Below are 57,671 nucleotides of genomic sequence, written 5' to 3' on the forward strand. Positions count from 1 at the left end.
CCGGACCCTGCTGCTGACCTCCGATGCCGTGCTGCTGGGCAATCGCGAGTGGGACAAGCGCAACTTCGCCCGCCCGCGCCAGTTGAGGCTGCGCAACAAACTCGATGTGTTGCGCCACCCGCGCTGGATCAAACAGACCCTATGGCCCCACGGCATGCCGAGCATGGCCAACCTCGATCGCTACCTGCCCGCCGATCAGCGCAATGCCTCGGGCGCCGCGCACTTCATTGGTGAAAAGATGGAGAAGCAGCTGAGCTGGGACTTTCTGGCCCGCCTGCGCGAACGCTGGCCCCATCGTCTGCTGCTCAAGGGAGTAATGCATCCGCAGGACGCCGAGCAGGCGGTGAAGCTTGGGCTGGACGGCATCGTCGTGACTAATCATGGCGGTCGCCAGCTAGACGGCGTACCTGCGAGCCTCGATTGCCTGCCCGCCATCGTCGAGGTGGCCAAGGGCAAGCTGAGCATTCTTCTCGACAGCGGCATTCGTCGCGGCACCGACATTCTCAAGGCCTGCGCGCTAGGTGCCGATGCGGTGCTGCTGGGCCGCGCCACACTGTATGGCGTGGCCGTCGGCGGCCAGGCTGGCGTCGGTCACGCGCTGGACCTGCTGTCCAATGAATTGCGTCTGGCCCTGACCCTGCTCGGCCAGCCGGACCTGAATCACTTGCGCGTCAGCCCCAACCCGGGCGCCGCTGCGACTTTTACCGTGAGTTGATGCCATGAGCGACCTGCAACAGACCATCACTGACCTACGCCAGGCCCTGGGCGCTGCGCAAGTGTTGACCGGCGAGGCCATCAGCCCGCGTCACTACAGCGACTGGACCCGCCACACCCCGACCTGTCCTGCCGCGTTGATCCTGCCCAGGGACACCGAGCAGGTCGCCACCGCCCTGCGCATTTGCAATGCCGCTCGACAATCGGTGGTGCCACAAGGCGGCATGACCGGGCTGGCGGGCGGCGCCGTACCGCGCTCGACCGACATCGCTTTGTCGCTGGACCGCCTGCGCGGCATCGAGGAAATCGACGTCGCGGCGGCCACTGTCACGGTCAAGGCCGGCACTACGTTGCAGCAGATTCAGCAGGCGGTGGCCGACGCCGGCTACCTGTTTCCGCTGGACCTCGGGGCCCGCGGCTCGTGCCAGATTGGCGGCAATATCGCGACCAATGCCGGCGGTAACGCGGTGATTCGCTACGGCATGACCCGCGATCTTGTGCTGGGCCTGGAGGTGGTGCTGGCCGACGGTCGCGTGTTGAACCTGATGAACAAGATGATCAAGAACAACTGCGGTTATGACCTAAAACAGTGCTTCATCGGCAGCGAAGGCACTCTTGGGGTGATTACCCGCGCGGTGCTGAAGATGACGCCGCAACCGGGCCAGACCTCCACCCTGCTCTGCGCCCTGCCCGATTACGCCAGCGCCGTCGCCCTGCTGCGCCGCCTGCAGCGCAGCGCCGGAACGCCTCAAGCCTACGAACTGATGTGGCAGGACTTCTTCCGCATGGGCGTGTCGTGGCTGGAAAATCCGGTCCCGCCGATGCCCGATCATCACCCGCTCTATGTGCTGCTGGAATCGTCGGCCACCCACGAAGTGCTCGAACAGACCCTCGAAGCCGCCGTCCAGGCCGGTGAAGTGGTCGATGCCATCCTCGCAACCTCCCAGGGCCAGGCCCGCAGCCTGTGGAAGATTCGTGAGGCCACCGGCGAATTCCCGGCGCGCCTGGCGCCGTTGAACTTCGACATCAGCCTGCCCATCGGGCAGATCGGTGACTTCGCCGAGCTGTGTCGCCTGCGCCTGGACCAACGCTGGCCGGGTAACCACAGCGTGTATTTCGGCCACATTGGCGACAGCAACCTGCATCTGACCGTGGACTGCAACAGCCTGCCGCAGCCTGCGCCTGTTTTTGAAATCGAAGAGCTGGTCTATAGCGCGGTCGGCGAACTGGGAGGCGCGGTGTCTGCCGAACATGGCATCGGCCTGCTCAAGCGTGAATTTCTGCATCACTCGGTGAGCGCCGAAGCGCTTCAAACGATGGCCGAAATCAAGCGCAGTTTCGACCCCAACGGCATTCTGAACCCGGGGAAAATCTTCAGCTAACGGCTCGCGCCGGTTGTATATACCGGTATGGCACGCTAACTGCACACGCACTGCTTATGGCGCCCCCTAACGACGACACATCACTGCATCTGGTGAATGAGAGTTACCCAATGAGGAGTTTCACTATGAAGAGCTACCCCATGCAACTCGATTCCTGCTTCGGTACAAAGGTGTTCAGCAAGACGCTTAAAAGCCTGAGCCTCGCAGTGGCGCTCGCCCTGTTGCCGCTGGCGGCGCATGCCGACCAGTTGGCGGACGTGAAGAAAGCCGGTGAGCTGGTGGTCGGTACAGAGATGCAATTCGCCCCGTTCGACTTCCTCGAAGCGGGGAAACAGCAAGGCTTGAACGCCGAGCTGTTCGCCGAGCTGGGTAAGGAGCTAGGGGTCAAGATCAAGTTCCTCGACCTGCCTTGGCCAAGCGTTCTGCCGGGGCTGGAAGCCAAGAAATTCGACGTGGTGGCCGGCCCGATCATCGTCACCAAGGCGCGTAAAGAGCGCTACCACTTCGTCTCGCCGATTGCCGAAGCCACCGTGGCACTGATCGCCGGTGCCAAGGACGACAGCATCAAGAAGCCGGAAGACATCTCGGGCAAAACCGTCGGCGCCGGCAAAGGCTCGGCGCAGCTGGAAGAGCTGAAAACCTTCGCCGCGACCCTGCCGGAGAAGGTCACCATCCGTGAATATGTCGACAACAACCAGGCCTACGCTGACCTTGCGGCCAAGCGCATCGTGGCGGTGGCCAACTCATTGCCGAACATCTCCTACGTCGCCGCGCAAAAAGCCAACCTGTACAAAGTGGTGCAACCACCGTTTGGCAAGAAATCCTACTTCGCCTATCTGGGCCGCAAGGACGCTGATGCCGACAGCCTGATCGCGGCGCTGGATACCGCCGTGACCAAGATGCACGACGACGGCCGCCTGGCTGCCCTGCAGAAGAAATGGCTGGGCGCTGAAATGGACGTGCCGAAGGGTGATTTCGATCCGACCTGGTGATCGTCAGCCGCCACATTGGGCGGCTCGTTCCGGGATCTCCCAGGCGACCCGGACCCTGTGGAAGTGAGCTTGCTCACGAATGCGCGGGTACAGTCGGAACAGATGCTATGAATGTACCGGCCCCTTCGTGAGCAAGCTCAATCCCGCAGAGGTCGAGGTGGTGTTCGAAATTGGGCACAACCTGATGGCAGAGATGTTGATAAGCCTCGATCCAAAGCTGGAGTCACACCGTGTTCGATTGGCCCTTGCTGCAGCAAAATGCCCCTCTCCTGCTCGACGCCCTGTGGGTAACGTTGCAGGTTTCCATTGCCGCGCTGGCAATCGGTTTTGTCATCGGCATCGTCGTCGGCAGCCTGCGCCTGTCGCCGGTTCCCCTGCTTCGCCGTCTGGGCGGGGCCTATATTTTCGTGTTCCGCGGCATTCCGCTGCTGGTGCAACTGCTGTTCATCTATTACTTTCTGCCGCGCATCGGCCTGCCGAATGTCTCGCCCACGATGGCGGCGATCATCGGCCTGTCGCTGGCGGCCGGTGCCTACATCGCCGAGATCATGCGTGGTGGCTTTCTTGCGATTCCTGGCGGCCAACTGGAAGCAGCCGGCCTGCTGGGCCTGAGCACCAGCCAGATGCTGCTGCGCATCCGCGTGCCGCAGGCCGTGCGCCTGACGCTGCCCGCGTTGGTCAATGAAATGATTCTGCTGATCAAGGCCTCGTCGCTGGTCTCGGTGGTCGGCCTGGCCGACCTGACCCGCACCGCGCAAAACCTCGCCGCCAGCGACTATATGTTCATCCAGGATTACTTGATGCTGGCTGGCTTCTACTGCCTGATCAACGTCCCCCTGGCGTACTGCGGCAGCCTGCTCGAGCGCCGGTTGAAGGAGCAGACCGCATGATCTTCGACCCGAAAATCGTCACCGACCACCTGGGCGATATCGGTTCGGGCTTTCTGGTCACCCTTGGCACCTGGAGCAGCGGCGTGGTGCTGGGCATCGCCCTCGGTATGCTGATTGCCGTGGCGCAGGTGTTCGGCAACAACTTCGTGCGCGCGCCGCTGCGGGTGTTCATCGAACTGATCCGCAGCACGCCGTTTCTGGTGCAGCTGTTTCTGGTGTACTACGGCGGCCCGGCGTTCGGCCTGAGCCTGGACCCGATCCCCGCCGGCATCCTCGGCCTGGGGGTCTACGGCAGCGTGTACTTCGCCGAGATCTTCCGCCTCGGTTTCGAATCGGTCGCCCGGGGGCAACTGGAAGCCGCCGACTGCCTGGGCATCTCCCGCCTGCAATGCATCTGGCGCATCCAGGTGCCGCAGATGCTGGTGATCATCCTCCCCGCGCTGATCAACATGATTACCGTGCTGTGCAAGGAAACCGCCGTGTTGTCGATCATTACCATCCCGGAGCTGACGATGGTCCTGACCGGCATCGGCTCGGAAACCTTCGCCTTCGTCGAAACCCTGCTGATGCTGTGCATCGGCTACCTGATTCTGGTGGAACTGTGCTCGCGGCTGGGCATGCTCCTGGAAAGCCGTGTCGGCCGTTTCATGAGCAGGCAACCACGATGAACAGCCTCCTGATTCCCAGCGGCGCCGTGTCCGCCAGCACACGCGAGAAACAAGGTGAAAGCATGAAGATTTCGGCAACAGCGCCCGGCGAGCAGCCCACCATTCTGACGCTGAGCAAGGTCGGCAAAAGCTTCGGTCCCCTGCGCGTGCTCAAGGGCATAGACCTTGAGGTGCAACGCTCGGAAGTGGTGTGCCTGATCGGCCCGTCCGGCTCCGGCAAGAGCACCTTGCTGCGCAGCATGGCGTTTCTCGAAGAATACGACGAAGGCGAGATTCGCATCGAGGGCCAGCTGCTCGGCTGGCAGAACACCGACAAGGGCCGTCGTCGCGCGCCGCAATCGCAGATCAATCAGGTGCGCCGCAACATCGGCATGGTCTTCCAGCAGTTCAACCTGTGGCCGCACATGACTGCCATCGGCAACGTCTGCGAGGCCCTGCGCCGGGTGCGCAGGCTGTCGGCGGATGAAGCGAACAAGCGTGGCATGGCGATGCTGGAAAAAGTCGGGCTGGCGCACAAGGCCAATGCGTATCCAGCCCAGCTGTCGGGCGGTCAGCAACAGCGGGTAGCGATTGCCAGGGCGTTGGCGATGGAGCCGCACATCATGCTGTTCGACGAGCCCACGTCGGCCCTGGACCCGGAGTTGGTGGGCGAAGTGCTGCAAGTGATGAAAACTCTGGCCAAGGAAGGCATGACGATGGTCGTGGTCACCCATGAGATGGGTTTCGCCGCGCAAGTGGCCGATTCGGTGATCTTCCTCGATCAGGGTGAAGTGGTGGCCCGTGGCACGCCGCAGCAGATTTTCCATAACGCCGAACAGCCGCGCTTACAGCAATTTCTGCAGAACTACCTGGACCGCAACGCCTTCTGGCAGGACAGCAAACCGCCAACGCCGAACCTGTAGGAGCGCGCTTGCCCGCGATAGGCCGCAGACCAGCAGCACATCCGGGAATCGTGGCCTACCGCGTTTCCAGGTTTTACGACCGGTTCCCGGCCTATCGCGGGCAAGCGCGCTCCTGCACAGTGATCGCATGCACTTCACCCGGAACGCACTGCGTTAAGGAGGTCGATAATGGACAAGCCTGCCCCACAAGCCCTGTATCGGCAGGCGAAAGACTTCGTGCACGGCAAGTTGGTATCCGGAGAATGGAAACCCGGTGATCTGATTCCTTCGGAAAATCGCCTGGTGCTGGAACTGGGCATGTCTCGCATGACCGTCAACCGGGCGTTGCGGGAGTTGACCGAGGAAGGCCGCCTGCTGCGGATTTCCGGAGTTGGCACTTTCGTCGCTGAAAGCAAACCGCAATCGAACCTGCTGCACATCTCCAACATTGCCGACGAAATCCTCACCCGTGGCCATCGCTATCGCTGTCAGGTGCTGCACCTGGCGCGCGAGTCGGCGTCGATGCCCATCGCCTCGGCCTTGTCTTTGCCTACCGGAGCATCGGTGTTTCACCTGCTGTGTGTGCATTACGAGGACGACGTGGCGGTGCAACTGGAAGATCGCTACGTCAATCCGCAGGCTGCACCGCAGTTTCTGCAACAGCCGTTTGGCGATCAGGTGCAGTCCGCGCGTTACCTATTGCAGATCATTCAACCGGACGAAATGGAACATATCGTCGAAGCCAGCCATCCCTCCGCCGACGAGTTCAAGTACCTGCAGATCGACCCTGGCGAGCCTTGTCTGGTGCTGATGCGCCGCACCTGGAGCAGCGGTCGGGTGGTGACGTACGTGCGTCTGGTCCACCCGTCTTCGCGCTATCGTCTTGGCAGCCGCTTGCCGGTCACGGGCGCTTATCGCGACAGCTGAATCGGACAGACAACCGGTCGGCAGATTCATCGAACGCCTGCGTCCTTGTGCCCTCGATATCTGTAAGCCCGGTGAATCGGGCATTCAGAAGAGGTGCATATGGCTACCCAAGATAACCAACAGACCACCGGCCGCCACGACCCTGCCATCGACCCGGACACTCCGGACAATCACATGGGCCAGGATACGACGCCAGAATCGACTCAGGGCGGATCGCAAAGCCAGAGCAACAGCGGTGCGCAGACCCAGCAGAACAATGGCAATCAGTCCGGGGAGAACAGCTTCACGCCGGACTTCAAGCCTGAAGAACACCAATCGACCGATACCACGAGTGAACAAAAAGACACCGGCGAAACCGACGCCGACATCGATACCCAGGGCGGTTAACGTCAAGCATAAAGAACTGTAGAAGCGCGCTGACCCGCGATGCGATCTACCAAGTGATGAATCTGTCGCAGGTAGACCGTCATCGCGGGCCAGCGCGCCTGTGCATGGGACCACCCTTTTTCAACCCTGCCCGCAGCGCTCAAACTCAAGCATCTGCCCATTGCACAGTCCCCTGACAAACCGGCACCATCGGGCCTTCTTCTGTGCTTGCAGTCCCGCCAGCAGTTTTCCCCGGAGCGTTGTCGATAATGGTCCAGCCCGCTACTCAGGATTCCCCGCGCGTCAGCGATAAGCTCACCCCCCGCGAATTTCGCGGCATGGCAGCGATTCTGATGTCCATCGCGCTCGCGACCCTCGATACCGCCATCGCCAACACTGCCCTACCCGCCATCGCCGCGGACCTGCATGCCTCGCCGGCTGCGTCGGTGTGGATCATCAACGCCTATCAACTGGCGGCGGTTGCCACGCTATTGCCCTTCGCGGCATTGGGCGGGGTTCTGGGGCAACGCAAGGTGTACCTGGGCGGCCTGATCCTGTTCGTGGTGTCCTCCGCGCTGTGCACCTTTTCCTGGTCACTGCCGACCCTCACCGTCGCCCGCGTGCTGCAAGGTATCGGCGCCAGCGCCATCATGAGCGTCAACGCCGGATTGATCAGCTCGATCTTTCCTCGCGAGCGGCTCGGTCGCGGTCTGGGCATGAACGCACTGGTGGTCGGCACTGCATTTTCAGTCGGTCCCACCGTTGCTTCGCTGGTGCTGTCGGTCGCCAGTTGGCCGTGGCTGTTCGCGATCAACCTGCCGATCGGGGTATTCGCCTTGGTGTTCGCCTGGAACTCCCTGCCCGCCACCAAGCCCGGTAGCCTGGTGTTCGACCGCACGACGGCGATCCTCAACGTGATCACTTTCGGCGCACTGATCTTCGCCTTGAGTCAGGCGGCGCAACTGGGTTCTATGAGCAGCGTGCTGATTGCACTGGCGATCTTTCTGGTGGGCGGCGCGGCCATGCTCAAGCGTGAAGCCGGACACCCTGCGCCGATGTTTCCGCTGGATCTGCTCAAGCGCCCGATGTTCGCCCTCTCCGCGCTGACGGCGTTCTGTTCGTTCGCGACGCAGGGTCTGGCGTTCGTTTCGCTGCCGTTCTTTTTCGAGTCGACACTGGGGCGGGATCCGGTGCAGACCGGATTTCTCATGACACCGTGGTCAGTGGTGGTGGCGATGATCGCGCCGGTCGCCGGGCGCCTCTCCGATCGATATGCCCCGGGGCTGTTGGGCGGCATTGGGCTGGCGATGCTGTGCGTGGGGATGATTTCGCTGGCGACCATGCCGGCCGATGCCAGTGTGATTTCCATTGGTGCGCGAATGATTCTCTGCGGCCTGGGGTTCGGGTTCTTCCAGGCGCCGAACCAGAAAGCCCTGATGACCAGCGCTCCGAAAGAGCGCTCCAGTGGCGCCAGCGGCACCATCGCCACCGCACGCCTGATCGGCCAGGCCACCGGCGCGGCGCTGGTCGCGCTGAGCTTCGGCATTTCCAGCAGCCACGGCCCGGTCCTGGCGCTGAGCATTGGCGCAGGGTTCGCGGCAGTGGGCAGTATTGCCAGCGGGTTGCGGTTGGTGACGAAGAATACGGCGAACCCTCGAGTCTGAACCGAGCCTGGGCAGACAACACAGGAGCTGGGAGTGAGCTTTTAAACTCCGCCCCGACTGAATATCCGGATCACCTCATCCAAATGCCCTGCCATCGCCCGACGCGCGGCTTCGGGATCGCGATTTTCCAGCGCTTGCAGGATCAGAATGTGCTCATGCTCCGATCTGAACGGCATGTCGTCCGAGGTGTAATGCGCCTGCAGCCGCTGAAACATACTGCCGTACTGATGCCCCAACAGGTGCTGGATCAGCAGCGCATACGCAGGATTACCCGAAGCCTGGGCAATGCGGATGTGGAACAGGCGATCGCCTGGGTGAGTATGGGAGTGCGCGCGGTTGTCGCGGGCGTTGCGTTCGAAAGCGGCGCGAATGCCCCGGAGTTCTTCGTCGCTGGCGTTCTGCGCAGCCAATGCAGCGGTTTCCGGCTCGATCAGACGTCGCGCCTGCAACAACGCGAACGGCGGGATTTCGGCGCTGAAATCCACCTCGATGCCCAACTCGGGATCAGGGTCCTTCCACTGATCGCGAGTGGCCTGAGTCATCACCGGTTCATCCGACAACAGCTGCACCGGCTGTTCGCAGACCAGCACGCCATTGCCAACACGCACATCCACCAGGCCGATCACTTCCAGCGCGATCATCGCCTCGCGCACCGATGCCCGACTGACTCCCAGCATTTTCGCCAGTTCACGTTCGGCTGGCAGGCGGCTGCCCGGAGGAAATTCGCCGCTGTCGATCAATGCGCGCAACTGATCGGCAATCTGTCGGTAAAGTCGTTGATTATCAATGGCTTGGATAGGCATCGGTGCTCAGCTCAGGATTTCGGAACGTCGATCAGCGAAAAAATGGCCTTGTTGAGGCCGCAGACAAGTGCTACAAAATGGCCCAGTGGCCTGACCATTGGATCGCTGCACTGTGCGGATCATAGCAAACCTCACGAGTTGAGCGTGTTCGAGATCTCAGCGGCACGCCTGCAATGGCCTGACCTTTAGACCTGAAACAGCATTGTCTCCACAATCGTTTCCACAATAAGAACAAGGACTCACCATGGATCTCACCGGTAAGCGAGTGCTCATCAGCGCCGCCGCCCAAGGCATAGGTCAAGCCAGTGTCGAGGCTTATCTGAAGGCGGGCGCAGAAGTTTTCGCCGTCGATATCAACGGCGCTGCCCTAGACAGGCTACAAGGCGTACACAAGCACGTGCTGGATGTCACCGACCACGCCTCCATCGAACGCCTGGCTGCTGAAATCGGTGCGCTGGACGTGCTGTTCAACTGCGCAGGCGTGGTACACAGCGGCACTATCCTCGAATGCTCCGATAAAGACTGGAGCTTCGCCTTCGACCTTAACGTCACCGCCATGTACAAGATGATTCGCACGTTTTTGCCGGCCATGCTGGCCAACGGCGGCGGCTCGATCATCAACATGTCCTCCGTCGCTTCGGCCATCAAGGGCGTGCCCAACCGCTTTGCCTACTGCGCCAGCAAGGCCGCCGTGATCGGTATCACCCGCTCAGTGGCCGCCGACTTCGTCGGGCAGAACATCCGCTGTAACTGCATTTGCCCAGGCACCGTGGAGTCGCCTTCCCTGCGTCAGCGTGTGGCCAAACAGGCTGAGCACGAACAGCGCGATGAAGCCGAAGTTTATGCCGCGTACGAGGCACGTCAGCCAATGAGGCGTCTGGGAACGCCACAGGAAATCGCGCAACTTGCGTTATATCTCGGCTCACCGGCCAGCGGGTTTACTACCGGGACGGCCCAGATCATTGATGGTGGCTGGAGCAACTGAGGCGCCTTCATTCGCTTACATTTCGGTGGCGATCAACCGCATGCCGTCGGCGTGCTTGCGGATCGCTATCGCCGGCAAGCCGGACTGCTACAGGTCGGCGCCGAGACACTGATCATTCATTTCAAAGAGGACACCCCATGAAACTGCTGCGTTACGGCGAACCCGGTAAAGAACTCCCGGCCCTGCTGGATAGCAATGGCGGTATTCGCGATCTGTCGGAGCTGATTGACGATATCTCAGGCCTGGCGCTGAGCCCCGAGAGCCTCGCCAGACTCAAAGCAATCGACCCGAACAGCCTGCCGCTGGTCAAGGACAATCCGCGCATCGGACCTTGCGTCGCTCAGGTTGGCAAGTTCATCTGCATCGGCCTGAACTACGCCGACCACGCCGCCGAAACCGGGGCCGATATTCCCAGGGAGCCGATCATTTTCAACAAGTGGACCAGTGCCATCGTCGGTCCCAACGACAACGTGGAAATCCCGCGCAATTCGAAAAAGACCGACTGGGAAGTCGAACTGGGCGTGGTCATCGGCAAGGGTGGCCGCTACATCGACGAAGCCGGTGCGCTGGAGCACGTCGCGGGGTATTGCGTGATCAATGATGTGTCCGAGCGCGAATTCCAAATCGAGCGCGGCGGCACCTGGGACAAGGGCAAGGGCTGCGACACGTTTGGGCCGATAGGGCCTTGGCTCGTGACCCGGGACGAGATCGCCGATCCGCATCAGCTCAACCTGTGGCTGGAGGTCGACGGCAAGCGCTATCAGAACGGCAACACCCGCACGATGATTTTCCAGATCCCGAAACTGGTGAGCTACCTGAGCCAGTTCATGAGCCTGCAACCGGGGGACGTGATCTCCACCGGCACCCCGCCCGGCGTCGGCCTGGGCATCAAACCGGAACCGGTATTCCTGCGCGCCGGCCAGCGCATGCGTCTGGGCATCGAGGGGCTGGGTGAACAGGAGCAACTCACTGTGGATGCCTGACTGGGGGCGTGCCGTCGTACTGACTGACGGCGCTGTACCTGTGGGAGTGAGCTTGCTCGGGGCCGCCATCGGACGAAGGCATCGTAAGGGCCGCTGAAGATGCAGCGGATGTACCGGCCCCTTCGTGAGCAAGCTCACTCCCACGGGATCCCTGCAGAGTTTGCGCAGGATCCGAGATTCATTACCAAGTGCCCAAAACAACTCCAAAGGGACCTGCCATGACCACCATCACCGCCCTGCGCGTTGAAGACATTCGCTTCCCCACTTCGCAGTCGCTGGACGGCTCCGATGCGATGAACCCGGACCCGGACTACTCGGCGGCCTACGTCATTCTGGAAACCGATCACCCTACCCTGCAAGGCCACGGCCTGACCTTCACCATCGGCCGCGGCAACGAAATCTGCTGCGCGGCGATCAATGCCCTGGCCGGGGTCATGGTCGGGTTGAAACTGGAGTGGATCGCCGAAGACATGGGCCGTTTCTGGCGTCACGTCACCAGCGACAGCCAGTTGCGCTGGATCGGCCCGGACAAGGGCGCGATTCACTTGGCCACGGGCGCGGTGGTCAACGCGGCTTGGGACCTGTGGGCCAAATCCGAGGGCAAACCGGTGTGGCAGCTGGTGGCCGACATGAGCCCCGAACAACTGGTGCGCTGCATCGACTTCCGCTACATCACCGACTGCATTACCCCCGACCAAGCACTGGCCCTGCTGCGCGACCGGGCGATGGGCAAGACCGAGCGCCTGCAATCGCTACACGCCGACGGCTACCCCTGCTACACCACCTCGGCTGGCTGGCTGGGTTACCCGGACGACAAGCTGCGCCGCCTGTGTCAGGAAGCGGTGGACGGCGGTTTCTCCCACATCAAGCTCAAGGTCGGTCGCGACCTTCAGGACGACATTCGTCGTGTGCGCATCGCTCGCGAAGTGCTTGGGCCGGACCGGCAGCTGATGATCGACGCCAATCAGGTCTGGGAAGTCGACGCCGCCATCGACTGGGTGCGCGAGCTGTCCTTTGCCAAGCCGTGGTTCATCGAAGAGCCCACCAGCCCGGACGACGTCGAAGGCCATCGCAAGATCCGTCTCGGGGTCTTGCCGGTCAAGGTCGCCACTGGGGAGATGTGCCAGAACCGCATCGTCTTCAAGCAGCTGATCATGCGCGAAGCCATTGACGTGGTGCAGATCGACGCCTGCCGTCTGGGCGGTGTCAACGAGGTGCTGGCGGTGATGCTGATGGCCGCCAAATATCACTTGCCGGTGTGCCCGCATGCAGGCGGGGTCGGGCTATGCGAATACGTGCAGCACCTGTCGATGATCGATTACCTGTGTATCGCCGGAACTCACGAGGGGCGCGTCGTGGAGTTCGTCGATCACCTGCATGCACATTTTGAAGACCCGTGCGTGATTCGCGACGCGGCCTACATGCCACCGACCGCGCCGGGGTTCTCGATCCAAATGAAAGAAGCTTCGAGGAAGCAATATGCGTATCGCGGGTAGTCCGCTCTTTACCTGACCAAACGCAAAACCCTGTGAGAGCAATCGGAGGTTACGACGGTCGCGAATGCGGTATGTCAGGGCAAATCGTCTTCGCGACCGTCGTAACTTCCGTTTGCTCCCACAATGACCGCGTTTAGCAGCCACTATGCGGTGTCGAGCGCGGTAACTGCAGCACCTAGCCAACAAAAACGGACGGAGTACAACAACAATGTCGTCCCAAGACACACTGCATCCGGCGCCTGAACGGCGCGTGGACGCTCATCAACATTTCTGGCGTTACCGCGAGCAGGACTATCCGTGGATCGATGATCGCCACGGTGCCCTGCGGCGCGACTTCCTGCCGGACGATCTAAGGCCGCTGCTCGATCAACACGGCATCGACGGCTGCATTGCCGTGCAGGCGCGGCACAGTCTGGACGAAACCGAGGCCCTGCTTACCCTGGCCGCTCAACACCCCTGGATCGTCGGCGTGGTGGGCTGGATAGATCTGCGGGCGCCCGATCTTGAGCAGCAACTGGCACGCTGGTCCGCCGCCGAAAAGCTGGTGGGTTTCCGTCACCAGATTCAGGACGAACCCTCGCCTTCGCGGGTCATGCAGGACCCGGCTTTCAACCGCGGCGTGGACCTGTTGCAGCACCGCGGACGGGTCTACGAGGTACTGATCAAGGACGCCGATCTGCAGGCCGCGGCGTATTTCTGCCAACGCCACGACACGCATCATCTGGTCCTCGATCACCTGGGCAAACCCGACCTGGCCCTGGAAGACCCGGTGGCCTGGGCCGACCGCATCGCCCCCTTGGCGGCCCTGCCCCACGTCAGTTGCAAATTGTCCGGGCTGATCACCGAAGCCGACTGGCAGCGTTGGCGCCCGGTCGAACTACTGCCGTATTTCTACCTCGCTCTGGAACTGTTCGGCCCGGACCGCCTGATGTTCGGCTCCGACTGGCCGGTGTGTCAGCTCGCCGGCAGTTATCGCGACGTGCATCACCTGCTCGAGTCCGCCATCCATGAACTGTCCGCCGCCGAGCAGGCGGCGATCTGTGGCGGCACCGCCAATCGCCTTTACGGCCTCCAAGGAGACTGCCCATGAATCTGCATCTGCAAGACAAAGTCATCATCGTCACCGGAGGCGGATCCGGCATCGGTGCCGCAATCTCTCTGGGGCTGGCCGAAGAAGGAGCGATTCCGGTGATCTTCGCCAACCAGCCGCTGCCCGCCGAGCTTGCGGCGCAGCTGGACGAGCGCCAACCCCAGAGCCTGTTCGTGCAGGTGGAACTGCGGGATGAAGGCGGATGCGCAGCGGCAGTCAGCAAGGTGCTCGCGCGCTTTGGCCATATAGACGGGCTGGTCAATAACGCCGGGATCAATGACAACGTGGGGCTGGAAGCCGGGTGCAGCGCCTTCATCGAGTCGCTGGAGAAGAACCTGATCCACTACTACCTGATGACGCACCTGTGCGTCGATGCGTTGAAAGCCAGCAAGGGTGCGATCGTCAACATCAGTTCGAAAACCGCCCTGACCGGTCAAGGCGGCACCAGCGGCTACACCGCGTCCAAGGGCGCGCAATTGTCGCTGACCCGGGAATGGGCGGCGTCGTTGCTCGGCCATGGTGTGCGGGTCAACGCGGTGATTCCGGCCGAGGTGATGACACCGCTGTATGAGCGCTGGATTTGCAGCTTCGACAACCCCGAGGCGAAGCTGGCAAAGATCGTCGAGAAAATCCCCCTCGGCCAGCGCATGACGACCCCGACTGAAATCGCCGACAGTGTGTTATTCCTGCTGTCCGCTCGCGCCTCCCATACCACCGGACAATGGCTGGTGGTGGACGGCGGCTACACCCATCTGGACCGGGCACTGACATGAGTGCGCAGCGGTTTTGCCTGGCGCTGGACTTGGCCGAAGACGAGGGTCTGATCGCCGAGTATCAGCGTCTGCATCAGCGGATCTGGCCGGAAATCGCCGAGCATCTGCACAGTCAGGGGGTGCTGGGCATGCAGATCTGGCGACTGGGTACGCGGCTATTCATGGTCATGGAGACTGCTCCGGATTTCAGCACTGAGGCGATGGAGCGGGCGTCAGCAGCCAATCCCAAAGTGCAGGAATGGGAAGACCTGATGTGGCGCTTCCAACGGCCGACCCCATGGACCGAGCCGGGCAATAAGTGGCAGCCGATGGAACGGATTTTCAATTTGGCGGAACAGCCGCCGTGACATAGCACCTGTTGGAGCGCGGTTGCCCTCGATTGGGGCGTGTCAGCTTACGCATGAGTTTCAGACACACCGCTATCGCGGGCAAGCGCGCTCCTGCGGGTCCGTTTTTTGATCCCGATGCCTGCGTTAAACAGAACAATCGCGTCACCACGCTTCACCCAACAAAAACAAAAGGAGAGCGTCATGTTGACCAAAGACACGAAAGTCGAAACCCAGGTATACCCTCCCGCCGTTCCTTCGGTGCGCTTGGCGCTGATCCTGGTGACGAGTCTGTTTTTCCTCTGGGGCCTGTCCTACGGCCTGCTCGATGTGCTGAACAAGCACTTTCAAGAAACCCTGAACGTCAGCAAGGCCCAGTCCGGTCTGCTGCAGGCAGCATATTTCGGGGCGTATTTCATCATCGCTCTGCCCGCCGGTTTGCTCATGGATCGCTTCGGCTATAAGGCCGGAATTCTGCTGGGGCTGTGCTTGTATGCCACCGGTGCACTGCTGTTCATGCCGGCCGCCAACGCCGCCAGCTTCTCGTTCTTCCTGTTCGCGCTATTCGTCATCGCCCTGGGACTGGGCTGCCTGGAGACTGCGGCCAATCCCTACGCCACGGTGCTGGGTGATCCCCAGGGCGCGGAACGCCGGCTGAATCTGGCGCAATCATTCAACGGTCTGGGCCAGTTCGTAGGCCCGTTGCTCGGCGGTGCTCTGTTCTTTGGCAATGCCAGCGCCGCCGACAACAGTTCGTTGCAGACCACCTATGTGATCATCGCCGTGACCGTACTGCTGGTGGCCGCGCTGTTCGCCCGCACATCCATGCCGGACCTGCGTGAGCAAGAGTCGAAAATCCAGCGCAGCGACAGCAAGAGCCTGTGGCAGCACCGCGAATTCGTCGGCGGCGTGGTCACCCAGTTTTTCTATGTGGCAGCGCAGGTGGGAGTCGGCGCGTTCTTCATCAACTACGTCACCGAACACTGGGTGCGCATGACCAGCCAGACGGCGGCGTATCTGCTGTCGGTGGGGATGATTTGCTTCATGGGCGGGCGCTTCTTCAGCACTTGGCTCATGGGCCGCATTCGCGCACAACGGTTGCTGATGACCTACGCCTGGATCAACGTCGCGCTGTGCGCGGTAGTGGTCAGCGGGGTGGAGAACGTGTCGGTGGTGGCGCTGATCGCGATCTTTTTCTTCATGTCGATCATGTTCCCGACCATCTTCGCCATGGGCGTGAAAAACCTCGGGCCCCACACCAAGCGCGGTAGCTCATTCCTGATCATGGCCATCGTCGGCGGCGCGCTGATGCCGTATTTCATGGGGTTGGTGGCGGATCATTTTTCGACGGCACTGGCGTATCTGCTGCCACTGGGGTGTTTCGTGGTGGTAGGGTTTTATGCGCGGAGTGGGTTGCGCAGTCAGCAGCTTTGAACCTGACTCGCAACCAACTGTAGAGCGCGCTTGCTCGCGATGCGTTGTGTCAGTCACCACAAGTGGCGCTGATCTACCGCAATCGCGAGCAAGCGCGCTCCGACAAGTTACGCATTACCCCAAGTGGTCGCTCTATGGCTTGGCAATATCCGTACGACTCACCGCCGGCGATTCCTTGGGCAGGGTCGCGCGCATCTGCGCCACTTGCTCGGGTTTCACCGCAGGGGCCTGATTGCCCCAACTGCTGCGGATGAAGGTCAGCAGTTGCGCCACTTCCTCATCCGACATCCGCCAGGCAAAACCGGGCATGCCCAGTTCCGATGGCGCGCTGGCGGTGGCCGGTAACTTGCTGCCGGCCAGGACCAGACGAATCAGCGATACCGGGTCTTCCGACAGCACCGACGAGTTGCCCGCGATCTTCGGGAACACGCGCTCGTAACCCTGGCCATTGGTGCGGTGACAGGCTGAGCAGTTGTCGACGTACAGCTCGGCGCCGCGACTGCCCTCCTGCCCTGCGGCCAACGCCTTGGCAGTGGTTGGATCGGCCTTGAAGCTCGACACCTGGCGAGCACTCGGCGGCAGACTTTTCAGGTAAACCGCCACCGCTTGCAGGTCGGCATCGTTCAGATGCTGGGTGCTGTGGGTGACTACATCGCTCATGGGGCCGCCCAATACCGCATGGCTGGGGCTGCGTGCGCTGCGCAGGGTCGCGACGATGTCATCGACGCTCCAGCCACCGAGCCCGTCAGCCGGATTGCCGCGCAGATTCACCGCCAGCCAGCCGTCGATCACCGGACCGCCAGACAGGTACTCCGCCCCTGATTCATCCAGCGCCTTCTCCTGCAACGTCAGCGCACGTGGCGTATGGCAAGTGCCACAGTGACCCAATCCCTGCACCAGATAGGCACCGCGGGCGACCTGTGGATCCTGGTAGCGCCCGGCGTCGAATCCCACCGCCTGCGGCGCAGGGGCGAACACCTTGCGCCAGATCGCCAGCGGCCAACGCATGGACAACGGCCATGGCACATCATTGGCGCGGTTCTCGGCATAGACGGGTGCGACGCCGTGCATGAAGTACGCGTACAGCGCCCGCATGTCGTCGTCACTGGTCCGCGCATAAGCCGGGTACGGCATCGCCGGGTAGAGACTGCTGCCGTTGGCTGAAATGCCGTGACGCACCGCCCGGTCAAAGTCATCCAGCGAGTAGCTGCCGATACCGGAAGCCTTGTCGGGCGTGATGTTGCTGCTGTAAAGCGTCCCGATCGGCGACGCGATCGGCAGTCCGCCAGCGAAGGGTTTGCCACCCGGGGCGGTATGACAGGCGGTGCAATCACCGGCGTCGGCCAGATACCGCCCTTTCTCGATCAATGCTGCCTGGTCGGCATCCGTGTTGGCATTCAGCGCCGGGGTCGAGGTCGGCCACAGAGCAAATGCCAGCAACGCGACGAACACCAGCACCGCGAGGGTAATCAGGCTCAGGAGAAACTTTTTCATGGTCGTCGCTCCTTATGCCTGAACCAGCGGGCCGGGGTTTTTCAGGTACTGCTCGCGAATGGCCTTGGCAGACCAGTACGCCAGCGCACCCACCATGCCGGTCGGGTTATAGCCGTTGTTCTGCGGAAACGCGTTGGCGCCGATGGCGAACACGTTGTGCACGTCCCAGGATTGCAGGTATCGGTTCAGTGCCGAGGTTTTCGGATCGCTGCCCATGATCGCGCCGCCACAGGTGTGGGTACTCTGGTACTTGGTGATGTTGTAGTGCTCGCCCGATTTTTTGGCGTCACCGGCCATCGCGGTCGGGTTGAGGACCTTCGACATCTCCAGCGCCTTGCCCACCAGATATTGCGAGGCCTTGATCTCGTTATCGTGCCAGTCGAAGTTCATGCGCAACAGCGGCCTGCCGAAGCCGTCCTTGTAGGTCGGATCGAGGCTCAGGTAATGCTGCTTGTACGACATGCAGGCACCCTGCACTTCGAAATAGAACGAATGGCGGAACGCATCGCTGGCCGCCTGTTTCCAGGCCGTGCCCCAGTTCGGCGTACCCGGCGGTACGTTGATCCCGCGCACAGGACCTGCGCCCGGTTGACGCGCCCAGATGATCCCGCCTCCGACGAAACCGGCCTTGGCATTGTCCAGCTGGTTACCGTTGAGGTTGTCCATGGTCGTGCCCGCGCCGCCGATACCGATGAACTGGTTGGCCTGCACTTCCTTGCCGAAGAACAGCACCACGCGGTTGAGGTTCTGGTAGGAGTAGTTGCGGCCGATGGTGCCCTCGCCGGTTTGCGGATCGTATGGCTTGCCAATGCCCGACAGCAGCATCAGGTGCACGTTGTACAGCGAGAATGCGCACAGCAGCACCAGATCGGCCTGTTGCTCGACTTCACGGCCCTGGGCATCCAGATAGGTCACGCCCGTGGCCTTCTTGCCGTCGCTGTCCAGGTTGACCTTGAGCACCTGTGCGTGGGTGCGCAGTTCGAAATTCTTGCGCTGGCGCAGCACCGGCAGAATGCTGATGTTGGGACTGGCCTTGGAGTAGTTCAAGCAGCCGTAATCGCTGCAGAAACCGCAGGCGTTGCACGGCCCCATCTGGCAACTATACGGGTTGACGTAAGGCGCCGAGGCGTTGGACGCCGGGATCGGATACGGGTCCCAGCCCATCTCCCGGGCGCCTTTGTAAAACATTTCCGCGCCGAGGTAATTAGGGTTCGGTCCCAACGGAAACTCCCGCGAACGCGAACCTTCGAACGGGTTACCACCGGCCTGCTTGACCCCGCTGATGACCCCCGCCTTGCCTGAGGTGCCGCAAACATATTCGAAGTGGTCGAAATGCGGTTCGAGGTCCTCGTAGCTGACCGGGAAATCCTGAATGCTCATGTCAGAAGGAATGAAGCTGGCGCCATAGCGCTGCTCGACATTGCTGCGTAACTTGAAGTCTTCCGGCAGCGCGCGGAAGTGACAGCCGGACCAGTGACTGCCCGCGCCACCGACGCCGGTGCCGGGCTTGAAGGAACCCATCTGCCGATAGGGCACAGCGGTGGAGGTCAGGTTATGGCGTACGGTGACCGTCTCCTGCGCCAGGCTTTGCAGGTAGCGGCGATGCACCGAGCCTTCCAGTTCGTCGACCACTTTCGGGTAGGCGAAATCCGGCTGGGTATCGCGGTCCGCGCCGCGCTCCAGCACCACTACGTGCAGACCGGCGTCGGTCAGCTCCTTGGCCAGAATCGCGCCAGTCCAACCCATGCCGACGATCACGGCGTCCACTTTTGCTTTTGCGTTCGCCATGTTCAGCCCCTCCGCCCGGACAGATCGACCGGCGGCAGTGGATACGGTTTGTCGCGCACCGTGATCCAGTCCATGTAATCGGCGCGCATGCCGGGATAGCCGATCATCTTCCACGCACCCATGTTTTTGTTGCCACCGTGGGACGGGTCAGCGAAGTAACCATTGCGCACTTCGTTGAGCAGGTTGGTGAAGAACAGCTTCGAGGAAATATCGTCGAGCACCAACTTGCCGCTCTCGGCGGACTTGAGCAGGTCTTCCTGCTGAGCTTGGGAAAGTTCGGCGAACGCCTTGCCGGAGAAGCTCTTTTTGCTATACGCATCGATGGCCTTGATACCGATACGCAGGGTTTCGCGCAGGTTCAGACGACCCTGATAACCGAACTCCGGCGCCGCCTCGAGGAACGGGCCCTGCATGTACCAGATGCCGCCGTTGGCATAAGGGGTCTGCATGTGCCGGTCGAGAAACTCGGGCACGCCAAGCTCGACCGCGCCCGGCCCCACCTGATCGGAAGGAATCAGACGATCGCAGGCGGCAACCAGGAACGCCCACTCTTCGGGCGTGAAGAACGTTGGTTTGTAATCGCCCGGAACGGTGGCTGGGACTGCGGTGGACGCCTGTTTCGCGTCGCTCGCCGGGGTCTGCGCAAAGGTACTGGAGGGAAGGCCTGCACTGGCCAGGGTTACGACGGGGATGAGCGTTAGCGACTTGCGTAGAAAATCGCGACGCGCCGGGGAGGTGTCGTCATCGAACATCTTTCACTTCTCCTTGGACTGAACACGGGTGTGCTGCTTGTGGTGTTTTCTAGTTATGGATCACGGGTGCACAGCCCCGACTGGCAGGCTATGCCCCCGCGATTGATGGCCAGCTAATAGTTGCCTGGCTAAGCATTCGGGCGTTACTAAAACAGCGTTTGCCGCGCTGTGCCAGCAGCGCGGCGGCTTAAACGATTCATCAGATTTTGAATTGACGGACCAATTCGCTGAGATTGCCGCCCAATGCCGAGACGTCGCGCATGGTGCGCGCGCTCTGCTCGGTTTCTTCAGCCAGGTTCTCCACGGCGCCGGCGATCTGATGCACGCTGCGGTTGATCTCTTCGGCAACCGAGGTCTGCTCTTCGGCGGCGCTGGCGATCTGCGCGTTCATCGCGTTGATGGTACCGATCAAACCGGAGATCGAATCCAGCGAAGCGCCGACTTCGTTGGTCTGCACGTTGGCGCCCTCGCCCGCTTCGGTGGACCGGCGCATGGCTTCGACAGAGGCATGGGTGCCCGTTTCAAGTCGGGTGATCATGCCCTGGATTTCCTGGGTGCTCGTCTGGGTACGGCTGGCCAACGCGCGAACTTCGTCGGCGACCACGGCAAACCCGCGACCGGCCTCACCGGCGCGCGCGGCTTCGATGGCCGCGTTGAGTGCCAACAGATTGGTCTGCTCGGCGATCGAGCGGATCACGTCGAGCACCGAGACGATGGAACGCACGTCCTGCTGCAGGCTGTCGAGGCTGACACCGCTCTTGCGAATATCATTGACCAGCGAGTTCATGCCAGTGATGTTGCTGCCCACCACCTTGCGCGCGGCCTGGCCTTGTTGGTCGGTTTCAGCGGCGGCCTGAGCGGCGCGTTGCGCACTGGTGGCGACTTCCTGGGCCGCAGCGGACATTTCGTGAATCGCGGTGGCGACCTGATCGGTCTCTTCGCGCTGACGCTGCATGGCCTTTTCCGAGCGCTGGGTTTGCTGCGAAGCCTGATCCACCAGCCCGGCGAGGTCGGTGGTCATCTGCGCGACCTGGCGGACCATGGCGTGGATCTTGTCGACGAATAGGTTGAACGAGGTTGCCAGATCGCCCAACTCATCGCGGCTGGTCACTACCAGGCGGTGAGTCAGGTCGCCGTCGCCCGCCGCGATGTCATCCAGATTGGTCTTGAGAATGCGCAGCGGGCGCACAATGCCGTTTGCGGTCCAGATACCGAGGGCAGCGGTGACCAGCAACAGGATCAGGGTCACCACGAAGACGCTGGCGAGAATAGTGTGAGTTCGGCTGGTCACGGCCGCCTGTTCGAGAACCATGGCGGCGTCGATGTCATCCATATTGATTGCGCTGCCCAGCACCATGTCCCACTTTTCCAGGTACACGGTGTAACCAAGCTTGGGCACCTGAACCGCTTCGTCACCCGGCTTGGGCGCGGCGTAATCGATGTAATGCTTACCGTTTTTGGCGACCTCGACGAAGGTCTGGTAATGGTAAGTGCCGTCCGGATCGCGAGTGTCCCAGAAGCTTTTGCCCAGCCCGGCCGGGCTGTCGCCGCGAAAGACCCGCACGCCCTTGGTGTCGTAGCCGAAAAAATATCCGTCCTCGCCGTACTTCATCGGCTTGAGCAGCTCCAGTGCCTTGTCCCGTGCCGCCATGTCGCCTTGCGCGGAAGCATCGTGCAGCGGCTTGATGGTGGTCAGCGCCACGTCCACGTAATTCTTCAGCACCTGCCGGTTACGCTCCACCAGTTGCTGGCGGGTTTCTTTCATCTGCTGATCGGCGCTGCTCTGCAGCATCCACGCAGCGACGCTACTGAGAATCAGGGCAAACAGCAGCGCTGGAATAATGGCAAGGCACAACAGCTTGCTCTTGACGGTAAGCTTCATGGGACGAATCACCTCCTGGTCGTGTGGTCATCCCCTATCGGCCGGAGGTCCTGCAACTTGAAATATTTTGATGGCTTTTTGACGTCACCGTTTTGGCGAGGGGTATCTTTATACCTGGTACACGCTGCAGCTGGACAATTTGCGCGATGGTCACGGCCTCGCGGGTGGACTCACGATTGAGGAGCGGACAGTTCGAGCAATACTCAAGCCCGCCCACCCGATATCGCGGGCAACACACCCGTCGCACGCGTTTCATCTCATTCTGCCCGGCGAGCGGGAAATAGCGTACAGGCTGTTACGCCTTCGGCGAGTTACTTTTTCAGTAGCCTAAAAGTAACCAAAAGACCCTGAAGACTTTTGATTACTCTTGGGGCCGCCTTTGCCTAAAGTGACCCGTCGTAGAGGCGGCACCACTATCAGCCCACCGCCGCTAACGGATATACATTCCCATCCGAGCGCCACCAAAAACCAATCCTCACCGCCAAGCGCCCAGGCCAACAAGCAGCCCCTTAGGCGCTTAGCGATGCAAACCGATCATTACCAGCGTAAGGCCACCGTGCCCAGAACCGTACGCTCCTCACCCCAGTAGCAACGACCGGCATTGTTGCAACCGCTGACGTATTCCTTGTCGAAAAGGTTCTTGGCGTTCACATCCACCGACCAGTGTTTGTCGATGTCATAACCCACCAACGCATCCACCAACGTCACGTCACCGGTCTTCAACTTGCCGTACAGCGTCGATGCGGTGTAGGCGAAGGTATTGTCGAAGTAACGAACACCACCGCCGATACGCAAGCCACTCAGCGGACCGTCGAAGAAGCGATACGTTGCCCAGCCGGAGGCCTGATTACGCGGTATGCCGGTCAGTTGGTGATCCTCATACAGCGAACCCGGCGCATCTTTGGTCACACGGGCATCGGTATAGGTATACGACGCCAGCAGGCTCAGGTTCTTGGTGATGTCGCTGTTGGCTTCCAGTTCGATCCCCTTGGACTCGCTCTCGCCCACCTGGCTGCTGAAGCCGTTGGAGCCCGCGATCACGTCGTGGGTTTTGGTCAGCTGGAAGACCGCGGCGCTGAAGGTGGTGTTCCAGCCCTTGGGCTCGTACTTCAGGCCCGCTTCGTACTGATGGCTGAGGATCGGGTCGAGCAATTCGCCGTTCGGCTGCGAAGACTGCTGCACCGGGGTGAAGGCCGTCGAGTAGCTGACATAAGGTGAGATACCGTTCTCGAACTGGTACATCAGGCCAGTCTGCCAGCTGAAGCGGTGATCCCAGCCGTCCAGATCGGACACGCCGCTGGTGGTGCCGGCGCGGTTACGGTATTTGCTATTGACGAAGTCCTGACGGCCGCCCAGCAGGAAGATCCAGTTGTCGTACTTGCTTTGCAGCTGGCTGTACAGGCCGTACATCTGCTGGTCCAGCTGAGAATTCTGGACGGTCGCCAGCATGCTCGGATTGCCCGCCGGGAACACGGGATTGAAGGGGTTGTAGGTACCGCCGTTGCCAGCGGCCCAGTCCTGGTTGAACGAAGTGCGGTCGTAGCTCGCGCCCAACAACACCGTGTTTTCCAACGCACCGGAAGTGAAGTGACCTTCGAACTGGTTGTCCAGCGAATAGGCGATGGACTTGTTGTCTCGATCGTACGCCAGACTCGTCAGGCTGTTGCCGAAACCCGCATTGTTCAGGCTGTTCGGCCAGGTCTCATGGCGATCGATACGCGACTCCATGTAGCGCGAGTTCTGGCGGAACTGCCAGTTCTCGTTGAGCTGATGGCTGAACTCATAGCCCAGGGTCCAGCTTTCACGCTCGAAGTCATCCCAGTTCGGGTTGCCGGTGAACTGGCTTTTGCCGATCTTGCCGTTGACGTTGTTCAGCAGCGTACCAGCCGCCGGATAGCCCAGTTCCAGCTTGGTGCGATCGCGCTGGTAGGACGACAGCAGGGTCAGCGAGGTGTCCTCGTCGAAGTTGAAGGTCATCGACGGCGCGATGTACAGACGATCGTCTGGTACCGAGTCGACCTGCGTATCGGCGTTGCGGCCCAGCATGACGATGCGACCCAGAATACGGCTGTCGTCGGTCAACGGCCCGGAAACGTCCAGGCCCAACTGACGGCGGTTATTGCTGCCATAGGTGAATTTGGCTTCGCCCTGGGCGACTTCCGTCGGGCGTTTGCTGACCAGGTTGACCAGGCCACCCGGCGCGTTTTCGCCGTAGAGAATCGAGCTCGGGCCGCGGAACACTTCGGTGCGTTCCAGGCCATACGGCTCGGTGGTGGTGTCGTAGCGGTTGCCTTGCAGACGCAGGCCGTCCTTGAGCAGGCCATAGCCGTAGTCGGTGGCGTTGTAGCCCCGGATGGAGAACAGGTCACCGGCCAGACCGTCGCCGACCGCGAACGGCGGCGCGAAGATACCCGGGACATAGCCGAGGATATCGGTGAGGGTCTGTGAGGCTTGATCCTGCATGCGTTGACGTGTCACGACCGATACAGAGCGCGGCGTTTCCGAGAGCGGCGTGCTGGTCTTGGTGCCAGCTGTGCTGTTCTTCGCCTGATAGCCGACTTCCGGTTCTGCCACGGGCGCCTCGCCTGAGACCACCGAACTCTGCAACTGAATGGTGGATCCTTTCGCGGGCTTGGCCGGGGCATCATCGGCCCACGCCATACCATGGCAAGTGACCGTTGCCACCAATGCCGCCAAGGCTTTCACCTTGAATTGACTCTTATTGTTGCTCGCCATTTGAAACGCCCCTTCCCTTTGAAATCACACGGGGCCCCAGCCCCAGATTTTACCGCGTATGTCAAAAAGCGTGAAAATGTAACAGCGAAGCGTTCTCATTACTATTGATATTCAGCACAAAGCGAAGTGCCTTCCCTGTCACTTCGCTGATACCGTTGCGGGGCTTAACTTTCGTTGACGACTGCGGCAACAGCGGCAGCGAAGATTGCGGCGATCTGATCGATCTGCGCGGCTGTGACGATCAGTGGGGGGCAGGAAGCGAATGACGCTGGAGCGACGACCACCGACTTCGATGATCAGCCCGCGCTGCAGGCACTGACGCTGAATCTTCGAGTCCTTTATTAGTATTTTCTCGGTTAAGCAAAGTAGCCCAGGCCCTTTTATCCCGTGAGGAACGCGCTGAACCTTCCTGCCTCACGACGCTCACTAGTCCAGAGACCGAACACAGGAATTTTCATGGGCCGTTATGCCGCCTCCCCTTCAGCCATCCGTATCGAGCGTGAGCTAAGCCTGCGCGCGGTGCTGACCGGGGCCGTGCTGGGTATTCTGCTGACACCCTCGAATGTCTACGCGGGGCTGAAGATCGGCTGGTCGTTCAACATGTCGATCATCGCGCTGCTGGTGGGTTTCGGGGTCTGGCAAACCCTGGCCCGACGCAACGACCGCCAGCCGCATTGGACACTGCACGAGAGCAACATCAACCAGACAGTGGCCTCGGCCGCGGCGTCGATCATTTCCGGCGGTCTGGTGGCGCCCATTCCTGCGTACACCTTGCTTACCGGTCAGCAACTGGACCCCGTGCCGATGATGGCCTGGGTGTTTTCGGTGAGTTTTCTCGGCATCTGGATCGCCTGGTACCTGCGCCCTACCCTGCTCAACGACGACGGCCTGAAGTTTCCCGAGGGCATGGCTACCCTGGAAACGCTGCAGCATATCTATCGCCACGGTGAGGAAGCCGTGACCCGCATCAAAGTGTTGTTCAGCGCCGCGTTGTTGTCCGGCACGCTGAAATGGTGGGACGGTTTCGTCTGGGCCATTCCGCGCTGGGCCCCGACCGCGCAGCTGGAACGCCTGACTTTCACCCTCGACCCCTCGCTGCTGTTGATCGGTTTCGGCGGCATCATCGGCATCCGCGTGGGATTGAGCTTGCTGTTTGGCGCACTGCTGGCGTGGGGTGGATTGTCACCCTGGCTGCTCGATCACAACTGGGTGGCGTTCGCGCCAGACGCCAGCGGCCCTCAGTTCGCCAAACTGGTGGAGTGGCTGTTGTGGCCGGGTGTGAGCCTGATGGTCTGCTCGACGCTCACGGCGCTGGGCCTGCGTTTGTTCATGGCGCCCAAAGCTGCTCGAACCCGCAATAGCCCCCGTGCCCGCGCGCCGTTTTCGCCGGGACCGGCCATCGGGCTGCTGCTGTCCATCGCGCTGGTGGTGGGCTTGCAGGCGACGCTGTTTGGCATCGATGTGTGGATGGCGTTGCTGAGCATTCCGCTGGCGATTTGTCTGGCGGTGGTCGCCGCGCGGGTGGTGGGCGCCACCGGCATCGCGCCGATCGGAGCGATCGGCAAACTCTCGCAACTGACTTTCGGCCTGGTGGCGCCGGGTCAGGTGGCGATCAACCTGATGAGCGCCAACACCGCGGGCGGGGCCGCCGGGCAGTCGACGGATTTGATGAACGACTTCAAGGTCGGTCTGGCCATTGGGGCGACCCCGAAAAAGCAGGTCATCGCCCAATGCATCGGCATTTTCATAGGCAGCGTGGTCGGGGTGCTGGTGTATCTGGCCTTGATCCCCGATCCCCAGCACATGCTGCTGACCGAGCAATGGCCCGCGCCTGCCGTCGCCACCTGGAAGGCCGTAGCCGAGACCCTGACCCACGGCCTGCAATCGCTGTCGCCACAGATTCGCTGGTCGATCTTCATTGGCGGCTTGTTCGGCGTGCTACTCGGCGCACTGGATGCCCTGCTGGCGCAACGCATGGCGCGCTGGTTGCCCAGCTCGGCGGCGCTGGGTCTGGCCTTCGTGCTGCCGGCTTCGACCTCATTGATGATGGGCTTGGGGGCGGTGCTGACCTGGGCGGTGAGCCGTCGCTGGCCGTACATGACCGAACGCTTCGCAATCACCACAGCCGCCGGGTTGATTGCCGGAGAAAGCATGACCGGGGTGGGCGCATCGTTTTGGGAGATGTTCAAGAACCTGTAGCGCTGACGTGTATCGGGCCTAACACAAACATCCCCGGCGTTTCAAAGCTTAAAGCTATCGATTGTATCGATAGCCAACATACGCATGAACGCCGTTCATTTTCCCGACGTAGATCGGGATCATGGCGGCATTGACTACCCCGAACAAGGATTTCACCGATGTCCATCAACCTGTCCATTCTGCTCATGCTGATTGTTTCTTTTTCCATCGCGCTGTCAGGTGTCGCGCAGTTTTGAGCGAGCCTGCGCCTGCGTTCAGGTGGAGGGTCCAGTAATGTCAGGCTCGGCACAAAACCCCTGGGAGCTGTCCCGCCGCTGACAGCCGACGCCGTCAATGTGCAAATGCAGCTCGCCCCACAGGGATACCCGGCTCCCTCAACCCTGCATTTCACTCATGAAACTGCGCCACAGTCTGATTGCTGCCCACGAAGAAACTGTCGGCCACGATGCGCAGCGGTTGCAGGTCCAGATCACTTTGACCGCTGCTGATCAACTGCGCGAAATGCCGGTACATGGCCGGGTACTCGCCCTCCTGCGACACGTTTTGCGACACGCCGTCGATAGTGACCAGCGCACCGCCAGCGTCCAGGCGCAACACGCCCTGGTCGCTGTGTAACTCGATGCGCCATAGCTCGTTCTCGCTGTGATCGAAGTCGAACTCGGCCCGTACAGCGACCTGTTCGCTCTGGATATTCAGTGATGCAGCGATCGGCGACTGGCAGTTGTCCGGCACGCTCAACACGGCAGACTCGACGAACAGCGCCCCCGGCAGTAGATCGGTGACGATCGACAGCGCATTGATGCCCGGATCGAACACACCCAGACCGCCCGCCTGCCAGATCCAGGTTTGCCCCGGATGCCATTTGCGCACCTGTTCTTTCCAGTCGACGCGCACCTGTTTCAGGGCCTTGCCCTGGAGCCACGCCTTGGCATTGGCGACACCGGGGGCGAAACGCGAGTGCCAGGCGAACAGGCCGCTGACGCCGGCCTTGCCCACTTGATCGATCAGCGACAATGCCTCGCCCAGGGTCGAGCACGGCGGCTTTTCCACCAGCACATGTTTGCCCGCGCTCAGCGCCTCTCGAACCAGCGCGAAACGTCCTTGCGGCGGGGTGCAAAAGGCAATGGCGTCCACCTCTGGACCGTGGGCCAGCAGTTCGGCCAGCGAACTGAAGTTGTCGACGCCCGGGCAAGGCTGGCCCAGCGTCGCCACCGCCACCAGCTCGAACTGCGGGTTGGCGCGTATCGCCGGCACGTGTTGGTCCTGCGCGATCTTGCCGTAACCTACCAGCCCTAAACGAATCGGATGCATCGATGACTCCCGTGATGTTGTCGTTATTTGAGGCGATTCCCCAGACCGAAAAGCTGACGGTCGAGTCGCTTAAGAGTTCGCGGGCTATCATAGCGGGCGACCCGTCCAGCAAGAAGGCATGCTGCGCCGATAGTCATCATTGCAGCACCGATTCACCGGTAAACGGGGAGTCGCCCGGGCACGCAAAAGCTTGTAGGATGCCCAGCGCAACAGGCAGTACAGGCCACCACCTGAAGCGTCCATCAGACCCGACGTTCGCCCTCCATTGCAGACAGGAAGTACGGAGCATTTGGCATGACACAGCAGATCGTCATGATTGTGGCAAAACGCATCGCCCTCACCCTCCTTGCCGCCGCCACACTGTACGGTTGCGCCTCCCAGCCCACGGGACGCCAATGTCTCGACAACTTCCGCACCGAGGGCAACATCCTCGTCGGCAAGAGCTTCACCACCTACGCCTACCTCCCCGAGACCTCGTACAAAAAAGCCTTCAAGAACGTCAACAACATCCTGACGACCGAAGGCTTCCAGATGAAAGTCTCGAATCCTGAAAGCGGCATCATCAACGTCTACCAGGAAGTCGGCACCAGCAAGATCGCACCGCTGAACGCGCTGGTGGAGAAAGCGGGACGCGGCTCGAAGGTGACCATGACTTTCGTCACCCAGGCGGGGCTATACACACCTGAGGACGAGGCGCAGAAGCATTTTTGCGATTATCTGGATCGGGCGGCCAAATGAGCGCGCGCCAGTCGCTCCGATGATGGGTAGGCCCCTGCATTCCCCAACATGATCAAGCAGAGACAGCAATATTGCGGCAGGTGTCGTTGTCCCCCCTCACTTCCCTGCTCCGTCGTCTCCGGAGCTCCGCTTTCACCCTCGCCTCTGCTTACCGCCACCTCTTGCAGCGAGTAACCATGGGCCGTCATTCGACGGGAAAAACCCCGCGCGGCATTCGAATATGCGCACCCTGACGCGTATCCACCACTTGGGTAATTCCTAAATCACCGGCGACACTCATCAGCGAGTAGGCATCGTTGCGCGACAGCCCTTGCTGTTCTGTCAGGAAGGTCAACATGTCGAGCGACGCGTTGCGCACCGCCTTGTTGAGATCCTCATCGAAACCATGAACGATCCAGCAGTCGTCGGCTTCAAGGAGAGGCGAAGGGAAGAAGAAGTCCTTACGCAAAATCACCTGAAACGTCACGTTGAGCGAGGACTCGATTGCAGTACCGCTGATTTCACCGTCGCCCTGGGATATGTGAGGGTCACCCACGGAGAACAGCGCGCCGTCGACGGCCACCGGGTAATACATCGTCGAGCCGGCGCCAATGCGCCAATTGTCGATATTGCCGCCGTGCAGCCCAGGCGGAATGGTGCTGATCCGGCCACGTACATCCGGAGCGACGCCAGCTGTACCCAGGTGCGGACGAACCGGAACACGTATGCCATTCAAGGTGGTCTGCCTGTCGCATTCCGGACAATGGGTTATCCGCCCTGGGGTGACGTACTTTTCCGGGACATCGTAGGCATACAACGCCCGAGCGTTGTTGGAGTTTCCATCCAGCTGATAGATCGTCACTCGCTCGGTCTGGTCGAATTCGTTGTACAGGTAACCCCAGTTGGCAGCCAGATTGGACCCATAGTTATTGCGTGGCGTCATCGACAGGTAACGCACCTCCAACATGTCGCCGGGCTTGGCGCCCTCGACCCAGATCGGACCCGTCATGATGTGCACGCCAGGATTGCGATCAGCTTCCGGGATGGCGTTGAACAGCCGCCAGATAGTTTCATCCATCATCAATTCCGGTGCGTCACCTGCGTGATGGGTGATGGCTTCGGCCTGGATGATGTCGCCGCTTTTCACTTTGATTGCCGGCGCCAACGCTGCATCGAAATAGCCCCAATGCACGTTTTCAGGCGTGGCGCGCAACGTATGCAGCGCGCCGGGCATAGGGTGGGTGCGCCCGGCAGCCAACGACTTGTTAATGATCATGCGCAATACCTCTTTAGGAACGATGGGTTAAAGATCCAACACCAGACGGGCGCTATGGGCGCGCGAGCAGCACGGCGTGAACTCGTTATGGCGCGCCTGTTCTGCGGCCGAATAGAAGTAGTCACGATGGTCGACCTCACCCTCGAGCACGCCGGTACGACAGCTGCCGCACACGCCAGAACCACAGGACAGGTTGACATAGATGCCGTTACGCTCCAGCGCTTGCGCGACGGTCTCGTCGGCCTTCACGCCGATACATTGGCCGCTGGAGCGAAGCTGTACTTCGAATGCCCTGTCGCCATCCTGGGCAATCGGCAACTCTGCCTGGAACCGCTCGAAATGAACCTGAGCCTCCGGCCACCCCTTGGCCCTGGCCTCGACACACACGCTCTCGATCAGCGAGCTCGGCCCACATACGTAGACATGATGGCCAGGCCTTGGCGCGGAAATGATCCGTTCCAGGGTCATGCGTGTCCCGTCACCGATGTCCGGGGCATAAAAATGCGCATCGCTGGGGAAGTGCTGACGCAGTTGCTCCAGGAATGCCATGCCCGCACTGCTGCGTCCGGCGTAATGCAACTCGAATGAGCGATCCCGTGCCGCGAGCTCCAGCGCCATGGCAAGTATCGGAGTGATGCCGATACCGGCGGCGATCAGCAGCGCATGCTGGCCATCGACCAGTGCGAAACGGTTGAAGGGGCCGCTTACGGAAATCTCGGCACCCTGCCGGACCGAATCGCAGAGATGGCGAGAAACGCCGTTTCCATCCTCTTCGCGGCGTACCGCGATGCGGTAAACCTTGCGGTCTTGCGGACCATTGCACAGAGAGTACTGGCGCACGCCGCCGTCCAGATGCAGCGCCAGATGAGCCCCCGCATCAAACGCGGCAAGGGTCGGGTTGTCGATGGGCTGCAGCTCGAACATCCATACGTTCTGCGCCGCCTGCTCGCGCTTGACCACGCGCACTCGAACGATGGTCTCGGGGCTCGCCTCGCGCTGCGGGAAAGGTGAAATATTCATCTGCCGATGCCCAGTAGTGACTTGAGCAACATTGTCCTGGGCACGAAGCCTGAAAACTTGGACAGCCGCGCACGAACAATTGGACGTACGCAGCCGACCGTCCAAGGTTTCGTGCGCAACTGGACAAGACCCTCCGACGCCTCTGCTGCGACAGTGCCTGGACACGAAAAACGTTCGCACAACAGAGGTTATGGGTCATGGCAACGCAGATCAACCTGGCACCGGTCACGACGTCGGCAGCGTGGCGCGGGGATGAATTGGTCAAGAGAAACGACTGGATTTTCCATCTCGATAGCGAGCAGATAACAGAGCTCGAAACGCTGGGCGCACAATTGATTGCCGATGATCCCGACCTGCGTCGCATCACCCTTGAGGACTACCCGCTGGACAAATGCCTGGCTGCCGTGGGGGACTGGAAGCAACGCTTGAAAGTCGGTCACGGCTTCGTCCTGGTACGTGGGCTGCGCACGCATCTCTACTCGGACGCGCTCAGCGCAGCCATCTATTACGTACTTGGCCTGCACATGGGCGAACCCATGCGACAAAACGAGTTGGGGGATCTGATCGACCACATCTACGCCACCTCTGACAAAAAGCTGGAGGACCCCAGCGCCCTGTCGAAATCGATCCGCGACAAGCTGCCGTTCCACTCCGACAGTTCGGACGTCGTGGCCTTGATGTGCCTGCGGCCTTCACGGGAAGGAGGCGCCTCGCGCCTGGTGTCCGGTGCCGCTATCTATAACGAGATCCTCGCCCGCCGCCCCGATCTCGCACCGCTGCTGTTCGAACCTTTCCACTGGGACTGGCGCCGACAGGATCCTGAAGCGCCTCGGGACACCTACACCTCGGCCATCATCAGCATCGCCGACGGGGTATTCAGCATGTACGCCGGGTCGCTCTACATCCTCACCGCGCAGGATTACCCACAGGTACCACGCCTGACCGAACAGCAGCGCGAGCTTCTGACCCTATTCGAAGACATCACCTATGAGCCGGGCATGGCGATCGATATGGACTTTCGGCCTGGCGATATCCAATGGCTGTCCAATCACGCGGCGCTGCATTCGCGGACCGAGTTCATCGACTTCCCCGAGCCGCAACGCCGTCGTCATCTACTGCGGCTATGGCTTCATCTCCACGAGCGACGCCCGATCACCGAAGGTTTCGGCAAAAGCGTGGTGCAAAGCCGTGCCTCGCACCGTGATGACCAGGCAAGCGACTCCCAGGGCAACTTCAGAATCATGCAGGCCGCCGTGCCGCGAATCATTGCCTGACCCTGCCACCAGCGTTCGACCGAGGCACACCGGCTGATGAAGCGAGAGCCAATCCCAGGACTTTCGACGTAGCCGTGCCCCGATTCCTTGCTTGAGCCACTGCTTATTTCATGAAGCCAATTTCGAGAAATGGGGAAGTAGAGCTATGCAACGCAACCGACATTCGATAGTGACGCTGATCTGTGCCTGGGCGATCGGCGCCCAGGTGCCGCTGAGCTTCGGCGCCGAGGCCCCGCCACTGAGCCCGGAGGCCGAGGCACGCATCCGCGCGATCGTCGAGCAAGTGGTCAGGGACACCCTGGCTGCACAACAACGAGTCGCCAGTACTCCGGCACCGGTCAGCAACGATACCAAGGAAGCCATTCGTGGCATCGTCAAAGAAGAAGTCAGCCAGGCAAAAGTGGCCTCGGCGCCTGCACAAACGGACCATACCGCGGCGATCATCAACGAGGTTGCCGAGAAAGTGAAGCTCTACGGGGTGCTGGATTACGGCATCACTCACGTCAGCAACGAAAGTGGACACAGCAGCAACGCCGAGCGCGACGGGGTCAACTGGGGGAACCGACTGGGATTGACCGGCTCGCAGGACCTGGACTGGGGGCTCAAGGCGATCTTCACCATCGAGCATGGATTCAATCTGAGCGATGGCACAACCTCCCAGTACGGTACGACGTGGGGCCGTCAAGCCTACGCGGGGCTGGAGAACAAGTGGGGCACGCTGACGTTCGGACGCCAATACGACTTCGTCTATGACTACATGAACCAGCTCAACATCGGCGGCTACGCCACTACGTATGCCGGCCACCATGGCGACTTCGACCGCATTTCAGGTTGGCGAGTGGATCGCTCCATCAAGTTCCAGAGCGCCAGCCTGGACGGATTCAAGTTCGGCATCATGTACGGCTCCGACAAGCCATCCTATGCAGGCCAGTCGACCGGAGACCAGAAAACCCTGAGCCTGGGCGCCAGCTACTTCGCCGGCCCCTGGAGCCTGGCGGCAGCCTATGTACGCATCGACAACAATTCCATTTACCCCGACCTGCAGATCGGCGTCAGCAGCCTCCTCGATCAGACGTTGAACTTCGACGGTAGCGCGCTGATCGTCGATCAAGAGACCGCGATCATCGGCGGCCACTATCAACTCGGCAAACTCACCATGGTCGCCAATACCTCGCGCACGACGTTCAAAGGTTATGGCGAGAAAGCGACGCAGAACGTTTATGAAATCGGCGGTTACTACCCACTGGCTGACAAGCTGACCGGTATATTGGCCTACCAGCATTCGACACTGGAAGACGACGACTGGAATCAGGTGACTGTTGGCCTCAAGCGCGATCTGTCGGAAAAAACCTGGCTCTACGCATCCTATTCCTTGATGAAGGCCTCCGAGGGCATAAAGGCCAACCAGGGCGCCGGATGGTATCTGGACAATTCCAGCGACAACCGGCAGGACACGGCACGAATCGGGATGGTGTACACCTTCTAAAGGTTCTTTCTTCCTCGCCTGAACAGACAATTTCAGAGGTAATTGACAGTGCATCGTAGAACCTTGTTGAAAGCGGTACCGCTCAGTGCAATCGCCTTGCTCCTGGCGCAGTCGGGCATCAGGAACGTCATGGCAGCCGGGCGCGATATCTCGCTGGCATTTCCGTTCGACGTCGCCAGTTGGGACCCCACCGCTCGGATCATTCCCCAAGCCACCTCGCTGCATAAGTGCGTGTTCGATCAGCCCCTGGAATATGGGCCAGACAGCCAACTGGGCGCCGGGGTCATCAAGGCTTATACCTGGGTCGGTGACGATGGCCTGGAACTGGACCTGGAGTTTCGCGATGACGTCTACTTCCATAACGGCGACCCGCTGACCTCGGACGACTTCAAGTTCACCTTTTTCGACCGGCTCAAGGCAGACACCACCCTGCAACTGGGGTACATCTGGAACATGATCGACAGCATCCAGACGCCATCTGCCACGCGCGCGGTTATCCGATTCACCAAGCCTTTTGTCACAGCGCCTCAGTACCTGGGGTTCGCCGGCTCGTTCATCCTCCCCAGAAAATACATCAGCACCGTGGGGATGGACGCGTTCCTGGCCAAGCCAATCGGTTCGGGGCCCTACAAACTGGTGGATCATCAGCGTAACAACCGCATCGTGCTGCAGGCCTTCGATCGTTATTGGGGAGGCAAGCCAGCGCTGGAGAATGTCACGATCCAGATCATCCCCAATCCTAACTCGCGGGCGTCGGCGATCCAGTCTGGCCAAGTCGATTTCAGCTTTGCGCTGCCGGTGCGGGAGGCGCTGCGCCTGGGCAAGTTGCCGACGGTCAGCAGTGCGCTGACGGTCACGTTGGATACCTATCTGATTCAGATGATCAACAAGCCACCGCTGGACGACATCAACCTGCGTCTGGCGATGCATCACGCCATCGACAAGAAGGCCCTGGCCCGGGCGCTGCTCAACGACCTGCCAGCGCCACTGTCCGTCCCCTCACCGCCAGGCACGCCCGGCTACGATCCAGACTTCGACTTTCCCTACGACGTCGACAAAGCCAAGGCGTACCTGGCGAAATCCGGATACAGCGAGAGCAAGCCCGCCATCTTCAAGTTTTTCGCCACAAACGGCGTGCACCCGGTCGACAATCAGATGGCCAGGGCCATTGTGCAGATGTGGGCGAAAGTCGGTATCCAGGCCACCCTGGAAACCATCGATGTAGGCGTGTATTTCCAATCCGTGGCGGCAGGGACGCTGGAGGGCCCGACATTGTGGTTCTGGAACAACACCACGGCAGATCCGGAACTGTATGCCGGGACCTACCTCAATGCCGACACGGCGTTTTCGGTATGGCGCAGCCGCGATGTGATGGAAAAGCTTTCGCCGCTGCTGGTGGAGCTCGATTACGCCAAGCGCATCGAACAGTACAAGGCATTCCACCGGTGGGTCGTCGAGCAGGGCTACAGTCTGCCACTGATGCAAGGCGTGTCGTGCGTGGCCCATGCCAAGACCCTTCACTATGCGCCATACCAGAACGGCTGGATGCTCCCCTCGCACTGGACAGCCTGACCCTCCCAACCCGGCAACGGCCCTGCATGCAGGGCCGTTTTCGTTTGTGTCTCATGGCCGCACCAATGGCTCGCCTTCTAACCGCGGAACAGTCGCGTGCCAATGCGCGTTAAGGCCAGTTTTCGTGCGCACCGGTTCAAGTGTCCGTGCAGGCCTGTGGATAGACTTTCAGCCATGCAAGAGCCCCACCTTGAGACCAGCGAGAATGATCATGGCCACATTCAAATCAGATGCTTTCTTCAACAGCCTTACCAGTTCCGCTGTCGATGTCAGTGCTGCAGATACTCTGCCACCGCTGTGCTACACCGATGACGATTTCTACGAGTTTGAGAAAGAGGCGCTGTTCAACCACGAGTGGCTCTGCCTGGGGCGTGAGGATTGGGTGCCTGAGGCAGGTGACTACTTCACCACCACCATCATCGGCGAACCGCTGCTGATCGCACGTAATCGTGAAGGCCAGATCAAGGCGATGTCGGCCGTCTGTCAGCATCGGGCGATGCTGGTGGCCGAAGGCGCCGGCAACACCAAAGCGTTCTTGTGCCCTTACCACCATTGGGCCTACAACCTCGATGGTGAGTTGATCGGCGCCCCGGAAATGCAAAAAACCGAGAGCTTCAATCGTAAGCAATTCTGCCTGCCCACCTTGAAGGTCGAGATCTGGCAGGGCTTCATTTTCGTCAACTTCGACATCGACGCCGCGCCTTTGGGCCCCCGCTTGCTGGCGGTGGACCGCGTGCTTGAACACTATGACCTGGCGAACGCCCAGGGGCCACGCCCGGAGGCAGGGCCTCGCTACCCGTGGAACTGGAAAGTCATGATGGAGAACAACAACGATGGCTACCACGCCAATCGTCTCCACCACGGCCCGCTGCACGACTTCGCCCCCAGCGCGCTGGCGCGCTTCCCGGATGACTTGCCCGCCGACACTGCCGGCTACTATCGCACCAACGGCACGCTGCATGCCGATGCAAGCTTCAATCCGACGCAGAAAGCGGTGTTGCCGGTCTTTGAGCAACTGACCGAGGAAGAACGCAAGCGTTTTCTGTTCGTCAACCTGCCGCCCACCCTGTCACTGGTCCTGACACCGGATCTGGTGATGTACCTGATCCTGCGCGCGGACGGTGCCGAGAGCCACTTCAACGACACCGGTGTGTTGTGCGCCCCTGGCGCGATGAATGATCCAGCCTTTGCTCACTTGCTGGACATGGTCCATCACGCGTCCGCGGAAATCATTGCCCAGGACTTGCATGTCGACGAGCAAGTGCAGAAAGGCCTGCGATCGCGCTTTGCCGTGCGGGGGCGGTATTCCTGGCAGGAACAGGCGCAAAGCGACTTCAACAAATGGGCAGTGTCGCGCTACCAGGGCACCTGGGAACGGATCAAACCCGAGCTCGCGCCTGAGCTGATTCCTGTGCGGGATCTGCAAGGCGTTTGAGTCTGATCGATACACTGGAGTAGCGCCAACGATGAACACTACGTCCGCCACAGAACCCAACATCGCCATGGTGCTGATAGCGCGCCCGGCCCGGCTGATCTGGCTGCTGCTCAGACAGGCGCTATGGCGGATGCCCATGCTGATCATCATTTCCCTGGTGGTGTTCGTGATCCTCAGGGGGATTCCGGTCGATCCGTTGAATATGCTGGTGCCGCCCAATGCCTCATCGGCGGACATAGCCCGGCTTTCCCACCAACTGGGTCTGGACCGGCCGGTATTGGTGCAATACGGCTACTGGCTGCTCGCAGCGCTGCACGGTGACTTCGGCATCTCGATCCAGACCGGTACAGCAGTGACGGCCATGATCCTCGAGGCACTGCCCACGACGCTGCAGTTGCTCGGCGCGGGATTCGCCGCCGGTCTTGTCATGGGGCTGGGCAGCGGGCTGCTGAGCTTTCATTTGCGCGGCACGCGGTTCGAGCCCGCCATCATGACGCTGAACGGCATCATGATCGCGATCCCGGACTACCTGTGGGCGATCGTGCTGATAATCAGCCTGGGCGTAGGGTTGCAGTGGCTGCCCTTCGTCGGCCCCATCGATGCCGCGCTGCAGGTCCGAAAACTGACCGGTTTCACTCTGCTCGACAGCTTGCTCAGTGGCAATGCCGCCGCATTCGCCAGCGTCGTCAGCCATCTGGCCTTGCCAGCGTTGGCGCTCGGTTTGTGCGTGGCGACCCCTATTGCGCGAATGCTGCATGCCAGCCTGGCCGAGGTTTACCACGAGGATTACATCCACGCCGCTCGGCTGCGCGGCGTTGCAGAAAAGCCCCTGTTACTGCGCCACGCTCTGCGCAACGCGGCGTTGCCGACGATCGCCCTGATCGGCGTACAGGCCAGCGTCATCATCGGCGGCACCCTGCTGATCGAAACCATCTTTGGCCTGCCTGGCATCGGGGCACTGATGCTGCGCGCGCTGGGCGCGTTCGACATGCAGACCATTCAGGCGCTGGCCGTCGTGTATGCCATTACGGTGCAGATCGTGAATCTGGTCATCAGTTGGGCGCTACAACGAATCAACCCACGCCTGAGGAGTTCGCCATGAGCATCCGCCTTCCCAGTTCACTCTGGCGACGATTGATGCGCAAGCGCAGTTTCTGCCTGAGCGCGGGCTTCCTTTTGCTGCTGGCGCTGGTCGCAGTGCTCGCCCCAATGCTCGCGCCGCACGCACCCAACGACCAGAACCTGCTCGAGGTGTTACTGCCGCCGTTCTGGGCCGACGGCGGCAGCCTGGACTATCCCCTGGGCACCGATGGCCTTGGCCAATGCGTGTTGTCGCGCCTGCTCTACGGTACTCGTATCGTGGTGGTCATCGCCATCACAGCGCCCGTCGGGGCTGCGCTGCTGGGCTGCGTGCTGGCGCTGCTGGGCGGCTATCACAGTGGCTGGCTGAACTGGGCGATAGACCGCTTCGTGGACATCTGGCTGTCATTTCCCTCGGTGTTGCTGGCGCTGATCCTGATGGTCGCCCTTTCACCCGGGCTACAGAACGTGATTCTGGCCATCATCTTTGTCGACTGGGCACGCTTCTGCCGCGTGATCAAAGCCGAGGTGCTGGTGATCCGTCGCCGTGAGTATGTCGCCGCGGCACGTATCAGCGGCGCCAGTATTTATGGCGTTATCAAGCGCGAAGTGCTGCCAGGCATTGTGCCGAGCCTGATTGCCTTGATGGCGCTGGAAATCAGTATCGCCGTGGTCGCCGAAAGCGTGCTGTCTTTCGCCGGAATGTCCGTGGGGCCCGGCACGCCGACCTGGGGCGCCATGATCAGCGACGGTCTGGGCAGTATGTATTCGTCGCCCTACCCGCTTTTGCTCCCTGTCCTGATGATGATTCTCACCGTGCTCGCTGCCACGTTTCTGGGGCAGGGATTGAGCGAGGCGACCGATGTTCGAGCGCTTGAACGCAGTGGAGCCGCCTGACATGCATATTATCGAAACGCCTTTTAAGGCCAGCAACGCACATCCCTTGGCGGCGCTTACGGCAACCCCGGATCGCGCGCCGGTACTGACATTGGAGAGCGTCAGCGTCACCGCTCGCACCTCGGGTGCGGACAGCGTGGTATTGCGGGACCTGAGTCTGACATTGGCGGCGGGCAAGACACTGGGTTTGGTGGGTGAGTCCGGGGCAGGCAAGAGCATGCTAGGCCGCATACTTTCGCGACAACTGCCCGAAGGCTTCAAGGTGACGTCGGGGACAGTGGACTTTGCCGGGCAGGACCTGCTTCAGGTGTCTACCGAGCAACACCGTCAATGGCTCGGAACGCGCATCGCGTTCATTCCCCAGGAGCCGATGTCGGCCCTGAACCCCTTGATGACTATCGGTCAGCAGATGACCGAGCATCTACTGCGCATCGGCGTCGGCGCGCTGGAATGCCCCGAACGCGCCATCCTGGCCCTTGAGCAAGTACGCCTGCCACGGGCGGCGGCAATCCTTCAACAGTATCCCTACGAGCTGTCTGGCGGGATGTGCCAACGGGTGATGATCGCCATGGCGTTCGCCAGCCTGCCAGCATTGGTGATCAGCGACGAGGCCACCACCGCGCTGGATGTGAGCAGCCAGGCCCACATCATTTCTCTGCTACGCGGCTTGCAAGAACAGCACGGCACTGCAGTGCTGTTCGTGACCCACGACATGGGCCTGGCCACACACGCCTGTGACGACGTGGCCGTACTGTATGCAGGCGAGATAATGGAAACAGGCCCCGCCAGCCGCCTGTTCAGTGCGATGCGTCACCCCTATACCCAGGCACTGCGCCAGGCGATCCCCGAAATGACCGGCCCGTTGATTCGTCTGAAGCCGCTCGCCGGTCAGATGCCAGGGGTTGAGTCGTTTCCAGACCTGGGCGGTTGCCGGTTCGAGACCCGCTGCCAATACGCTGTCGAACTCTGCAAGCAGCGGCCGCCCATTCTGCAATCCTTGCCCGATGGGCAAAGCGTTCGCTGTTCGCGGTGGGCGCAGATAGACCTGTCGGCAATCACCCCGGACGTCCTGGGCGAACATACGCCGGGGCAAGCCATGAGCGGCCTGCAAATACTGCAGATCAAAGGCCTGAGCAGGACATGGCCGGGACAACGTTCCTGGTTCGGTCGCAAACCCGGTGTCGAGGCTCTCAAGCCGCTCGATCTCAGTGTCGCGCCGGGCGAGTTCATCGGCATCGTCGGTGGCAGTGGCAGCGGTAAATCGACGCTGGCGCGATTGATCATGGGCCTGGAGCAGCCTTCGAGCGGCACCCTGATCCTCAACGACCAGGCATTGAACTTCGGAGAGAAGGATTGGCGGCGCAGAATTTCCTCTATCCAGATGATATTCCAGGACGCGCGAGCAGCCCTCAATCCCAAACGTCGAGTGGGGCGACTGCTCACTCAGGCGATGGAGTCACATGCCCATCTGCACAGCGAACGTAGCGCTCGCGCCATCGAACTGGCCGCCAATGTGGGCCTTGCACGGTCGGCCATCGAACGCTATCCCACGCAACTGTCCGGTGGGCAGCGCCAGCGGGTGAACATTGGCCGCAGCCTGTGCGACATGCCGCAGATCCTGATCGCCGACGAAATCGTGTCCGGCCTCGACGTCTCAGTTCAGGCGCAAATCATGAACCTGCTGCTGGACCTGCGCAAAGAACACAAATTTTCGCTGTTGCTGATTTCTCACGACCTCGCCGTAGTGCGCTATCTGTGCAGCAGAGTGCTGGTTCTGCATCAGGGCGAGGTAGTGGAAAGCGGCGATACCGAGCAAGTCCTGTCGAACCCCCGGCACCCCTACACGCAAGCGCTTATCGCCTCTGTGCCGCCCACGCGGTCGGACGCCGTCTGGCGCGCCGCTACCCCCTCTGATCACTAGAGTGCTCCAATGAAAACAACTGTTCCCTCTACCCGCATGCCTGCCTTGTTCATCGGCCACGGCACACCGATGAACGCTCTGGAAAGCAACGAGTTCACCCAAAGCTGGGCCAGGCTTGGTGAATGCATCGGCAAGCCCAAGGCCATCCTGGTGGTGTCGGCGCACTGGCAGACCCGCGGCGTCGCCGTGACTGCCATGCCGCGACCCCGAACGATTCACGATTTTGGAGCGTTCCCCCAGGCATTGTTTGACGTCCGCTATCCCGCCCCCGGCGACCCCGTCCTCGCAGCACGTATCGCTCGGCTGCTGGAACCGTTATCGACGCAGCTGGACCAGCAGTGGGGATTGGACCATGGCACCTGGTCGATACTGGTGCATATGTACCCGCGCGCCGACGTTCCGGTGCTGCAGCTGAGCATGGACCTGACCCAACCCCCTTCTTTGCACTATGAGATGGGCGAACGCCTGCGCCAGTTGCGCGATGAGGGTGTGTTGATAGTTGGGACCGGGAACATTGTGCACAACCTCGGCATGTTGAGTTTCGCCCACCCTGACAGCGGATTCGAATGGGCAGAACGTTTTCAGCAACGCTGCCTGGACATCGTCGCCAATGGCGATGACCGCGACCTGGTGAAGTTCCAGACGTTAGGCGCAGACGCCAATCGCGCCATTCCCGGACCCGACCATTTTTTGCCCTTGCTCTACGTACTGGGCGCTCGTGATCACAAGGATGATGCGGTGGAGTTCATCACCCCCAAGTGCGTTCTCGGATCACTGAGCATGATGAGCATCGCGTTGTGGCCTTCGGCATTGCCATGACCTGCACGTTGCAACCGAGCCGTTTGGCTATCGCCAGGCAGCTCCCCTTCTAGTCACCCACCAGAGAGACTTTTACTTCATGAAAATCAGCATTTTCGGCTATGGCAACATCGGTTCGGCATTGACCAAGCAACTGACCAGGGCGGGCCACGAAGTGGTGCTAAGCGGTCGTGATCTGGAAAAAGCCGGCGCGGTCGCCTCGCAATACGGCGCAACGGTCCTGTCCATCGCCGAAGCCGCAAAAGCCAGCGACGTCCTGGTCCTGGCAGTGCATTTCGACGCGGTGAAGGACATCGTTGCGGCCGCCGGTGATCTCAGCGGTAAGGTGCTGATCGACCCTACCAATCCGCTGACCGCCGATTACATGGGGCTGACCCTGGGTTACAGCACCTCTGCATCAGAAGAAATCGCCAAGCTGGTACCCAATGCCAACGTCGTCAAGGCGTTCAACACGCTGTTCGCCCAGGTCATCGATCAAGGTGCCGAATTCGGAAATGCCCAGGCCAGCGGCTTCATCGCTGGCGATGATGCAGCCGCCAAACAAACAGTGGGCACCGTGCTGACCAGCCTGGGCTACAGCGTCGTCGACGCCGGCGGGTTGGTTAACGCGCGCTACCTCGAGCCGCTGGCGGGACTGAACATCTACCTGGGCTACGGCGCAGGGAGAGGCACGCAAATCGCCCCGACCTGGCTGGCGCGTTGAGCACTGCCTTGAAGTGAGAATCGGCCACCCTACAGGGTGGCCAGTTCTGCTTTCTGGCGCCGATACTCGCGCGGCGCGACCCCGAACGTGTTCCGAAATACCCGGCTGAAATGGGCGGCATCGTTGAAACCCCAGCGAAAGCAGATATCGGATACCGAGAGATGGTTGTACTCGGGATTACGCAGTTCACAGCGACAGCGATCCAGGCGTCGATCACGTACATAGCTGATGAAACTGCTTCCGGCGGACTCGAACAACTTCTGGATATAGCGGACCGAAACGTGCTGCTCTTCCGCGATCCGGCCAAGCGACAGCTCGGGATCGGCCAAATGGGCATCAATGGTTTGGCAAATACGCTTGTAATGCATCATCTTCGCGGTGCCGCCGAAATCCTGCACCACGGCCTGCTGCGTCAGGTTCATCACCAGAAATTCGGACAACGCAATCTCGATGGGTCGCAACATAGTGGGGTCGACACTTTCAATGTTATCGCTTAATGAACGCAACATATCTGCAAATATTCGGTTAATGCCACTTTCACACGACAAGTAACCAACATCCACCAAGTCCGGGTTGAGAATTCTGGAGTGTACGAGATCGGGCGGAATCTTCACGTACAATATCTTGAACTCGGAAAGCGCAGTTAACGACATATCCAGCCCGGTCGGCGCATAGATAATATCCCCTTCCCGCGCTGGCAATTCCAGTTCGCGATAGCGTAGCGAGAACTTTCCTTCCAGAATCAGGGCAAGCCAAATAGTGTAGGGCTGGTCATTGCTCTTGCCGGAGAACTCCAACGGCGAACCAAAAACTTTCGCAAATTCGATACCCTGAAGTGTTGTCAGACAATTTACACTGCCTTGAAACGGCGCTACGCCGTCGCTGTATGTGCAAGCGGGCATATATAATTTATCCATGGCGCGTTGCCATATTTTGGCACGCTCCATGACGGGGCTTGTTTCGGTCGATACTTTCCACTGTCGCATATCGCCCTCTACTTCGTTGTTTTTACGTAGGGCTAAGTCATCTAAGGGGGCGATGCAACGGTATTGCAATCAGTGCCTGACCTCGTAACGACGTCCAACATAACGAATCGAAATCTTGTTGAGATCACTGTCCCGGATATTAAACGCTGCAGAAAATCGGGTTTCACGCAACCTATTCAAGCCCGGATCAGGACATGTACACGGCAAGAGAATAAATGCAGGATGTATGCCATCTTAGATGACTAACAAACAGTAGCTCATACACGATAGGCGCTTTGCCATTCGCACCATGAACGTACAACAATTTCAAAACTGTTCACGCTTGAAGCGTTGAGAGCGGCGCCGTTAACGCCCCTCCAGCAACTCCCCCGCCTTGTCCAGCAACCCCAAAGGATTGTCAGTCTTGTGAATGTCCACCGACAGCAATTGACGAAACTTGCGGGCGCCAGGGAACCCTGTGCCCAGGCCGAGGACGTGGCGGGTAATGTGATGCATCGAACCGCCATCGCGCAGATGCGCTTCGACATAAGGGCGCAGTTGAGCGAGTGCTTCGGCGCGGGTGATTTGCGCAGCGCTGCCGCCGAACAGTGCGCGGTCGACTTCGGCCAGCAGGTACGGGTTGTGATAGGCCTCACGGCCGAGCATCACGCCGTCGAAGGTTTTCAAGTGGTCCTGGCACTGTTCCAGGGTCTTGATACCGCCGTTGAGGATGAACTCCAGCTCCGGGAAATCCTGCTTTAGCTGCGCGGCGACTTCGTAGCGCAGCGGCGGGATGTCGCGGTTTTCCTTGGGCGACAGACCTTCGAGGATGGCGATCCGGGCGTGCACGGTAAAGCTGGTGCAGCCAGCGTCGCGTACGATGCCGACGAATTCGCAGAGCTGTTCGTAGCTGTCCCGGCCATTGATGCCGATCCGGTGCTTGACAGTCACCGGAATGGACACTGCGTCACGCATGGCCTTGACGCAATCGGCAACCAGTTGCGGATGCCCCATGAGCACCGCACCGATCATGTTGTTCTGCACGCGATCACTGGGGCAACCGACGTTGAGATTGACCTCGTCATAGCCTGCCGCCTGCGCCAGCCGCGCGCTGGCCGCCAGGTCTGCCGGATTGCTGCCCCCCAGTTGCAACGCCAGGGGATGTTCAGTGGGGTCGTGACGCAGAAAGCGCTCGGCATCGCCGTGCAGCAACGCGCCCGTGGTCACCATCTCGGTGTACAGCAGCGCATTCTTCGACAGCAGACGCAGAAAGAACCGGCAATGGCGGTCAGTCCAATCCATCATCGGGGCCACGGAGAAGCGACGAGAAGGCTCGGCTGGCTGGCTGGCGGTGCGTGGGGCGGTCATGGGCAACATGTGCGATCGGACAGGTCAGGCGTGATGGGCGCGCAGTTTACCAGCTTGAAGGATAGAGCTGTAGGCAATCACCTCGGTGCGGCTTCGGCGCCAATTGCGATGATCGGACGCGGTACAGACGAGGCAGAGCAGAATACGCGGCAGCCGCAGCAGCGGGTCGAACTCAGGTGATGCGAGATGGGTCGAGCGGCATGCCGCGAAAGCCGACCCCATAAAAAAACCCGCCGAAGCGGGTTGTTTTTCAGTTCAAGGCCATTCCAACATCCTATCGGTAGCGCTCCGCGCAATGGCTGATCATCCTTGATCTACGAAGCAGTTCCATTGCCTCGGTTGATGGATCCAATCTATCCCTCGGCCTCACTGTTTAAAAGGGCGACTTTGCTGCATCGCGTGTAAGCCTTTGGCTATTCCTTCTGAACGAAAAACCTTCACCCCCCTTTATTCTCCAAGCGCCGAGACAATTGCCGCCGTCCATACCGTAACTGCGAAGGCACCCGGATCTACATGCCCAAGCGCCCGCTCACCCAGATAGGAAGACCTGCCCTTGCTCGGCAACATATCGCGAGTGGCCTCGGCGCCGGCCTTGGCGGCGTCGGCCACCTGCGTCGCAGCACCGAGTGCGGTGGCTTCGTCTGTCGTAGCCGCGAACGCCGCAGCTGCGGGAATCAACGCATCGAGCATGGTTCGGTCGCCCGCACTGGCACCACCGAGCTTGGCCATTGCGTCGCAACCCGCTTCAAACGCTTGCCCCCATGCCTTAACAGAATCAGGTGCGGCGCTGACTGAAAGCGCTAAACCGGCACGCAAGACAAACACCGCATACAAAGGACCGGACGTCCCACCCAACACCCGCCGCAGAATCGCCGACAGCTGTTGCAGCGCCAAGCCTGGGCGATCCAGCGCAAGCCCATTCAGCGCCTCATCAATGGCCCGCGCGCCGCGAGCGAGGCTGATACCGATATCGCCGTCACCCACCACCGAATCCAGCTCGGTCAGCGCCTGCTCGCTATCTCGCAAGGCCTGGCTGATCGCGCCGAGCACTGACCTGAATACACGAGCGTTTTCCTGCCTCCACGCCTTACCCTCGGCCATGTCCTGCGCAGTGGTGCGCGTCACCGGTAGTCTGGACAATTCGGTGGCTGGAGTCGTCATGCCGCGCCAGGCGGTGGCGTCGGTCGAAGCCTGCAACCGACCTAGCAGCTCATCATCGACCCGCATGACCGAGATTGAACAGCCGGGCATCTCCAGTGCAGTCAAAAAAGTGCCGACCATCACCGCCTCAACCTTCAAACCCCGATCCGCAAAACCCCGCAACGCCTCGCAAGACACCACGTCCAGTTCCTGAGCCGCCGTGCCTCCCAGGTTGTTGATCATCACTGCGATGCGTTCGCCAGTGCCCAGCCCGCCCTGGTCGACGATGCGCTCGAGCAAGACCCTGATCATTTCCCTCGCCGGTTCGATCTTCCCGCGCCGCACACCGCTTTCGCCGTGGATTCCCAAGCCGTACTCGACCTCATCTTCGGCCAGAATGAAGCCCGGTTTGCCCGCCGCCGGAACAGTGCATGCGCCGAGTGACAGGCCCATGCTGAACAGGCCATCCGCCGCCCGTTGCGCCTGGGCCTTGACCTGAGCAAGCGAGAGGCCCGCTTGCGCCGCAGCGCCAGCGACCTTGTGAATGAACACCGTGCCTGCAATGCCACGGCGCCCTACCCGCCCGCCGTCATCGTCCAGCGCCACATCGTCGCCGACAACCAGAAGTTCGACGTCGATGCCTGTTGCTTTGGCGATCTCCGCCGCCAGCCCGAAATTGAGTCGATCCCCGGTGTAATTCTTGACGATCAACAACACGCCGGCAGCGCCTGCAACGGTCATGATCGCATTGAGCACCGCATCGACACTGGGCGAGGTGAACACCGCTCCGGCGACCGCTGCCGTGAGCATGCCGCGCCCGACGTACCCGGCGTGGGCGGGCTCGTGGCCAGCACCACCACCGGAGATGATGCTGACTTTGCCGCTCGCCGCCAGCGCCCTGAAATCGCGGCGGACGACAGTGTTCTCGCCCTCCAGCAAACCCAACCTTTGGTCGGCCAGGGCGACGCCTTCGAGCATGTCGTCGACGACGCAAAGCGGGGCATTGATCAGTTTCTTCATTGTTCTGGTCCTCTCGCCTGAATCAGTCTGAGCACAATAGACGACAGCGCGGGGAACGACCGTTGTCATCCATGCTCAAACGAGTCTGGATCGAGTATCCGCCCTCCTCGGGAACCGATGATTCACCAGCCCCGCACAAACTGAAAAAAATGTCATGTCGCGCCGGGTTGGTGGCTGAAGTACAGGTCTGCTGTTTGCGCAAACGCAAGCGTCGGACTCAGCGTATCTGTTGCGGTTTACGCCCTTGAGTGACCGGCGGCGCTCGGGTAATGTCATCAAACCCACAGGATAGAGCACGCTCATGACTTCCAAGCTGGAACAACTCAAACAGTTCACCACCGTCGTTGCCGATACCGGCGATTTCGCTGCCATTGAAAAACTAAAGCCGGTTGACGCCACCACCAACCCGTCTCTGCTGCTCAAGGCAGGCTCCAATGACAGCAACGCTGACCGTCTGAAAGAAGCCTTCAGCGGCGCCAGCGGTGACATCAACCTGGCCAGCGACCGCTTTGCCGTCGCCATCGGTCGCGAAATTCTCAAGGTCGTGCCAGGTCGCGTTTCCACCGAAGTGGACGCGCGCATTTCCTTCGACACTAATGCCTGCATTGCCCGCGCTGAACGTCTGGTGGGCCTGTATGAAGATTTCGGCATCGGCAAAGACCGCATCCTGATCAAGCTGGCCTCGACCTGGGAAGGCATCAAGGCCGCCGAGCAGTTGGAGAAGAAAGGCATTCAGTGCAACCTGACTCTGCTGTTTTCCTTCGCCCAGGCTCAAGCCTGCGCCGACGCTGGCGTGTTCCTGATCTCGCCGTTCGTGGGCCGCATCTACGACTGGTACAAGAAGGCCGAAGGCAAGGATTACGTAGGCGCCGAAGATCCGGGCGTGAAATCCGTGACCCGCATCTACAACTACTACAAGGCCAATGACTACAACACCGTGGTCATGGGCGCCAGCTTCCGCAACCTGAGCCAGATCGAGGAGCTGGCCGGCTGCGATCGCCTGACCATCAGCCCGGATCTGCTGCAAAAGCTGTCGGAAGACAACGGCACGCTGGCTCAGAAGCTCAAGCCAGGTAACGGCGGTGAGCCGCGCCAGACGTTGAACGAAAGCCAGTTCCGCTGGGCGTCCAACGAAGACGCCATGGCCACCGAGAAACTGGCCGAGGGCATTCGTCAGTTCGCTCGCGATCAGGAAAAACTCGAAGCTCTGCTCAGCGCCAAGAAGTAAAACGCGAAAAGGGCGGAACCTTCACAGGTCCCGCCCTTTTTCGTGCCCGCGATTCGTGATCGAGCCTAAACGTGTTTATTGATGCTCGAGCGCGTTGACCAGGTCGCGAAAGGCTTCGCGATTGGAGTCATTCAGTCCCATCAGGATCTTGTGCGCTTCCAGCACCTTGGCCTTCACCACATCTTCACACTGGTCCTGCGACGGCAGGTCGCTCAACGCTTCAGGGCGCGGGATCGGGCGACCGACGATGTTGAACACCTGATCGAAGCCCATCGATTGCAGCAGGCGCGTGATGTCTTCGTGGGTGGTCACAACCGTGGGTAACAGCCCGGCTTTCTGACGCGACAAGATGGACAGCTTGGCAAGCAGGCCAAGCGTTGTGCTGTCAATGCTGCGGGTTTCGGTCAGATCGATCACCACGGTCGAAAAATTCATCGAAGTGAAGATCCGCTCAATCGTCGCATCCAACGCCGAGCATAAGGTCAGGCGCACTTCACCCACGAACTTCAGGACGAAGGTGCCATCTTGCTCGGCAAACTGGATTCTACCGGTACTCATTAAAGGTTCCTGCTCAACACTAACAAGGCGATATCATCCGGCATCTCCCCAAGTGTGGCCAATCCAAACTTACGACGCAGACCATCCAGGCTGCCGCCCGCCGACTTCACCAATTCAGGCAAGTTGGCCTCTTTCTCTTTGAGTGTATCACCTGGCAACAGGTCCAGAATGCCATCAGACAGCAGGGTCAGACTAAAGGACTCAGGCAGGTCCAGAACATGGTCCGAATAGGTCGCTTCGTTGAACAGCCCCACCGGCAGACCGCGGCCCTCGAGATAGCGGGTTTCGGTCGGCGTATACAGCACAGGCAAGGGCAAATGCCCACCGACGCTGTAGGTCAGCTTCCCGCTTTGCTCGTCGATGACGCCGCCCACCATGGTCACATGCTTGCCCAGCTTGCAGCTGATCAGACCACGGTTGATGTGCCCCAGAACTTCCGAAGGCTTGAACTCGGGCAAAGTGCCGCCGCGCTTGGATTCGAACAGCAGCCGTGTGGTCATGAATTTCAGCAGCACGGTAATGAATGCCGATGAAGCCCCATGCCCCGACACGTCGGCCAGGTAAAACGCGACTCGACGCTCGTCGACCCGAAAATAATCCACGAAATCGCCAGACAGATACAGCGACGGGATGATTTCGTGTTCGAATTCGAACGAGTCGATAGCCCAGGGGTTGGTCGGCAGCATGTTCATCTGCACCTGGCGACCGGCATCCTGGTCCTCCTGCAGCAAATGCAGGCTGGCTTCGAGTTCGCGGTTGGCGGTCTCGAGTTTCTGACGATACAGCTGGTTTTCCTGCAGCAGCCGCGCACGATCCAGCGCCCGTTTGACCGAATGTTCGAGAACTGCGAGGTCTTCCAGAGGCTTGATCAGGTAGTCGGCCGCACCCAGGCGCAACGCTTCGACAGCGTCGCTCATGACGCCTGCGCCGGAGACCACGATGACCGGGGTTTCCGGAGACAGGCTGGTCACCTGGCGGATCAGCTCCAGGCCCCCAACTTGCGGCATGCGCAGGTCGCAGATCACAAGATCAGGCTTGTTTTGCTCGAAGGTCTGTAGACCCTGCAGGCCATTGCTGGCTTGCAAGACGCTGAACCCACTGTCTTCCAAGTAGGCCGCGAGACTCGCGCGCACTACTTCGTCGTCATCGATAATCAGCAGCGTGGCACTGGTTTTTTGCATGTGGGCAAACGGCGCCAGATTAGGTTGGCGTACGCGCTCGGATTCTGTCTGAGCCGCATACTGGATTCGCTTCTAGCCTCTCTGGATCAAAGGTAGCGGACTTTTGGTCGAACGCTTCAGTCATCAGAGGTGCCCTTCAAGGCGCAGACGGTACTCCCATCCGCCGGGCGTTTCAAGCTCGCTCCAGCGGTCGGCCAGCGTCTTTACATCACAAATCGCCCAGAGTTATAAGAACCCCTAAACCAGCAACAAAAATGAAGGGTGCGCCATGGGCCAGATTGATCGCGACTATGCAGAGAAACGAGATTACATCCGTATGCGTGTCGACGCGGACATCAGCCTGATCTACGCAGGCCAGATTATCCCGGCGGTTTGCGTGGATTTATCCAGTTCGGGCATGCAGATACAGGCGCCGCGCTCGTTCAAGGTCGGCGACCGCATAAGCGTGCGGATCGAGTCCGAACACGCGGCGCTCAAAGGTCTTGAGGCCGATACCGAAGTGGTGTGGATCGCCGACATCGATGGCGGGGAACAGAAGCTTGGCCTGACCATCCTGACGATGAAGTGATATCAATTCGAACCACATCACAGTTCCGAAAAAAAACCGAACAAGGAAAAGGCGACTCGAAAGTCGCCTTTTCTGCTTCTGCGTAACGGCAGTGTCCGATCAGAAATCGTCGACGACCTTGCCATCCTTGACCTTGAACTCACGGTTCTGCAGGTAGGCGTTACGGATGAAAATGTACTTGTCGCCGTTGATCAGCTTTTCAGCCGACAGCAAGCTGGCGCGAGTGTCCACCACACTGACGCCGAATGCCGTGTTACGGGTCGGCACGTGGTCGATGTAGCGGTACGGCTGGGTGTAGGTATCCGGGTACTTGGCGAACGCGTCGCGCACGGTGCTCGGTCCGAAGAACGGCAGCATCACGAACGGACCGCTTTGCACACCCCAGTGGCCGAGGGTCTGACCGAAGTCTTCGTCGTTGCGTTGAAGGCCCATCCTGGTGCCGACATCGAAGAAGCCCAGCAAGCCGAACGTGGTGTTGACAATCAGGCGCGCGGTGTCTACACCCGCGGCCTCAGGCTTGACCTGTAGGACATCGTTGGCGAAGTTGGTCACTTCGCCGATGTTCTTGAACATGTTGTGGATGCCGTCTTCAAGGAATTGCGGCGTGATGAACTCATAGCCTCGGGCGATGGGTTTCAACGCGTAGGTGTCGAGGGTGTCGTTGAAGCGGAAGATCGCGCGGTTGACGCCTTCCCACGGGTCTTCGTCAGCGGCCTGAGCAGCCATTGGCACCAGGGCCAGACCGGCCCAGAAACACGTTCGAGCCAGACGATTGATAAAGCCTGCACCAGTCACGGGCATAGCTGAGACTCCCAGTCAAAGTGATGAAGCGGGCGCTACGCCCCCAAACCAAAGGCGAGAGTATAAAGCCTTCTGTAGGCGTTTAGGGCGCCGAAAACAGAAGGAATTCCGTAAGCCGTTAAACATCTGCTCACAATCTCACCCTGCGGTCATCGCACTGTCATGCGAAACCCTTAGCGTCATCCGTATTTGAACGCGCATTTGAGAGGGATTTCCATGCTCGCCCCCGTCGCCCTGCCCGCCCCGTCGTTTACTGCCGTACTCTTTGGCTTGAGCGGTTGCCTGGTCGACTTCGGCGCGCAGGCGCGCACATTGCGCAGCAACGACGGCAAATCGTTCGTCTCACAGGATGCGAAAGCGTTCTCCACGCCGACACCAGGTGCGCTCAATGCGCTGAAAAGCCTCAAACTGCAGGGCATTCCCTGCGCCTGGATCGAGGAATACCCAGCCGACATCGCCCAACAGTTGGCGGTTTCCCTACAAGGTCTGGTTCAGCCTACCCCTACCCCAAACAACCACTGGCCGGCACCCGACGGCTGTTGGCAGGCACTGATGGCGCTGAACGTCGCTCAGCTCGACGGGTGTGTGTTGGTCAGCGGCGATCCGAGGCTGCTCATGGCCGGGCTCAATGCCGGCCTGTGGACGGTGGGCCTGGCCTCCTGCGGCCGACTGTGCGGGCTGTCTCCGGCACAATGGGAGGCGCTCAGCGATCTACAGCGCGAGCGCCTGAGGGGCCGCGCGACGCTGGAGCTGTATGCCGCCGGCGCGCATTCGGTCATCGATCATCTGGCTGATCTGGAGTCGTGCCTGGCAGACATTGCCCTGCGCCGTCTGAAGGCCGAAAAGCCTTGATTGATCGGCGTCATGCAAGCTGACCCAGAGTGGATTAGTCTTAGCGACAAAGGACCTTTGCCGACGCATTGCGGTCCATGCAGAGACTATCAACCAAGGGAGCACCCTATGCCCGCCCGCGAACTGCAAGAACAACTCGACACCCTGCGCGAGCAACTGGAGCAGAACCCGCCGCTGACTGAAGAAGAACGCGCTGACCTGCATACGCTAATGGCGCAGATTGAAGCAGAGATCGCCGTCGAAACCGCCACTTCGGACAACAACCTGGCCGACGGCGTGAACCTCGCTGTCGAACGCTTCGAAGTCGATCACCCGACCATCGCCGGGACTTTGCGCAATATCGTACAGACCCTGGGAAATATCGGGATCTAAGCGTTTTTTGCCAACGCATATCCCATGTAGCAGCACGGCTTGCCAGCGGTAGCGATCAAAAGGACGCCACCGCCGGCAAGCCGTGCTGCTACATGGACCGGCTGCCAGCCTCTCACTGCCGCGCCAGCCGCCCATTCTCCAGCGTCAGCGTTTCTGTGCTGCGATACGGGTTGATGTCCAGCCCGCCGCGACGCACGTAGCGCGCGTACACCGTGAGTCTTTCCGGCTTCAACAAACTCTGCAGGTCCATGAAGATGCGCTCCACGCACTGCTCGTGGAAATCCGAATGCTGGCGGAAGCTGACGATGTACGCCAGAAAGCTTGCGTGATCCAGCGCGGCCCCGCGATATTGCACAGCGACGCTGCCCCAGTCCGGCTGGCTGGTTACAGGGCAGTTGGACTTGAGCAGATGGCTGTGCAGCGCCTCGTCCACCACACGCGAATCGTCGCAACGCAGCAGTTCAGGTTGCGGGCGATCATAGCTGCTGATGCTCACGTCCAGATCATCGACGCATACGCCCGGCACCGGCACGATGCCTTCCTCCTCGATGTCCTTCAACGAACGAATGCGCACGCCCACCGGTTTACCGGCAGCTGCGGACAAATCCTTTTCCAGCGTCGCGACCAGATCGGCCTGGGACGCAAACGGGGTCTGATTCAGCGAGTTGAGGTAGAGCTTGAAGGACTTGGATTCGATGATGTTCGGCGAATCGGCCGGAATGCTGAACTCGCCAATCGCCACCACCGGCTTGCCCGACGGCCGCAGCCAAGACAGCTCATAACAATTCCAGAAATCGATACCCTGATACGGCAACGTCTCGGCAGTGAGCCCCAGTTCTGCCCACTTTGCCGTGCGCGGGATCGGAAACAACAGGGACGGCGTGTAGGTGGCGATGTACTCACTGGACTTGCCCAGCGGCGAGTGTTCGGCTGCGGGATGCATGAAGGGACCTGAAAACGGATAAAAATGGCTGATTTGAAAATCCTGACCGCCAAGTTTATAGGTTTTGTCCCGCGCTTTCAGCGATTAGTCGGCGATGGCGATTTTTCCCACCATTCCTGCCTGATAGTGGCCAGGAATGTTACAGGCGAATTCGAGGTTCGTGACCTTGGTAAAGGTCCAGGTCAGCTCAGCGGTCTTGCCAGGCTCCACCAGCACGCTGTTGGGGTCGTCATGCTTCATGCCCATGTCGCCATGATCCATCCCGGCCATGTCGTGTTTCATGCCGGTTGCGGTCAGCATGCCGCTGGCGACCATCTTGAGCATTTCCTGCTGGTGGGCGGCGTGCATCGCCGCATCGCCCAGGTTGAACTCGTGCAACAGCGTGCCCTTGTTAGTCAGCACGAAACGCACGGTCTCGCCTTCTTTGACGCTCAGGGTCTTGGGTTCGAAGTACATATCGCCCAGCGTCAATTCGACGGTACGCGTGGCCTGATCGGCCGTGGCGGCGTGGCCGAAGTCGAAATGCTCGCCGGGAGACGCCTGGGATGACAGGCTCAGACCCAGCAAAAGCGCAGCAGCGAAGATACGAGCGAACATGTGAGATCTCCAATCAGCGACATTCAATGCACCGAGGTTAGGCCATCGCCACTGGCAGTCAGCTGACCGCAAGATTACAACTTTGTAAGCTTGCGCCCCGCCCACCCCGGTCGCGTTATAAAGTACGACCGCAGCACACAGCCGCGAAACGCTATCAGGACTGATGAGTCACTCATGAAATTACTGATCATCGAAGATCAAGCGAAAACCGGCCAATACCTGCGTCAGGGCCTGACAGAAGCGGGCTTCAACACCGAACTCGTCGCAGACGGCATCAGTGGACAGCATCTGGCGCTGACCGGCGACTACGCATTGCTGATTCTGGACATCATGCTACCCGGCCGGGATGGCTGGCAGATCCTGCAGGCCGTGCGCAGCGCGGGCCTGGACACGCCAGTGCTATTCCTGACCGCTCGCGATGCCGTAGAAGACCGGGTGCGCGGCCTGGAACTGGGCGCCGACGATTATCTGGTCAAACCCTTCGCCTTTTCCGAGCTGCTGGCCAGAGTGCGCAGCCTGTTGCGTCGAGGCAGCAGCGCCAGTCAGGAAACTCATCTGCAACTGGCTGATTTGCGTCTGGACCTGCTGCGCCGGCGGGTCGAGCGCAGCGGCCAACGCATCGACCTCACGGCCAAGGAATTCGCCCTGCTGGAGCTGATGCTGCGGCGCCAGGGCGAAGTGTTGCCCAAGTCGCTGATCGCCTCGCAGGTCTGGGACATGAATTTTGACAGCGACACCAACGTGATCGAGGTCGCCATCCGCCGCCTGCGCCTGAAAGTCGATGACGATTTCCCCAACAAGTTGATTCACACCGTGCGCGGCATGGGTTATGTCCTAGAAGAGCGCGGCCTCTGATGTTCAAGCGTATTTCCCTGGGCAGCCGCCTGGCCCTATTGTTCGCGGCCTGCACCGCGGTGGTCTCGCTGACAGCGGGCGTGCTGTTCAACCGCGCCAGCGAAACTCACTTCATAGAGTTGGACCAGCAACTGCTCGACAGCAAGTTGCCGACCTTGCGCGATGCCTTGATGGGCGTGACCAGCGCAGACCGCTTGAACGAGCACCGCCAAGCCTTGCAGGATGAACTGACACACTCGCCGGACCTGGCGTTGCAGGTACGCGGTGCCGACGGCGGGTTGTGGTTCGACAGCCTTGCGCCATCGATGAAGCGGACCTCCATGCATGACGGGCTGCATACCCTTACTGACAACGGTGTGTCCTATCGCTCCTACACCGTGGCCCTGCGTCCGGAACAGCAGGATTCCCCCCAACTGACGCTGTTGCTGGACATCACCCATCACCAGCACTTTCTTGAACGCATGCAGCACCTGATCTGGCTAACCGTCGGCCTTTCGGCGCTGGCCACGGCGCTGCTTGGCGCCTGGGCTGCACGCAGCGGTTTGCGGCCACTGCGCAAGATGAGCGAGATCGCCGCCAGCGTTTCCGCCAGCTCCCTGACCACGCGCCTGCCCCAGACCGAGATGCCCGCCGAACTGGCCGAGTTGAGTCAGGCGTTCAACGCGATGCTGGCTCGTCTCGACGACGCGTTTCAACGCTTGTCGGCGTTTTCGGCAGACATCGCCCATGAGTTGCGCACGCCGCTGTCGAATCTGCTTACCCACACTCAGGTCACGCTCACTCGCCCTCGGGAGCTGGACGAGTACCGCGAGGCGTTGCTGGGCAATCTGGAGGAGCTGCAATGGATGGCGCAGATGGTCAACGACATGCTGTATCTGGCCAAGGCAGAGCATGGTTTGCTGAACCCGAGTCGCGAGCGCTTGCAGCTGGGCAATGAGATCGACGCGCTGCTGGAGTTTTTCCTGCCCTTGGCAGAAGAGGTGCAGGTCAGTCTGCGCCGTGAGGGCGAGGCGACGCTGGCGGGCGATCGCCACATGTTGCGCAGGGCTCTATCGAACCTGCTGGACAACGCTTTGCGCTTCACGCCCGTTCAGGGCGAGGTTTCGGTCAGGCTGGAAGCTGCGGGTGAGCATGTGCGAATCAGCATCGCGAACAAGGGCCAGACGATTCCGCCCGAAGCGCTGCCCCGGTTATTCGACCGTTTCTACCGGGTCGACTCGGCGCGGCATGAAGGCAGCAGTGAACATGCAGGATTGGGACTGGCGATCACCCAGTCGATCATCAAGGCCCACGCCGGGACGATCAGGTGTGAATCGCAGAACGGTGTTACGCGGTTTTTGATCGAGTTACCGGTTTGAGCAAGCACCTGTAGGCGCGCGCTTGCTCGCGATTGCAATTGCCTGTGCCAGATACGTTTCTGCCACACCGAATCACCGACAAGCACGCTCCTGCAGATTTGACTCAATCCTTTATTCATACCGCAACGCGTGCGCCGGCTGAATCTGCGCCGCTCGATAAGCCGGGTAGATCGTCGCCAGGAAGCTCAAAATGAACCCCGCCGCACAGATCAACGCCACGTCGCTGCCTTCCAGCTTGGATGGCAGGTTGCTGATGAAATACACGTCGGACGTGAAAATATGCTGCCCGGTGATGCGCTCGACCCAGCCCACCAGTTGACTGACGTTGATCGCTGCAATCACCCCCAGCACCCCGCCGATGATCGTCCCCACCACCCCGATCACGGTGCCCTGAACCATGAAAATGGTCATGATCTGCCGCGGTGTGGCGCCGATGGTGCGCAGGATCGCGATGTCGGCTCCCTTGTCGTTCACCACCATGATCAGCGTGGCAATGATATTGAACGCGGCGACCGCGACGATCATCAGCAACAGCAGGCCGATCATGGTCTTTTCCATTTTCATGGCGCTGAACAGGCTGCCCTGGGTGTGGGTCCAGTCATCGGCCTTGTAGCCTGCGCCCAACTCGCCCGCGATGGCGGTGGAGACTTGCGGCGCGGCGTACAGATCGGTCAGGGCCAGACGCACGCCTTGTACCTGGTTGGGCTGCCAGCGCTTGATCGTCGCTGCATCGGCGACATTGACCAGCGCCATGGAGCCGTCCAGTTCGGCGCCGACCTTGAACACGCCCACCACGGTCAGACGTTGCAGACGCGGAGTGATGCCGCCCGGATCATTGCTGATCTCCGGCACGATGAGGGTGATCTTGTCGCCCACATTCAGCCGAAAGCGCCGCGCGGTGATCTCACCGATGACCACGCCAAACTCACCGGCTTTCAAATCCTGAAGGCGCCCCTGAACGATGTGTTGGGTGACGATGGACACTTGAGACTCCAGCGCCGGGTCGACGCCGTTGATCTCGATCGGCTGCATCGAGCCTTTGTAGGACAGCATGCCGTCCATCTGCGTGAACGGCACGGCCGCAGTAACCTGCGGGTTTTTCAGTGCTGCGTCGGCCGCCGGTTTCCAG

Annotated in this window: 51 protein-coding genes and 2 pseudogenes (2 of these 53 cut by a window edge); 33 read left to right on the top strand and 20 right to left on the bottom strand. The window is 60.6% G+C overall.

Features of this window, described 5'->3' with window-relative positions; all coding sequences use genetic code 11:
• From CE491_RS17655 to CE491_RS17695, 9 genes are all read left to right on the top strand, one after another.
• A protein-coding gene (locus CE491_RS17655; protein ID WP_110949616.1) for an alpha-hydroxy acid oxidase crosses the window boundary here: on the top strand, positions 1-715 show its 3' portion. 479 nt of this gene lie to the left of the window's left edge; 715 of the gene's 1,194 nt are visible here — the last part of the coding sequence; its start codon lies off the left edge, out of view; its stop codon occupies positions 713-715.
• A 4-nt stretch (positions 716-719) separates the two neighbouring features.
• Positions 720-2,096, top strand: a complete 1,377-nt coding sequence (locus CE491_RS17660) for an FAD-binding oxidoreductase (protein ID WP_110949617.1) — start codon at positions 720-722, stop codon at positions 2,094-2,096.
• A 125-nt stretch (positions 2,097-2,221) separates the two neighbouring features.
• A complete protein-coding gene (locus CE491_RS17665; protein ID WP_234407620.1) occupies positions 2,222-3,088 on the top strand; it encodes a transporter substrate-binding domain-containing protein in 867 nt (288 codons plus the stop codon).
• Positions 3,089-3,318: 230 nt separating this feature from the next.
• Complete coding sequence (locus CE491_RS17670) at positions 3,319-3,978, top strand: amino acid ABC transporter permease (protein ID WP_110949618.1); 660 nt, start codon at positions 3,319-3,321, stop codon at positions 3,976-3,978.
• Positions 3,975-4,646, top strand: a complete 672-nt coding sequence (locus tag CE491_RS17675; RefSeq protein ID WP_110949619.1) for an amino acid ABC transporter permease — start codon at positions 3,975-3,977, stop codon at positions 4,644-4,646. The genes CE491_RS17670 and CE491_RS17675 overlap by 4 nt, the downstream gene beginning before the upstream one ends.
• A 62-nt stretch (positions 4,647-4,708) precedes the next feature.
• Positions 4,709-5,548, top strand: a complete 840-nt coding sequence (locus tag CE491_RS17680) for an amino acid ABC transporter ATP-binding protein (RefSeq protein ID WP_324881225.1) — start codon at positions 4,709-4,711, stop codon at positions 5,546-5,548.
• 168 nt (positions 5,549-5,716) lie between these two features.
• Positions 5,717-6,454 carry a histidine utilization repressor gene (gene hutC / locus CE491_RS17685; protein ID WP_110949621.1) on the top strand — a complete coding sequence of 246 codons (738 nt, stop codon included), beginning with the start codon at positions 5,717-5,719 and terminating at the stop codon, positions 6,452-6,454.
• 99 nt (positions 6,455-6,553) lie between these two features.
• Complete coding sequence (locus CE491_RS17690; RefSeq protein ID WP_110949622.1) at positions 6,554-6,841, top strand: hypothetical protein; 288 nt, start codon at positions 6,554-6,556, stop codon at positions 6,839-6,841.
• A gap of 317 nt (positions 6,842-7,158) precedes the next feature.
• Entirely contained in the window at positions 7,159-8,484 is a 1,326-nt protein-coding gene (locus CE491_RS17695) for an MFS transporter (protein ID WP_110949675.1), read from the top strand.
• A gap of 41 nt (positions 8,485-8,525) precedes the next feature.
• Here CE491_RS17695 and CE491_RS17700 read toward each other — a convergent pair whose 3' ends face one another.
• A complete protein-coding gene (locus CE491_RS17700) occupies positions 8,526-9,287 on the bottom strand; it encodes a FadR/GntR family transcriptional regulator (protein ID WP_110949623.1) in 762 nt (253 codons plus the stop codon).
• A 244-nt stretch (positions 9,288-9,531) separates the two neighbouring features.
• On the opposite strand from CE491_RS17700, the gene CE491_RS17705 reads away from it, so the two are divergent.
• From CE491_RS17705 to fucP, 7 genes are all read left to right on the top strand, one after another.
• Complete coding sequence (locus CE491_RS17705) at positions 9,532-10,272, top strand: SDR family oxidoreductase (protein ID WP_110949624.1); 741 nt, start codon at positions 9,532-9,534, stop codon at positions 10,270-10,272.
• A 137-nt stretch (positions 10,273-10,409) separates the two neighbouring features.
• Entirely contained in the window at positions 10,410-11,255 is an 846-nt protein-coding gene (locus CE491_RS17710) for a fumarylacetoacetate hydrolase family protein (RefSeq protein ID WP_110949625.1), read from the top strand.
• 218 nt (positions 11,256-11,473) lie between these two features.
• Positions 11,474-12,751, top strand: coding sequence for an L-fuconate dehydratase (locus CE491_RS17715; RefSeq protein ID WP_110949626.1), 1,278 nt, complete (start codon positions 11,474-11,476; stop codon positions 12,749-12,751).
• Between the two features lie 208 nt (positions 12,752-12,959).
• Complete coding sequence (locus CE491_RS17720; RefSeq protein WP_110949627.1) at positions 12,960-13,841, top strand: amidohydrolase family protein; 882 nt, start codon at positions 12,960-12,962, stop codon at positions 13,839-13,841.
• A complete protein-coding gene (locus CE491_RS17725; RefSeq protein WP_110949628.1) occupies positions 13,838-14,614 on the top strand; it encodes an L-fucose dehydrogenase in 777 nt (258 codons plus the stop codon). The genes CE491_RS17720 and CE491_RS17725 overlap by 4 nt, the downstream gene beginning before the upstream one ends.
• The gene (locus tag CE491_RS17730) at positions 14,611-14,961 is read left to right on the top strand and encodes an L-rhamnose mutarotase (protein WP_110949629.1); all 351 of its coding nucleotides are present in this window, start codon (positions 14,611-14,613) and stop codon (positions 14,959-14,961) included. The genes CE491_RS17725 and CE491_RS17730 overlap by 4 nt, the downstream gene beginning before the upstream one ends.
• 183 nt (positions 14,962-15,144) lie before the next feature.
• Positions 15,145-16,374, top strand: a complete 1,230-nt coding sequence (fucP, locus tag CE491_RS17735; protein ID WP_110949630.1) for an L-fucose:H+ symporter permease — start codon at positions 15,145-15,147, stop codon at positions 16,372-16,374.
• Positions 16,375-16,506: 132 nt separating this feature from the next.
• Here fucP and CE491_RS17740 read toward each other — a convergent pair whose 3' ends face one another.
• From CE491_RS17740 to CE491_RS30810, 7 genes and pseudogenes are all read right to left on the bottom strand, one after another.
• Positions 16,507-17,868 (bottom strand): cytochrome c, encoded by a 1,362-nt coding sequence (locus tag CE491_RS17740; protein ID WP_110949631.1) that lies wholly within the window; start codon positions 17,866-17,868, stop codon positions 16,507-16,509.
• Positions 17,869-17,880: 12 nt separating this feature from the next.
• Entirely contained in the window at positions 17,881-19,656 is a 1,776-nt protein-coding gene (locus CE491_RS17745) for a GMC family oxidoreductase (RefSeq protein ID WP_110949632.1), read from the bottom strand.
• 2 nt (positions 19,657-19,658) lie between these two features.
• The gene (locus CE491_RS17750; protein WP_110949633.1) at positions 19,659-20,408 is read right to left on the bottom strand and encodes a gluconate 2-dehydrogenase subunit 3 family protein; all 750 of its coding nucleotides are present in this window, start codon (positions 20,406-20,408) and stop codon (positions 19,659-19,661) included.
• 199 nt (positions 20,409-20,607) lie between these two features.
• Positions 20,608-21,450, bottom strand: a complete 843-nt coding sequence (locus CE491_RS31250) for a methyl-accepting chemotaxis protein (protein WP_407681348.1) — start codon at positions 21,448-21,450, stop codon at positions 20,608-20,610.
• A 15-nt stretch (positions 21,451-21,465) separates the two neighbouring features.
• Positions 21,466-22,290: pseudogene (locus tag CE491_RS31255) on the bottom strand (cache domain-containing protein); the annotation flags it as partial.
• Positions 22,291-22,827: 537 nt separating this feature from the next.
• Complete coding sequence (locus tag CE491_RS17765; protein ID WP_407681349.1) at positions 22,828-24,951, bottom strand: TonB-dependent siderophore receptor; 2,124 nt, start codon at positions 24,949-24,951, stop codon at positions 22,828-22,830.
• Between the two features lie 239 nt (positions 24,952-25,190).
• Positions 25,191-25,353, bottom strand: a pseudogene (locus tag CE491_RS30810) (diaminobutyrate--2-oxoglutarate transaminase); the annotation flags it as partial.
• Between the two features lie 129 nt (positions 25,354-25,482).
• On the opposite strand from CE491_RS30810, the gene CE491_RS17770 reads away from it, so the two are divergent.
• The gene (locus CE491_RS17770; RefSeq protein ID WP_110949637.1) at positions 25,483-27,225 is read left to right on the top strand and encodes an OPT family oligopeptide transporter; all 1,743 of its coding nucleotides are present in this window, start codon (positions 25,483-25,485) and stop codon (positions 27,223-27,225) included.
• A gap of 387 nt (positions 27,226-27,612) precedes the next feature.
• Here the strand turns inward: CE491_RS17770 and CE491_RS17775 are convergent, their stop codons facing one another.
• Positions 27,613-28,536 (bottom strand): Gfo/Idh/MocA family protein, encoded by a 924-nt coding sequence (locus CE491_RS17775; protein WP_110949638.1) that lies wholly within the window; start codon positions 28,534-28,536, stop codon positions 27,613-27,615.
• A gap of 294 nt (positions 28,537-28,830) precedes the next feature.
• Here CE491_RS17775 and CE491_RS17780 point away from each other — a divergent pair, with 294 nt between their 5' ends.
• On the top strand, positions 28,831-29,274 hold the full coding sequence (locus tag CE491_RS17780; RefSeq protein WP_110949639.1) for a hypothetical protein: 444 nt from the start codon (positions 28,831-28,833) through the stop codon (positions 29,272-29,274).
• A gap of 184 nt (positions 29,275-29,458) precedes the next feature.
• Here the strand turns inward: CE491_RS17780 and CE491_RS17785 are convergent, their stop codons facing one another.
• The gene (locus tag CE491_RS17785) at positions 29,459-30,529 is read right to left on the bottom strand and encodes an acetamidase/formamidase family protein (protein ID WP_110949640.1); all 1,071 of its coding nucleotides are present in this window, start codon (positions 30,527-30,529) and stop codon (positions 29,459-29,461) included.
• A gap of 27 nt (positions 30,530-30,556) precedes the next feature.
• Entirely contained in the window at positions 30,557-31,549 is a 993-nt protein-coding gene (locus tag CE491_RS17790; RefSeq protein WP_110949641.1) for a PDR/VanB family oxidoreductase, read from the bottom strand.
• Between the two features lie 197 nt (positions 31,550-31,746).
• Between CE491_RS17790 and CE491_RS17795 the strand changes: the two genes are divergently transcribed.
• The 9 genes from CE491_RS17795 to CE491_RS17835 all read left to right on the top strand — a co-directional run bounded on the left by CE491_RS17795 (position 31,747) and on the right by CE491_RS17835 (position 42,736).
• Positions 31,747-32,823: a TauD/TfdA family dioxygenase gene (locus tag CE491_RS17795; protein WP_110949642.1), complete on the top strand. Its 1,077-nt coding sequence runs from the start codon at positions 31,747-31,749 to the stop codon at positions 32,821-32,823.
• 145 nt (positions 32,824-32,968) lie between these two features.
• Entirely contained in the window at positions 32,969-34,309 is a 1,341-nt protein-coding gene (locus tag CE491_RS17800) for a porin (RefSeq protein ID WP_110949643.1), read from the top strand.
• A 48-nt stretch (positions 34,310-34,357) separates the two neighbouring features.
• Positions 34,358-35,881 (top strand): ABC transporter substrate-binding protein, encoded by a 1,524-nt coding sequence (locus CE491_RS17805; RefSeq protein WP_199885153.1) that lies wholly within the window; start codon positions 34,358-34,360, stop codon positions 35,879-35,881.
• A 211-nt stretch (positions 35,882-36,092) separates the two neighbouring features.
• Complete coding sequence (locus CE491_RS17810; protein ID WP_110949676.1) at positions 36,093-37,316, top strand: aromatic ring-hydroxylating oxygenase subunit alpha; 1,224 nt, start codon at positions 36,093-36,095, stop codon at positions 37,314-37,316.
• Positions 37,317-37,347: 31 nt separating this feature from the next.
• Entirely contained in the window at positions 37,348-38,418 is a 1,071-nt protein-coding gene (locus CE491_RS17815) for an ABC transporter permease (RefSeq protein ID WP_110949645.1), read from the top strand.
• On the top strand, positions 38,415-39,293 hold the full coding sequence (locus tag CE491_RS17820; RefSeq protein ID WP_110949646.1) for an ABC transporter permease: 879 nt from the start codon (positions 38,415-38,417) through the stop codon (positions 39,291-39,293). The genes CE491_RS17815 and CE491_RS17820 overlap by 4 nt, the downstream gene beginning before the upstream one ends.
• A gap of 1 nt (position 39,294) precedes the next feature.
• The gene (locus CE491_RS17825) at positions 39,295-41,214 is read left to right on the top strand and encodes an ABC transporter ATP-binding protein (protein ID WP_199885154.1); all 1,920 of its coding nucleotides are present in this window, start codon (positions 39,295-39,297) and stop codon (positions 41,212-41,214) included.
• 9 nt (positions 41,215-41,223) lie between these two features.
• Positions 41,224-42,033 carry a 4,5-DOPA-extradiol-dioxygenase gene (ygiD, locus tag CE491_RS17830; RefSeq protein ID WP_199885155.1) on the top strand — a complete coding sequence of 270 codons (810 nt, stop codon included), beginning with the start codon at positions 41,224-41,226 and terminating at the stop codon, positions 42,031-42,033.
• A 1-nt stretch (position 42,034) separates the two neighbouring features.
• Positions 42,035-42,736 carry an NADPH-dependent F420 reductase gene (locus tag CE491_RS17835; protein ID WP_267894490.1) on the top strand — a complete coding sequence of 234 codons (702 nt, stop codon included), beginning with the start codon at positions 42,035-42,037 and terminating at the stop codon, positions 42,734-42,736.
• 29 nt (positions 42,737-42,765) lie between these two features.
• Here the strand turns inward: CE491_RS17835 and CE491_RS17840 are convergent, their stop codons facing one another.
• The 3 genes from CE491_RS17840 to dhaL all read right to left on the bottom strand — a co-directional run bounded on the left by CE491_RS17840 (position 42,766) and on the right by dhaL (position 47,229).
• Positions 42,766-43,683 (bottom strand): AraC family transcriptional regulator, encoded by a 918-nt coding sequence (locus CE491_RS17840; RefSeq protein WP_199885156.1) that lies wholly within the window; start codon positions 43,681-43,683, stop codon positions 42,766-42,768.
• 384 nt (positions 43,684-44,067) lie between these two features.
• Entirely contained in the window at positions 44,068-45,069 is a 1,002-nt protein-coding gene (gene dusA, locus CE491_RS17845) for a tRNA dihydrouridine(20/20a) synthase DusA (RefSeq protein WP_199885157.1), read from the bottom strand.
• 447 nt (positions 45,070-45,516) lie between these two features.
• Positions 45,517-47,229 carry a dihydroxyacetone kinase subunit DhaL gene (gene dhaL / locus CE491_RS17855; protein WP_110949652.1) on the bottom strand — a complete coding sequence of 571 codons (1,713 nt, stop codon included), beginning with the start codon at positions 47,227-47,229 and terminating at the stop codon, positions 45,517-45,519.
• 301 nt (positions 47,230-47,530) lie between these two features.
• On the opposite strand from dhaL, the gene tal reads away from it, so the two are divergent.
• Positions 47,531-48,457, top strand: coding sequence for a transaldolase (gene tal / locus CE491_RS17860; protein WP_110949653.1), 927 nt, complete (start codon positions 47,531-47,533; stop codon positions 48,455-48,457).
• A 75-nt stretch (positions 48,458-48,532) separates the two neighbouring features.
• Here tal and rssC read toward each other — a convergent pair whose 3' ends face one another.
• Complete coding sequence (gene rssC / locus CE491_RS17865) at positions 48,533-49,015, bottom strand: anti-sigma factor antagonist RssC (protein WP_037009276.1); 483 nt, start codon at positions 49,013-49,015, stop codon at positions 48,533-48,535.
• The gene (gene rssB / locus CE491_RS17870; protein ID WP_110949654.1) at positions 49,015-50,196 is read right to left on the bottom strand and encodes a two-component system response regulator RssB; all 1,182 of its coding nucleotides are present in this window, start codon (positions 50,194-50,196) and stop codon (positions 49,015-49,017) included. The genes rssC and rssB overlap by 1 nt, the downstream gene beginning before the upstream one ends.
• Before the next feature lie 268 nt (positions 50,197-50,464).
• Here rssB and CE491_RS17875 point away from each other — a divergent pair, with 268 nt between their 5' ends.
• A complete protein-coding gene (locus CE491_RS17875; RefSeq protein WP_110949655.1) occupies positions 50,465-50,764 on the top strand; it encodes a PilZ domain-containing protein in 300 nt (99 codons plus the stop codon).
• Between the two features lie 99 nt (positions 50,765-50,863).
• Here the strand turns inward: CE491_RS17875 and CE491_RS17880 are convergent, their stop codons facing one another.
• On the bottom strand, positions 50,864-51,565 hold the full coding sequence (locus CE491_RS17880; protein WP_110949656.1) for an MlaA family lipoprotein: 702 nt from the start codon (positions 51,563-51,565) through the stop codon (positions 50,864-50,866).
• Between the two features lie 216 nt (positions 51,566-51,781).
• Between CE491_RS17880 and CE491_RS17885 the strand changes: the two genes are divergently transcribed.
• Both CE491_RS17885 and CE491_RS17890 read left to right on the top strand, forming a co-directional pair.
• Entirely contained in the window at positions 51,782-52,417 is a 636-nt protein-coding gene (locus CE491_RS17885) for a phosphatase (RefSeq protein WP_110949657.1), read from the top strand.
• A gap of 108 nt (positions 52,418-52,525) precedes the next feature.
• Positions 52,526-52,789 (top strand): DUF4404 family protein, encoded by a 264-nt coding sequence (locus CE491_RS17890; RefSeq protein ID WP_110949658.1) that lies wholly within the window; start codon positions 52,526-52,528, stop codon positions 52,787-52,789.
• A 112-nt stretch (positions 52,790-52,901) separates the two neighbouring features.
• Here the strand turns inward: CE491_RS17890 and queF are convergent, their stop codons facing one another.
• Positions 52,902-53,732 carry an NADPH-dependent 7-cyano-7-deazaguanine reductase QueF gene (gene queF, locus CE491_RS17895; RefSeq protein ID WP_110949659.1) on the bottom strand — a complete coding sequence of 277 codons (831 nt, stop codon included), beginning with the start codon at positions 53,730-53,732 and terminating at the stop codon, positions 52,902-52,904.
• A gap of 84 nt (positions 53,733-53,816) precedes the next feature.
• Positions 53,817-54,329 carry a copper-resistant cuproprotein CopI gene (copI, locus tag CE491_RS17900; protein WP_110949660.1) on the bottom strand — a complete coding sequence of 171 codons (513 nt, stop codon included), beginning with the start codon at positions 54,327-54,329 and terminating at the stop codon, positions 53,817-53,819.
• A 174-nt stretch (positions 54,330-54,503) separates the two neighbouring features.
• Between copI and CE491_RS17905 the strand changes: the two genes are divergently transcribed.
• Both CE491_RS17905 and CE491_RS17910 read left to right on the top strand, forming a co-directional pair.
• Positions 54,504-55,184 (top strand): heavy metal response regulator transcription factor, encoded by a 681-nt coding sequence (locus CE491_RS17905; protein ID WP_110949661.1) that lies wholly within the window; start codon positions 54,504-54,506, stop codon positions 55,182-55,184.
• Positions 55,184-56,542 (top strand): heavy metal sensor histidine kinase, encoded by a 1,359-nt coding sequence (locus tag CE491_RS17910; protein ID WP_110949662.1) that lies wholly within the window; start codon positions 55,184-55,186, stop codon positions 56,540-56,542. The genes CE491_RS17905 and CE491_RS17910 overlap by 1 nt, the downstream gene beginning before the upstream one ends.
• A 111-nt stretch (positions 56,543-56,653) precedes the next feature.
• Here the strand turns inward: CE491_RS17910 and CE491_RS17915 are convergent, their stop codons facing one another.
• Positions 56,654-57,671 carry the 3' portion of a lipoprotein-releasing ABC transporter permease subunit gene (locus tag CE491_RS17915; protein WP_110949663.1) on the bottom strand. It continues 227 nt past the right edge of the window, so only the last 1,018 of its 1,245 coding nucleotides appear in the window; its start codon lies beyond the right edge, outside the window; its stop codon occupies positions 56,654-56,656.

Source organism: Pseudomonas bohemica (assembly GCF_002934685.1).
Classification (GTDB): domain Bacteria; phylum Pseudomonadota; class Gammaproteobacteria; order Pseudomonadales; family Pseudomonadaceae; genus Aquipseudomonas; species Aquipseudomonas bohemica.

Coding starts and splice junctions, on each gene's coding strand:
- CE491_RS17815 (WP_110949645.1), top strand. CDS start 37,348: ATGAACACTACGTCCGCCACAGAACCCAACATCGCCATGGTGCTGATA.
- CE491_RS17660 (WP_110949617.1), top strand. CDS start 720: ATGAGCGACCTGCAACAGACCATCACTGACCTACGCCAGGCCCTGGGC.
- fucP (WP_110949630.1), top strand. CDS start 15,145: ATGTTGACCAAAGACACGAAAGTCGAAACCCAGGTATACCCTCCCGCC.
- CE491_RS17725 (WP_110949628.1), top strand. CDS start 13,838: ATGAATCTGCATCTGCAAGACAAAGTCATCATCGTCACCGGAGGCGGA.
- CE491_RS17875 (WP_110949655.1), top strand. CDS start 50,465: ATGGGCCAGATTGATCGCGACTATGCAGAGAAACGAGATTACATCCGT.
- rssC (WP_037009276.1), bottom strand. CDS start 49,015: ATGAGTACCGGTAGAATCCAGTTTGCCGAGCAAGATGGCACCTTCGTC.
- CE491_RS17680 (WP_324881225.1), top strand. CDS start 4,709: ATGAAGATTTCGGCAACAGCGCCCGGCGAGCAGCCCACCATTCTGACG.
- CE491_RS17695 (WP_110949675.1), top strand. CDS start 7,159: ATGGCAGCGATTCTGATGTCCATCGCGCTCGCGACCCTCGATACCGCC.
- CE491_RS17690 (WP_110949622.1), top strand. CDS start 6,554: ATGGCTACCCAAGATAACCAACAGACCACCGGCCGCCACGACCCTGCC.
- CE491_RS17885 (WP_110949657.1), top strand. CDS start 51,782: ATGCTCGCCCCCGTCGCCCTGCCCGCCCCGTCGTTTACTGCCGTACTC.
- dhaL (WP_110949652.1), bottom strand. CDS start 47,229: ATGAAGAAACTGATCAATGCCCCGCTTTGCGTCGTCGACGACATGCTC.
- CE491_RS17825 (WP_199885154.1), top strand. CDS start 39,295: ATGCATATTATCGAAACGCCTTTTAAGGCCAGCAACGCACATCCCTTG.
- CE491_RS17745 (WP_110949632.1), bottom strand. CDS start 19,656: ATGGCGAACGCAAAAGCAAAAGTGGACGCCGTGATCGTCGGCATGGGT.
- CE491_RS17880 (WP_110949656.1), bottom strand. CDS start 51,565: ATGCCCGTGACTGGTGCAGGCTTTATCAATCGTCTGGCTCGAACGTGT.
- rssB (WP_110949654.1), bottom strand. CDS start 50,196: ATGCAAAAAACCAGTGCCACGCTGCTGATTATCGATGACGACGAAGTA.
- CE491_RS17675 (WP_110949619.1), top strand. CDS start 3,975: ATGATCTTCGACCCGAAAATCGTCACCGACCACCTGGGCGATATCGGT.
- CE491_RS17705 (WP_110949624.1), top strand. CDS start 9,532: ATGGATCTCACCGGTAAGCGAGTGCTCATCAGCGCCGCCGCCCAAGGC.
- CE491_RS17795 (WP_110949642.1), top strand. CDS start 31,747: ATGGCAACGCAGATCAACCTGGCACCGGTCACGACGTCGGCAGCGTGG.
- CE491_RS17800 (WP_110949643.1), top strand. CDS start 32,969: ATGCAACGCAACCGACATTCGATAGTGACGCTGATCTGTGCCTGGGCG.
- CE491_RS17720 (WP_110949627.1), top strand. CDS start 12,960: ATGTCGTCCCAAGACACACTGCATCCGGCGCCTGAACGGCGCGTGGAC.
- CE491_RS17810 (WP_110949676.1), top strand. CDS start 36,093: ATGGCCACATTCAAATCAGATGCTTTCTTCAACAGCCTTACCAGTTCC.
- CE491_RS31250 (WP_407681348.1), bottom strand. CDS start 21,450: ATGGTCCGCCAGGTCGCGCAGATGACCACCGACCTCGCCGGGCTGGTG.
- CE491_RS17740 (WP_110949631.1), bottom strand. CDS start 17,868: ATGAAAAAGTTTCTCCTGAGCCTGATTACCCTCGCGGTGCTGGTGTTC.
- CE491_RS17790 (WP_110949641.1), bottom strand. CDS start 31,549: ATGAATATTTCACCTTTCCCGCAGCGCGAGGCGAGCCCCGAGACCATC.
- ygiD (WP_199885155.1), top strand. CDS start 41,224: ATGAAAACAACTGTTCCCTCTACCCGCATGCCTGCCTTGTTCATCGGC.
- copI (WP_110949660.1), bottom strand. CDS start 54,329: ATGTTCGCTCGTATCTTCGCTGCTGCGCTTTTGCTGGGTCTGAGCCTG.
- dusA (WP_199885157.1), bottom strand. CDS start 45,069: ATGACCGCCCCACGCACCGCCAGCCAGCCAGCCGAGCCTTCTCGTCGC.
- CE491_RS17840 (WP_199885156.1), bottom strand. CDS start 43,683: ATGGAGCGTGCCAAAATATGGCAACGCGCCATGGATAAATTATATATG.
- CE491_RS17665 (WP_234407620.1), top strand. CDS start 2,222: ATGAAGAGCTACCCCATGCAACTCGATTCCTGCTTCGGTACAAAGGTG.
- queF (WP_110949659.1), bottom strand. CDS start 53,732: ATGCATCCCGCAGCCGAACACTCGCCGCTGGGCAAGTCCAGTGAGTAC.
- CE491_RS17770 (WP_110949637.1), top strand. CDS start 25,483: ATGGGCCGTTATGCCGCCTCCCCTTCAGCCATCCGTATCGAGCGTGAG.
- CE491_RS17785 (WP_110949640.1), bottom strand. CDS start 30,529: ATGATCATTAACAAGTCGTTGGCTGCCGGGCGCACCCACCCTATGCCC.
- CE491_RS17750 (WP_110949633.1), bottom strand. CDS start 20,408: ATGTTCGATGACGACACCTCCCCGGCGCGTCGCGATTTTCTACGCAAG.
- CE491_RS17775 (WP_110949638.1), bottom strand. CDS start 28,536: ATGCATCCGATTCGTTTAGGGCTGGTAGGTTACGGCAAGATCGCGCAG.
- tal (WP_110949653.1), top strand. CDS start 47,531: ATGACTTCCAAGCTGGAACAACTCAAACAGTTCACCACCGTCGTTGCC.
- CE491_RS17700 (WP_110949623.1), bottom strand. CDS start 9,287: ATGCCTATCCAAGCCATTGATAATCAACGACTTTACCGACAGATTGCC.
- CE491_RS17715 (WP_110949626.1), top strand. CDS start 11,474: ATGACCACCATCACCGCCCTGCGCGTTGAAGACATTCGCTTCCCCACT.
- CE491_RS17765 (WP_407681349.1), bottom strand. CDS start 24,951: ATGGCGTGGGCCGATGATGCCCCGGCCAAGCCCGCGAAAGGATCCACC.
- hutC (WP_110949621.1), top strand. CDS start 5,717: ATGGACAAGCCTGCCCCACAAGCCCTGTATCGGCAGGCGAAAGACTTC.
- CE491_RS17780 (WP_110949639.1), top strand. CDS start 28,831: ATGACACAGCAGATCGTCATGATTGTGGCAAAACGCATCGCCCTCACC.
- CE491_RS17905 (WP_110949661.1), top strand. CDS start 54,504: ATGAAATTACTGATCATCGAAGATCAAGCGAAAACCGGCCAATACCTG.
- CE491_RS17820 (WP_110949646.1), top strand. CDS start 38,415: ATGAGCATCCGCCTTCCCAGTTCACTCTGGCGACGATTGATGCGCAAG.
- CE491_RS17730 (WP_110949629.1), top strand. CDS start 14,611: ATGAGTGCGCAGCGGTTTTGCCTGGCGCTGGACTTGGCCGAAGACGAG.
- CE491_RS17710 (WP_110949625.1), top strand. CDS start 10,410: ATGAAACTGCTGCGTTACGGCGAACCCGGTAAAGAACTCCCGGCCCTG.
- CE491_RS17910 (WP_110949662.1), top strand. CDS start 55,184: ATGTTCAAGCGTATTTCCCTGGGCAGCCGCCTGGCCCTATTGTTCGCG.
- CE491_RS17890 (WP_110949658.1), top strand. CDS start 52,526: ATGCCCGCCCGCGAACTGCAAGAACAACTCGACACCCTGCGCGAGCAA.